This window comes from Bdellovibrio sp. HCB2-146 (assembly GCF_047345725.1).
Lineage (GTDB): Bacteria > Bdellovibrionota > Bdellovibrionia > Bdellovibrionales > Bdellovibrionaceae > Bdellovibrio.
Genome location: NZ_JBLEQP010000002.1, coordinates 400,825 through 457,120, shown reverse-complemented (window position 1 = coordinate 457,120; position 56,296 = coordinate 400,825). Strand labels below are relative to the sequence as shown.

Annotated in this window: 55 protein-coding genes and 1 riboswitch (1 of these 56 cut by a window edge); of the genes, 28 read left to right on the top strand and 27 right to left on the bottom strand. The window is 44.6% G+C overall.

Annotated features, from left to right (window positions below):
* The 4 genes from queC to ACLWOR_RS13120 all read left to right on the top strand — a co-directional run.
* Positions 1–104 carry the final stretch of a 7-cyano-7-deazaguanine synthase QueC gene (gene queC / locus ACLWOR_RS13135; protein ID WP_413941204.1) on the top strand. It extends 589 nt beyond the left edge of the window, so the window shows 104 of its 693 coding nt (coding positions 590–693); its start codon lies beyond the left edge, outside the window; it ends in the stop codon at positions 102–104.
* A gap of 5 nt (positions 105–109) precedes the next feature.
* Positions 110–664, top strand: coding sequence for a DUF366 family protein (locus ACLWOR_RS13130; protein WP_413941203.1), 555 nt, complete (start codon positions 110–112; stop codon positions 662–664).
* A gap of 262 nt (positions 665–926) precedes the next feature.
* On the top strand, positions 927–1,361 hold the full coding sequence (locus ACLWOR_RS13125) for a hypothetical protein (protein ID WP_413941202.1): 435 nt from the start codon (positions 927–929) through the stop codon (positions 1,359–1,361).
* Between the two features lie 154 nt (positions 1,362–1,515).
* Positions 1,516–2,142 carry a DUF938 domain-containing protein gene (locus ACLWOR_RS13120; RefSeq protein WP_413941200.1) on the top strand — a complete coding sequence of 209 codons (627 nt, stop codon included), beginning with the start codon at positions 1,516–1,518 and terminating at the stop codon, positions 2,140–2,142.
* Positions 2,143–2,198: 56 nt separating this feature from the next.
* On the opposite strand, the gene ACLWOR_RS13115 is transcribed toward ACLWOR_RS13120, so the two are convergent.
* From ACLWOR_RS13115 to ACLWOR_RS13100, 4 genes are read right to left on the bottom strand one after another with little or no spacing between them, the layout of a single operon-like run.
* Positions 2,199–2,615, bottom strand: coding sequence for a hypothetical protein (locus ACLWOR_RS13115; RefSeq protein WP_413941199.1), 417 nt, complete (start codon positions 2,613–2,615; stop codon positions 2,199–2,201).
* A gap of 11 nt (positions 2,616–2,626) precedes the next feature.
* Positions 2,627–3,841 (bottom strand): TolC family protein, encoded by a 1,215-nt coding sequence (locus tag ACLWOR_RS13110; RefSeq protein WP_413941198.1) that lies wholly within the window; start codon positions 3,839–3,841, stop codon positions 2,627–2,629.
* A 2-nt stretch (positions 3,842–3,843) separates the two neighbouring features.
* A complete protein-coding gene (locus ACLWOR_RS13105; RefSeq protein WP_413941197.1) occupies positions 3,844–4,236 on the bottom strand; it encodes a hypothetical protein in 393 nt (130 codons plus the stop codon).
* A 13-nt stretch (positions 4,237–4,249) separates the two neighbouring features.
* A complete protein-coding gene (locus ACLWOR_RS13100) occupies positions 4,250–7,375 on the bottom strand; it encodes an efflux RND transporter permease subunit (protein ID WP_413941196.1) in 3,126 nt (1,041 codons plus the stop codon).
* Positions 7,376–7,506: 131 nt separating this feature from the next.
* Between ACLWOR_RS13100 and ACLWOR_RS13095 the strand changes: the two genes are divergently transcribed.
* Both ACLWOR_RS13095 and ACLWOR_RS13090 read left to right on the top strand, forming a co-directional pair.
* Positions 7,507–7,785 (top strand): metal-sensitive transcriptional regulator, encoded by a 279-nt coding sequence (locus ACLWOR_RS13095; RefSeq protein ID WP_413941195.1) that lies wholly within the window; start codon positions 7,507–7,509, stop codon positions 7,783–7,785.
* Between the two features lie 12 nt (positions 7,786–7,797).
* On the top strand, positions 7,798–9,972 hold the full coding sequence (locus ACLWOR_RS13090; protein ID WP_413941194.1) for a heavy metal translocating P-type ATPase: 2,175 nt from the start codon (positions 7,798–7,800) through the stop codon (positions 9,970–9,972).
* Positions 9,973–10,039: 67 nt separating this feature from the next.
* Here the strand turns inward: ACLWOR_RS13090 and ACLWOR_RS13085 are convergent, their stop codons facing one another.
* Genes ACLWOR_RS13085 through ACLWOR_RS13070 form a run of 4 tightly spaced genes read right to left on the bottom strand, consistent with a single transcriptional unit; the run spans position 10,040 to position 14,351 of the window.
* On the bottom strand, positions 10,040–11,626 hold the full coding sequence (locus tag ACLWOR_RS13085; protein WP_413941193.1) for a hypothetical protein: 1,587 nt from the start codon (positions 11,624–11,626) through the stop codon (positions 10,040–10,042).
* 36 nt (positions 11,627–11,662) lie between these two features.
* Entirely contained in the window at positions 11,663–12,004 is a 342-nt protein-coding gene (locus ACLWOR_RS13080; protein ID WP_413941192.1) for a DMT family protein, read from the bottom strand.
* Positions 12,001–13,608, bottom strand: a complete 1,608-nt coding sequence (locus ACLWOR_RS13075) for a Na/Pi cotransporter family protein (protein WP_413941190.1) — start codon at positions 13,606–13,608, stop codon at positions 12,001–12,003. Before ACLWOR_RS13075 ends, ACLWOR_RS13080 begins: the two co-directional genes overlap by 4 nt.
* Positions 13,605–14,351 carry a YoaK family protein gene (locus ACLWOR_RS13070; RefSeq protein ID WP_413941189.1) on the bottom strand — a complete coding sequence of 249 codons (747 nt, stop codon included), beginning with the start codon at positions 14,349–14,351 and terminating at the stop codon, positions 13,605–13,607. Before ACLWOR_RS13070 ends, ACLWOR_RS13075 begins: the two co-directional genes overlap by 4 nt.
* Before the next feature lie 58 nt (positions 14,352–14,409).
* Between ACLWOR_RS13070 and ACLWOR_RS13065 the strand changes: the two genes are divergently transcribed.
* On the top strand, positions 14,410–14,817 hold the full coding sequence (locus tag ACLWOR_RS13065; RefSeq protein WP_413941188.1) for a (deoxy)nucleoside triphosphate pyrophosphohydrolase: 408 nt from the start codon (positions 14,410–14,412) through the stop codon (positions 14,815–14,817).
* Here ACLWOR_RS13065 and ACLWOR_RS13060 read toward each other — a convergent pair.
* The gene (locus ACLWOR_RS13060) at positions 14,802–15,218 is read right to left on the bottom strand and encodes a thiol-disulfide oxidoreductase DCC family protein (RefSeq protein ID WP_413941187.1); all 417 of its coding nucleotides are present in this window, start codon (positions 15,216–15,218) and stop codon (positions 14,802–14,804) included. The two genes, ACLWOR_RS13065 and ACLWOR_RS13060, sit on opposite strands and share 16 nt — an antisense overlap.
* A 51-nt stretch (positions 15,219–15,269) precedes the next feature.
* Between ACLWOR_RS13060 and ACLWOR_RS13055 the strand changes: the two genes are divergently transcribed.
* Positions 15,270–15,887: an LON peptidase substrate-binding domain-containing protein gene (locus ACLWOR_RS13055; protein ID WP_413941186.1), complete on the top strand. Its 618-nt coding sequence runs from the start codon at positions 15,270–15,272 to the stop codon at positions 15,885–15,887.
* Here the strand turns inward: ACLWOR_RS13055 and ACLWOR_RS13050 are convergent.
* Positions 15,867–16,796, bottom strand: coding sequence for a COX15/CtaA family protein (locus ACLWOR_RS13050; protein WP_413941185.1), 930 nt, complete (start codon positions 16,794–16,796; stop codon positions 15,867–15,869). The two genes, ACLWOR_RS13055 and ACLWOR_RS13050, sit on opposite strands and share 21 nt — an antisense overlap.
* Positions 16,797–16,854: 58 nt before the next feature.
* Here ACLWOR_RS13050 and ACLWOR_RS13045 point away from each other — a divergent pair, with 58 nt between their 5' ends.
* From ACLWOR_RS13045 to ACLWOR_RS13020, 6 genes are all read left to right on the top strand, one after another.
* On the top strand, positions 16,855–17,796 hold the full coding sequence (locus ACLWOR_RS13045; RefSeq protein WP_413941184.1) for a cation diffusion facilitator family transporter: 942 nt from the start codon (positions 16,855–16,857) through the stop codon (positions 17,794–17,796).
* A 159-nt stretch (positions 17,797–17,955) separates the two neighbouring features.
* Positions 17,956–18,282: a hypothetical protein gene (locus ACLWOR_RS13040; RefSeq protein ID WP_413941183.1), complete on the top strand. Its 327-nt coding sequence runs from the start codon at positions 17,956–17,958 to the stop codon at positions 18,280–18,282.
* A gap of 127 nt (positions 18,283–18,409) precedes the next feature.
* On the top strand, positions 18,410–21,244 hold the full coding sequence (locus ACLWOR_RS13035) for a hypothetical protein (RefSeq protein WP_413941182.1): 2,835 nt from the start codon (positions 18,410–18,412) through the stop codon (positions 21,242–21,244).
* A complete protein-coding gene (locus ACLWOR_RS13030) occupies positions 21,241–21,678 on the top strand; it encodes a hypothetical protein (RefSeq protein ID WP_413941181.1) in 438 nt (145 codons plus the stop codon). The genes ACLWOR_RS13035 and ACLWOR_RS13030 overlap by 4 nt, the downstream gene beginning before the upstream one ends.
* Positions 21,675–22,664, top strand: coding sequence for a hypothetical protein (locus ACLWOR_RS13025; RefSeq protein WP_413941180.1), 990 nt, complete (start codon positions 21,675–21,677; stop codon positions 22,662–22,664). Before ACLWOR_RS13030 ends, ACLWOR_RS13025 begins: the two co-directional genes overlap by 4 nt.
* Positions 22,665–22,684: 20 nt before the next feature.
* On the top strand, positions 22,685–23,926 hold the full coding sequence (locus ACLWOR_RS13020; RefSeq protein ID WP_413941179.1) for an EF-hand domain-containing protein: 1,242 nt from the start codon (positions 22,685–22,687) through the stop codon (positions 23,924–23,926).
* Positions 23,927–24,122: 196 nt separating this feature from the next.
* On the opposite strand, the gene ACLWOR_RS13015 is transcribed toward ACLWOR_RS13020, so the two are convergent.
* The 3 genes from ACLWOR_RS13015 to ACLWOR_RS13005 form a co-directional block, all read right to left on the bottom strand.
* Positions 24,123–24,998, bottom strand: coding sequence for a transposase (locus ACLWOR_RS13015; protein WP_413941178.1), 876 nt, complete (start codon positions 24,996–24,998; stop codon positions 24,123–24,125).
* A gap of 344 nt (positions 24,999–25,342) precedes the next feature.
* Entirely contained in the window at positions 25,343–26,218 is an 876-nt protein-coding gene (locus tag ACLWOR_RS13010) for a transposase (protein ID WP_413941177.1), read from the bottom strand.
* Between the two features lie 122 nt (positions 26,219–26,340).
* A complete protein-coding gene (locus ACLWOR_RS13005; protein ID WP_413941176.1) occupies positions 26,341–27,756 on the bottom strand; it encodes an ABC1 kinase family protein in 1,416 nt (471 codons plus the stop codon).
* 74 nt (positions 27,757–27,830) lie between these two features.
* Here ACLWOR_RS13005 and ACLWOR_RS13000 point away from each other — a divergent pair, with 74 nt between their 5' ends.
* Both ACLWOR_RS13000 and ACLWOR_RS12995 read left to right on the top strand, forming a co-directional pair.
* Positions 27,831–29,138 carry a cryptochrome/photolyase family protein gene (locus ACLWOR_RS13000; RefSeq protein WP_413941175.1) on the top strand — a complete coding sequence of 436 codons (1,308 nt, stop codon included), beginning with the start codon at positions 27,831–27,833 and terminating at the stop codon, positions 29,136–29,138.
* A gap of 11 nt (positions 29,139–29,149) precedes the next feature.
* Entirely contained in the window at positions 29,150–30,523 is a 1,374-nt protein-coding gene (locus ACLWOR_RS12995) for a TIGR01777 family oxidoreductase (protein WP_413941174.1), read from the top strand.
* On the opposite strand, the gene gloB is transcribed toward ACLWOR_RS12995, so the two are convergent.
* On the bottom strand, positions 30,486–31,262 hold the full coding sequence (gene gloB, locus ACLWOR_RS12990; RefSeq protein ID WP_413941173.1) for a hydroxyacylglutathione hydrolase: 777 nt from the start codon (positions 31,260–31,262) through the stop codon (positions 30,486–30,488). The two genes, ACLWOR_RS12995 and gloB, sit on opposite strands and share 38 nt — an antisense overlap.
* A gap of 124 nt (positions 31,263–31,386) precedes the next feature.
* Between gloB and ACLWOR_RS12985 the strand changes: the two genes are divergently transcribed.
* Positions 31,387–31,824, top strand: a complete 438-nt coding sequence (locus tag ACLWOR_RS12985; RefSeq protein ID WP_413941172.1) for a bacterioferritin-associated ferredoxin — start codon at positions 31,387–31,389, stop codon at positions 31,822–31,824.
* Positions 31,825–31,979: 155 nt separating this feature from the next.
* Positions 31,980–32,768, top strand: coding sequence for an alpha/beta fold hydrolase (locus ACLWOR_RS12980; protein WP_413941171.1), 789 nt, complete (start codon positions 31,980–31,982; stop codon positions 32,766–32,768).
* On the opposite strand, the gene ACLWOR_RS12975 is transcribed toward ACLWOR_RS12980, so the two are convergent.
* Positions 32,769–33,047, bottom strand: coding sequence for a (2Fe-2S)-binding protein (locus ACLWOR_RS12975; protein WP_413941169.1), 279 nt, complete (start codon positions 33,045–33,047; stop codon positions 32,769–32,771). It lies immediately after the preceding gene.
* A gap of 149 nt (positions 33,048–33,196) precedes the next feature.
* Between ACLWOR_RS12975 and greA the strand changes: the two genes are divergently transcribed.
* From greA to ACLWOR_RS12960, 3 genes are read left to right on the top strand one after another with little or no spacing between them, the layout of a single operon-like run.
* Entirely contained in the window at positions 33,197–33,679 is a 483-nt protein-coding gene (gene greA / locus ACLWOR_RS12970) for a transcription elongation factor GreA (RefSeq protein WP_413941168.1), read from the top strand.
* 51 nt (positions 33,680–33,730) lie between these two features.
* Complete coding sequence (locus tag ACLWOR_RS12965; RefSeq protein ID WP_413941167.1) at positions 33,731–35,707, top strand: hypothetical protein; 1,977 nt, start codon at positions 33,731–33,733, stop codon at positions 35,705–35,707.
* The gene (locus ACLWOR_RS12960; RefSeq protein ID WP_413941166.1) at positions 35,704–36,483 is read left to right on the top strand and encodes a glycerophosphodiester phosphodiesterase; all 780 of its coding nucleotides are present in this window, start codon (positions 35,704–35,706) and stop codon (positions 36,481–36,483) included. Before ACLWOR_RS12965 ends, ACLWOR_RS12960 begins: the two co-directional genes overlap by 4 nt.
* On the opposite strand, the gene ACLWOR_RS12955 is transcribed toward ACLWOR_RS12960, so the two are convergent.
* Together ACLWOR_RS12955 and ACLWOR_RS12950 are read right to left on the bottom strand one after the other, a co-directional pair.
* Positions 36,478–36,720 (bottom strand): twin-arginine translocase TatA/TatE family subunit, encoded by a 243-nt coding sequence (locus ACLWOR_RS12955; RefSeq protein ID WP_413941165.1) that lies wholly within the window; start codon positions 36,718–36,720, stop codon positions 36,478–36,480. The genes ACLWOR_RS12960 and ACLWOR_RS12955 overlap by 6 nt on opposite strands.
* Before the next feature lie 78 nt (positions 36,721–36,798).
* The gene (locus ACLWOR_RS12950; protein ID WP_413941164.1) at positions 36,799–37,326 is read right to left on the bottom strand and encodes a hypothetical protein; all 528 of its coding nucleotides are present in this window, start codon (positions 37,324–37,326) and stop codon (positions 36,799–36,801) included.
* Between the two features lie 175 nt (positions 37,327–37,501).
* Here ACLWOR_RS12950 and ACLWOR_RS12945 point away from each other — a divergent pair, with 175 nt between their 5' ends.
* A complete protein-coding gene (locus tag ACLWOR_RS12945; protein WP_413941163.1) occupies positions 37,502–38,383 on the top strand; it encodes a hypothetical protein in 882 nt (293 codons plus the stop codon).
* A gap of 2 nt (positions 38,384–38,385) precedes the next feature.
* Here the strand turns inward: ACLWOR_RS12945 and ACLWOR_RS12940 are convergent, their stop codons facing one another.
* Genes ACLWOR_RS12940 through sohB form a run of 6 tightly spaced genes read right to left on the bottom strand, consistent with a single transcriptional unit; the run spans position 38,386 to position 45,318 of the window.
* A complete protein-coding gene (locus ACLWOR_RS12940; RefSeq protein WP_413941162.1) occupies positions 38,386–39,600 on the bottom strand; it encodes an ABC transporter permease in 1,215 nt (404 codons plus the stop codon).
* 14 nt (positions 39,601–39,614) lie between these two features.
* Positions 39,615–40,586 carry an ABC transporter permease gene (locus ACLWOR_RS12935; protein ID WP_413941161.1) on the bottom strand — a complete coding sequence of 324 codons (972 nt, stop codon included), beginning with the start codon at positions 40,584–40,586 and terminating at the stop codon, positions 39,615–39,617.
* Between the two features lie 34 nt (positions 40,587–40,620).
* Positions 40,621–42,312, bottom strand: a complete 1,692-nt coding sequence (locus tag ACLWOR_RS12930) for a peptide ABC transporter substrate-binding protein (RefSeq protein ID WP_413941160.1) — start codon at positions 42,310–42,312, stop codon at positions 40,621–40,623.
* Positions 42,313–42,338: 26 nt separating this feature from the next.
* A complete protein-coding gene (locus tag ACLWOR_RS12925) occupies positions 42,339–43,307 on the bottom strand; it encodes an ABC transporter ATP-binding protein (RefSeq protein ID WP_413941159.1) in 969 nt (322 codons plus the stop codon).
* Positions 43,308–43,319: 12 nt separating this feature from the next.
* Positions 43,320–44,285, bottom strand: a complete 966-nt coding sequence (locus ACLWOR_RS12920; RefSeq protein ID WP_413941158.1) for an ABC transporter ATP-binding protein — start codon at positions 44,283–44,285, stop codon at positions 43,320–43,322.
* 13 nt (positions 44,286–44,298) lie between these two features.
* Positions 44,299–45,318 (bottom strand): protease SohB, encoded by a 1,020-nt coding sequence (gene sohB, locus ACLWOR_RS12915; protein WP_413941157.1) that lies wholly within the window; start codon positions 45,316–45,318, stop codon positions 44,299–44,301.
* 109 nt (positions 45,319–45,427) lie between these two features.
* Between sohB and ACLWOR_RS12910 the strand changes: the two genes are divergently transcribed.
* Positions 45,428–46,171: a hypothetical protein gene (locus tag ACLWOR_RS12910; protein ID WP_413941156.1), complete on the top strand. Its 744-nt coding sequence runs from the start codon at positions 45,428–45,430 to the stop codon at positions 46,169–46,171.
* A 63-nt stretch (positions 46,172–46,234) separates the two neighbouring features.
* Here the strand turns inward: ACLWOR_RS12910 and ACLWOR_RS12905 are convergent, their stop codons facing one another.
* Positions 46,235–46,945: a VC0807 family protein gene (locus ACLWOR_RS12905; RefSeq protein WP_413941155.1), complete on the bottom strand. Its 711-nt coding sequence runs from the start codon at positions 46,943–46,945 to the stop codon at positions 46,235–46,237.
* A gap of 61 nt (positions 46,946–47,006) precedes the next feature.
* On the opposite strand from ACLWOR_RS12905, the gene mutM reads away from it, so the two are divergent.
* From mutM to ACLWOR_RS12885, 4 genes are all read left to right on the top strand, one after another.
* A complete protein-coding gene (mutM, locus tag ACLWOR_RS12900) occupies positions 47,007–47,819 on the top strand; it encodes a bifunctional DNA-formamidopyrimidine glycosylase/DNA-(apurinic or apyrimidinic site) lyase (protein ID WP_413941154.1) in 813 nt (270 codons plus the stop codon).
* A 144-nt stretch (positions 47,820–47,963) separates the two neighbouring features.
* Complete coding sequence (locus tag ACLWOR_RS12895) at positions 47,964–48,179, top strand: acylneuraminate cytidylyltransferase (RefSeq protein WP_413941153.1); 216 nt, start codon at positions 47,964–47,966, stop codon at positions 48,177–48,179.
* A 291-nt stretch (positions 48,180–48,470) separates the two neighbouring features.
* On the top strand, positions 48,471–50,912 hold the full coding sequence (locus ACLWOR_RS12890) for an acyl-CoA dehydrogenase (protein ID WP_413941152.1): 2,442 nt from the start codon (positions 48,471–48,473) through the stop codon (positions 50,910–50,912).
* Positions 50,913–51,152: 240 nt separating this feature from the next.
* Positions 51,153–52,679 carry a methyl-accepting chemotaxis protein gene (locus ACLWOR_RS12885; RefSeq protein WP_413942171.1) on the top strand — a complete coding sequence of 509 codons (1,527 nt, stop codon included), beginning with the start codon at positions 51,153–51,155 and terminating at the stop codon, positions 52,677–52,679.
* Positions 52,680–52,682: 3 nt separating this feature from the next.
* On the opposite strand, the gene ACLWOR_RS12880 is transcribed toward ACLWOR_RS12885, so the two are convergent.
* On the bottom strand, positions 52,683–53,288 hold the full coding sequence (locus tag ACLWOR_RS12880; protein ID WP_413941151.1) for a histidine phosphatase family protein: 606 nt from the start codon (positions 53,286–53,288) through the stop codon (positions 52,683–52,685).
* A 106-nt stretch (positions 53,289–53,394) separates the two neighbouring features.
* Positions 53,395–53,492: riboswitch (purine riboswitch) on the top strand.
* On the opposite strand from ACLWOR_RS12880, the gene ACLWOR_RS12875 reads away from it, so the two are divergent.
* Positions 53,483–54,058 carry a hypothetical protein gene (locus ACLWOR_RS12875; protein ID WP_413941150.1) on the top strand — a complete coding sequence of 192 codons (576 nt, stop codon included), beginning with the start codon at positions 53,483–53,485 and terminating at the stop codon, positions 54,056–54,058. (Overlaps the previous riboswitch by 10 nt.)
* Before the next feature lie 64 nt (positions 54,059–54,122).
* Here the strand turns inward: ACLWOR_RS12875 and ACLWOR_RS12870 are convergent, their stop codons facing one another.
* The gene (locus ACLWOR_RS12870) at positions 54,123–54,548 is read right to left on the bottom strand and encodes a response regulator (protein ID WP_413941149.1); all 426 of its coding nucleotides are present in this window, start codon (positions 54,546–54,548) and stop codon (positions 54,123–54,125) included.
* A 125-nt stretch (positions 54,549–54,673) separates the two neighbouring features.
* A complete protein-coding gene (locus ACLWOR_RS12865; RefSeq protein WP_413941148.1) occupies positions 54,674–56,257 on the bottom strand; it encodes an Rnase Y domain-containing protein in 1,584 nt (527 codons plus the stop codon).
* Positions 56,258–56,296 lie beyond the last annotated feature (39 nt).

Sequence of the window (56,296 nt, the reverse complement as noted above, 5' to 3'; positions counted from 1 at the left end):
ACTTTGCAGGTGATAAATGGTGCGGGGAGTGTGAATCCTGCCTTCGTTCGAAACGTGCGTTTGCTTCTGCAAACATCGACGTCAGCAATCTTTATAAGGAGTAAGATCCGTGAAGAGCCTCTTCATTGAAAAACCACAAACTTATGATGGCACTCAGTTGCGCTCTTTGTATGCGTATTTGGATCACAAGGTTTTAGGTCCTTCAGTGGTTTCATGGACGGGGCCTTGTTCTATTTCTTTTGATCACATGGTTGATGGAGAAGACTTATTAGAGCAGGCGGAAATACGTGGCGCTAATATGCTCCACTTTATCATCGAAATTTTCGATCGCGATTTGTTCTCAGGTGTGGCTTTGCAAAGAATGTTTGCGGCGATTGCGCGTGACTATCTCAGTGCGAAGTCAGGTCAGGCCTTGGTTCGTGAAGGGGATGATCTCTTTTTGGGACAAGGGAAATTGTCTATTAGTATCGCCACGAAATCACCGGTCTCGGTGATGGTTCACTTTGCCATGAATATCACCAATGAAGGTACGCCAGTGAAAACAGCGAGCTTGGAAGATCTTCGTCTCAATCCGAGACAAGTGGCGACAGACTTGATGTCTTTATTAATAGAAGAGTACGAATCGATCGTGAAAGCCACACAGAAAGTGCGCCCGGTTAACTAAGCTCATTCTCTATATATTGAGGCTCGCAGCTTTGTAGCGAGCCCCTTCTCTTAATATCTTTAAAAAACTATGGATATCTCAACTATCCAACTAGTCGACTGTTTAGCAAAATACGGCATTTTTGATTTTTAGGGTTTTTCGTTTCATCGTGAGACGTGCGCGTGCCCCTAAATTCTTTATTAGCCCCACTGCCTTGGCACAAAGCTTGAGTATATACCTCTATAACAGGTTAAAACGAAATTAAAGGTAGAAGGAGAAACATATGAAAACAACGATTCTTAAACTAGTATTCGCAGTAGGTGCTTTGTTTGCTTTGGCGAACTGCTCAAAGAGTGATGACAACTCTAGCGTATATGGCATGTGCCAAGCTGGACAAGTGAACACTTCTCAAGGCTGTATCTCGCAACAATATTGTAACGGGCAAACATGTTATTATAATGGCCAACAACTTCCGATCCTCAACAACGGATACGGCTATAACAACGGTACGAACTGTATGGCAGGTGAGATCTACACGACTCTTGGTCGTTGCTTACCAACGGCAGGTTGTGCTCCAACTTATCCAAACTACGGTTTCTACAACGGTATGTGCTACCCAGCAGCTAACAACTATAACAACGGTATGTACAACAACGGCATGAATAACTGCCAAATGAACCAGTACGGTCAGTGCATGAACAGCACTCCAATCTGGTAATCATTTCGTAGCAACATTATGCTTCAGATGATGGGAATGAATCAGATCATTCTCCTTCACTGAGAAGTTCCCATCAGAGCAATGAAGAGCCTCGAAAGAGGCTCTTTTTTTTTGTTCATTGAAACCCCTGTCATAAGCATGGTAAGAACGCTTCATGGAAATTCCTCATTCTGAAGCTGCTGAACGTAACAAAGAACCGATTTTAAGAGTCTTAAAAGAAGTCATTCGACCGAATCATCAACGTTTGTTGGAAATCGGAGCGGGCACTGGTCAACATGCCGTGTATCTGGCGCCTTTTTTCCCGCATCTAGATTGGACGCCGACAGAGCAGGCGGAGAATCTACCGATGCTTAAGCGTCGTATTGAGCAAGCTCGCATTCCAAATATCACCACTCCGTTTAAGTTACGAATTGGTGAAAACGATTTCCCCATTCGGACATTTGATATTGTTCTGACGATCAATACTTTCCACATTATGCATTGGAAGGAAGTAAAGACCTTCATTAAGCTGGTGAGCGGTCGCTTGCAAGAGGGTGGGTTGGTTGTGATTTACGGACCTTTTAACTATGGCGGTAAATTCACGACACCAAGTAATGAGGCGTTTGATAAGACGCTAAAAGAAAAAGATCCCTTAAGTGGGCTTCGTGGTTTTGAAGATGTGCTAAAAGCGTTTGCGAAGAACGAATTTGAATTATTAAAGGACTACGAAATGCCTTCAAACAATCGCATGCTAGTATTTAGCCGCTTGAAGTTCGCGAAAAATAAAATTCCAAGAAGATAAGATTTGCGAAGAAGAGTCGAACTGCGCCGAGGCTGTAAGCTCAGCGCAGCTTGAGGTTAGTGGTGATGGCCACCGCTGTTGGATTTACCTGTGAGTTTCAAAGGTAATTTGTAGATCGCTTCGTTGCCGACAGCTTTCTCTCTTGTCGCTTGCACAACAAGTTCACCTTTTTTAGTCGCTATTTTTTGTGATGGTATACAGTGGTAATGGTCTCCGCCCATCGGCAGGCAGTTAAATGGAACGGTTGCCTTTTTGTTTCTATAAGTCACGGCAACTGAAGAATCTTTCAGTGTCGGGTTTTTAAATTCCATATCCAGCAAATACACATGTACGCTTTGGTCTTTATCCAGAACTACTTCAGTGTGAAATGCGCCAGGCATTTGCACATAGCCTTGGTTTGGACCCAGTTTGTCATCCCCATGGGCCCAAGCGGTAAGCGGCATAAAGAGGGAAGTGAGAATTAGTTTTTTCATGGGAATCTCCTTTAAATCAGTTCCTTGATTTTTTCCACTACCAGCGTGAGGTCTCTTTCGAGTTCGATCAAGCGGCGTTGGTTTTCATAATAAGATGTCGTAGCTCCGTCGAGATCCGCCGAGTTTTTCACTCCACGTTTGTACTCGGCTAGAGTCATTTCGTAATATTTCTTTGTAAGCCCCAAACGTTGCTGAAAAAGACCTTTTAAATTTGAAAGTTCTTTTTGTTTGGTGAGCAGATTTTCTAATTGGGACTTGATATTTAAAGCCACTGCTGTTTTCTCTTGAGTCGAGGATTCAGCGCGAGCTTTCGACGCTTTCAAATCGTGATAATTTGAAAGGCCTGTAAAAATATTCCAGCGTAAAAGCAAAGCGACCTTTGATTCATTGCCACTCCAAGGATCTTGGTAAGCAGGAGTGATGCGACCGTAACTGGCTTCTAAATCCAGACGTGGAACGAAATCCGATCTTTGTATAGAGCGTTCATTCGCAGCTACAGATTCGCGCAGGGTTTGCTTTTTCAGAGCGGGATTGCCTTCGATAGCTTTTTCCGGCGCGATATGCAAAGTTCCTTGCGGAAAGTTTTCCGCCACTGAAATATGTTCGCTTGAAACTTCTGAATTCAAAACGGACTTGAGATCAGCGATGCTTTGAATGATTTCATTTTCTAAAAGCTCACGCTGTGATTTCAAAGTATTTTCTTCGATATCAATTTCGATGGCATCAACGCCTGAAGTGAGTCCGGCATTGACCTTTTTCTGTGCCATTTGGCGTTGGCTTTGTAAAAGACCCAGCTTGGATTCATAGATCTTCAAAATTTTTTTATTTGCCAGAATTTGATAATAGAGACTGCGAACTTTGTAAGTAAGACTGCGGCGCTCAATTTCTAGATTGAGATTGGCAATTTCGGCCTCTTCTGTCGCAATACTTTTGCGATAAGCATCTTTGCCACCTTGGAAGAGATTCCATGCACCCGTGATATAGCCGACATATCCTTGTTCAGGCTCGTCGATAACTTTGAAATCCTCATAGCCACCGGTTAGGAACACATCCGGCAGAAAGCGGCCCGTTGCTGCAGAAGCTTCGGATTCTTTCGCTGATTGCTCAAGCTTAAAGCTTTGTAGGCTTGGATTGTTGTCGATTAATTTTTTCTCTAGCGCTTCGAGGTCTGAAGCGTAGGAAAAGGAGCTAGAAACTAAAATCAACAACGACAAGGTTCGTAACATAACTACTCCTCAACTAGGAATTTAAACTTGTCTTTTTTTCCATTGTAATCGACGGAGACTTCAATATCGGCGCGATATGAACCTTCAAGCTTGTAGGTGCCAGAGAAAGAGTTTGTTTCTTTCTTCAGTGGCATGTCGGCTGGTTTGCCTTTAGGAGATTTGATCGTCGCTGTGAGATTTAATTTATTGAAATCCAATTTTTCATTTTCGTGCGGGAACGGAAAAAATTGAATCTTTCCATCAAGAGCTAACATTTCCATGTGCATTTGTTTTCCCGTTTTTACGATCCCACCGTGACGAGATTTCACTTGTCCTGGAACGTCGTGACCCTCATGGGCAAGAGCAGGTGTCAAGGGGAGGAGAGCGAGAGCTGCAATTAGAACAAGACGTAACATTTTAGAACTCCTTTTAAGATAATTCGTTTTCTTTAATTTTTGTATTTAAGTATTTAAACGCCGAACTCTGACCAAAGTGATAGAATACTGTCGGAGTCACGAACAAGTCCAATAATGTGCTGCTGATCAATCCCCCGACAATGACCACAGCAACGGGATGAAGAATTTCTTTGCCGGGTTCCCCTTGTGAAAGAACTAGTGGTAATAGTCCCAGGATTGCGGTGAGAGCCGTCATCAATACCGGCACCAGACGTTCGAGTGATCCACGTATGACCATTTCTTTGCTAAAACTCTCGCCTTCGTATTTCATCAGGTGCAGATAATGGGAGATCATCATGATTCCATTGCGTGAGGCGATACCGCACAAAGTAACGAATGCCACCAAACTTGCGATATTAATCGTGCCTTTTGTAATCAGGATCGCAAATACACCACCGATAAAAGCCATCGGCACATTGAGCATGACTTGGAAGGAAATAAATCCGCTCTTGAAGTGCGCGTACAAGATCACAAAGATTGCGATGATCGAGAGCGTTCCTAGGAGTGCCATCAAACGAGATGCTTGCTGTTGGCTTTCAAACTGGCCACCGTACTGAATATAGTAACCAGCTGGCATTTGAACATTTTTATCAATTTTCTCTCGTAACTGCTGAACAAGACCATCCAAATCGCGAGCCGCGGAATTGGCTTGGACGACGATGCGACGTTGGGCGTTCTCGCGATTAATAATATTTGGCCCCGAAGTCTCGTATACGTCTGCAATCATAGAAACATAAACCTTCGTTCCATCAGGCATCGTTTTCACGGGACTTTTTTTGATGAGTTCAAGATCAGATCTCGATTTCTCATCAAAGCGCATGAATACATCAATTGTTCTCTGCTTTTGCAGAATTTGACCGACGATTTCACCTTGCAGGGCTTTTTCTAAAAGTTTTGCCAGGTCGCCGACGGATACTGCATATCGTGCGGCTTGATCTCTTAATAGTTGAATTTTCACCTGCGGAATCAATGTTTGTTGTTCGACTTGTAAGTCAACGAGGCCTGGCGTGTCTGCAATCGCATTTCGAATTTCACTGGCTTTCGCGCGCAGAACAGGCAGCTCTGGTCCAAAAACTTTGATTGCAATTTGAGCTCTTACGCCTGAAAGCATATGGTCGAGACGGTGAGAGATCGGCTGACCAATATTAATACCCACATTTTCGATAACAGCTAAATTCTCACGAATTTCTTTTAAGATGACTTCGCGCGGTCGACCGGATTCTTTAAAGTCGACATCGATTTCAGATGTGTGAATACCTTCTGCATGTTCGTCTTGTTCGGCACGTCCGGTGCGGCGAGAAACGAATTCGACCTCAGGAGTTTTTAGAATGATCTCTTCGGCTTTTTGCCCAAGATTATTGGATTCCTCCAAGGAAATGCCCGGGACAGCTGAGACCGTGATCATTGCCGTGCCCTCGTTAAAGTGAGGCAAAAAGTCACGACCAATAAATGGTAAGCAACTTAAGGCGATGACAAAAAGACCACTGGCAATCGCGATAACGGATTTAGGGTGTTTCAACGATTTTTCTAAGAGCTTCGTATCCCACTTTTTGAGGAAGCGAACCAGGGCGCCGTCTTTATGTTGATGCAAAGGCGTATTTGGCAAAAGCATTGAGCAAAGAACTGGCGTGACAGTTAAAGACACTAACATCGAAGCTAAAAGTGAGATGATATAAGAGATGCCAAGAGGAGCGAACAGACGTCCCTCGATACCGCCCATACTAAAGAGCGGAACAAACACTAAACACACGATAATCGTCGCAAGAACGATCGAATTACGAACTTCAGAAGATGCTTCGTAAATCACGCGAAGCGAAGATAGAGGTTCTCCTTTGAGTTTATTTTCACGCAAACGGCGATAGACGTTTTCGACATCGACAATAGCATCATCGACAAGTTCGCCAATTGCGACAGCTAAGCCACCAAGAGTCATAGTATTTACTGATAGGCCAAAGATCTTAAAGACTATGGCTGTAATAACAAAGGACAGTGGGATGGCGGTCATCGTAATAGCCGTCGTGCGGAAATTAAGAAGGAACATAAAGAGTACGATGAAAACTAGAATCACACCGTCGCGCAAAGCTTCGATCACGTTATGGATCGAGTTTTCAATAAAACGAGACTGTTTAAAAAGATTCTCTTTAAGTTCTACACCAGGCGGAAGCGAGCTTTCCATCTCTTTGAGTGCGCTTTCGATTTGTTTGGTCAGATCAATCGTGCTCGCACCCGGTTGTTTTTGGATCGCCATGATAACAGAGGCTTTGCCATTGATGCTTGCATCACCACGTTTGACCTGATGTCCTTCGCGGACTTCCGCAATATCTTTTACAAGAATAGGACGTCCCAAATGAAGGCCGACATAAGAATTTAAAATATCGTCTTTGGATTTTACCGCGCCGATATTGCGGATTAAATACTCTTGAGCCCCAATATCAATAAAACCACCTGTTGAATTGATGCTGAGATCTGAAAGGCTGTGCTCCACATCATCCAGAGCAATCTGCATTTTTTGCAGCTTTTCCGCGGAAATTAAAATTTGATACTGACGAACGCCGCCACCCAAAGAGATCACCTGTGAAATCCCAGGAATTGCCATCAGTCGCGGGCGCAAGGTCCAATCGGCATAAGTGCGAAGGTCCATCGGCGAGACACTGTCATCTTTAGCGGTTAAGCCAATAAGCTGAATTTCTCCCATAATGGAGTTCACCGGTCCCATCACAGGACTGACATTGTCAGGAAGTTTTTCTTTGGCGAGGGCGATTTTTTCTTGCACCATCTGGCGATCTAAAAAGATATCCGTGCCCCATTTGAACTCGACATAGATAATGCTCAATCCGACGGCCGAGCTTGAACGAACCCGCTCCACACCAGGCAGACCATTTAAACTTGTCTCAAGAGGGAACGTGATCAGGGTTTCGACCTCTTCGGGGGCCAGTCCCGCAGCTTCGGTCATAACTGTCACTGTCGGACGGTTCAAATCGGGGAACACATCAATAGGGAGGGAAATCAGGGCCCAGGTCCCATAGACCAAGGCAAAGGCTGAAAGAGCAATAATGAGCAGGCGGTGTGTCAGAGAAAACTTAATAATTCTATCGAGCATATATCCTCATTCAGACCCTATTAGGAGCGCCCCCTGGAGTTTGTGACAAAAAATAAAAAATATATTTTTGAGACGACCCCTTGGAATATACCCCCAGGGGGTATATAAAGGAAGAGAAATGAGGTGAATTTATGAAAGACGATGCAAAGCACCCTGATCACGGATTCCACAAAAAGCGTCTGCAACGAGTTCGCGGACAAATCGATGGTATTTCTCGCATGATTGATGAGCGCCGTTATTGTCCTGATATCGTGATTCAAATTCGAGCGGCAGCAAAAGCACTGCAAGCCATAGAAGCTGAAATTATTAATACACATATTGAAGGCTGCGTAAAAACAGCGATTAAAGCAAAGAACGAAAAAGAAATTCATAAGAAAATAGACGAGATCATGGATCTCATACAGAAGTAAGGAGAAGAAATCATGAAGCCAGATAACAATGTCGATTTAGACCTGCAGTTAATCGGGATGTCCTGTGTGAACTGCGCCGGCAAAATCGAGAAAACCCTGAACTCGATGGAGAATGTGAAAGCCACAGTCAATTTTGCGACTGAAAAGGCCCACGTGCAATTCCCTGAGGGCGCAATTCAAGCGGACGAAATCATTAAGGCTATCCAAAATATTGGGTATCAAGCTTTCGAATTAAATGACCAAGTGTCATCTGAGGATTTGAAACAAAAGGCTCAGGAAGAGTATACAAAAGATTTGCGTCACTTTGTGTTCGCACTTGTTTTAACACTTCCCTTTTTGTTTGAGATGCTCGCGATGCTTCAGACTGGTCACACGGAAGTTATGCCTCGTTGGTTGCAATGGATCTTAGCAACTCCTGTGCAGTTCTGGTTAGGATGGCGTTTTTATCGAGGAGCGTATTACGCGCTTAAAAATAAATCGGCCAATATGGATGTTCTGGTCGCTCTTGGAACCAGCATGGCTTACTTGTTAAGCGTTGTTGTTATTGTTATGAACTGGGCACACAGTCATGTGTATTTTGAAGCCAGCACGGCGATTATCACTTTGATCCTCTTAGGTAAGTTGTTAGAGTCAAGAGCCAAAGGAAAAACCTCTGAAGCGGTCGAGAGCTTGATGCGTTTGCAACCACAGACGGCATTTTTAGAAACAGCAGAGGGCCTTAAAGAAGTGCCAATTTCAGAGCTAAAAATCGACGATGTCGTTCTTGTGAAAAACGGCGAAGCATTCCCTGTGGATGGCGTGGTTGTCGAGGGGACATCGACAGTCGATGAGGCGATGTTAACGGGAGAAAGTATTCCGGTAACAAAAAAAGAAGGCGATCACATTTTCGCTGCAACTTTAAATCAAGAAGGGGCCTTGCGTGTGCGCGCTAAAAGCGTGGGCGGGAAAACGCAATTAGCCCAAATTATTAAAATCGTGACTGCTGCTCAAGGATCCAAAGCGCCGATTCAAAAAATGGCTGATAAAATCTCATCGATATTTGTTCCTGTGGTTGTGGGAATTAGTATTTTAACTTTTATTGGAACATGGCTCTGGACTCGTGATTTTAGCATGGCGTTTGTCGCCTCTGTATCGGTCCTCGTGATTGCATGTCCGTGTGCTTTAGGTTTGGCAACTCCAACAGCTGTTGTTGTCGGAATTGGGAAAGCTGCGCAATTAGGAATTCTTTTCCGCGATGCCAAGGCGCTGGAGCTGGCTGAAAAAATCGACGTTCTTATTTTGGACAAAACAGGCACGATCACAGAAGGAAAACCTCAAGTGATGGACGTGCACGCGATTCGTGGAACCAGAGGCGAGGTCCTAAAAATTGCCGGAGCGCTTGAGAAAGGTTCTTCGCATCCACTGGCCCATGCTGTGACAGAAAGTGCGAAAGGATTAGGAGATCTTGCTGTTCAAGATTTTAAATCCGTGGTCGGAGAAGGGGTGCAAGGGCGCATCCAAAATATGAATTATTATATTGGGCGCAGCAAATGGATTGCTCAGCGAATTGCGGTGGAAGAGTCATTTATCCGCGATATGGAAGATAAAGGGCAAACTGTTGTGGTTCTAGCGACTGATGAGCATGTGTTAGCTTATATCGGTATCGCTGACAAAATCAGAGAAACGTCTCGCCAAGCTATTGCAGATTTAAAATCCCGTGGTGTGCAGGTTCTGATGTTAACTGGTGACAATGAGGGAGCTGCAAAGGAAATTGCCAATCAAGTAGGTATCACGGATTTCAAATTTCACGTGGGACCTTCCGATAAAGCCAATATCGTTCTTACTCAGAAACGCAAAAAGAAACGTGTTGCGATGGTGGGAGATGGTATTAATGATGCTCCAGCCTTAGCAATGTCGGATGTGAGTTTCTCGATGTCATCAGGAACTGATATTGCCATGGAATCAGCAGACGTGACGTTGATGCACAACGATCTGCGCTCAGTTGTTCAAGCGATGGACTTATCTGCTTTGACTCTGAAAAAGATAAAACAAAACTTGTTCTTTGCTTTTATCTATAACGTCTTTGGAATTCCGTTAGCAGCACTTGGAATGCTAAATCCGGTGATTGCAGGTGCGGCGATGGCGCTAAGTTCCGTATCGGTTGTGACGAACTCACTGCTGTTAAAGCGCAAGCAATTAAAGTCATAGTATGAAAACCAAGCGGAGCATCAGCGCTCCGCTTGCGCTCTTGTTTGGAAAAGGTACGGCATACCTCTTATTTTTCTTTTTGTTTGATATAGGCTTCGCGCAACCAGATGCGGATGTGTTTGAGGTAGTGGTCTTTCATCCCAAAGAACACGAAATGATTTAAGAAGGCTTCGCCGGCTTGTTCTTTTTCGGCATAGTTGCAGGTGCCGATAATTTCTGGAGTGTCGACTTCGTCAGGACGCCATAGGATAAATTCGCGGAAAGAACCTACGCCGATCGCGCGGTAATATTTTAAAATAATACCGGCTTCTGAAATTTGTGTGATTTGTACAGGATTGGCGACTTTCAAAGTTCCGCCCTCGCACAGTTCCGCATAAGTCGTATCGTTCTGCGGTGTCAGAGCAGGCCACTGCAACAATAACTTTTTAACGAAATACAAACGATCCCATGGTGTATAGAAAATTTCTTTCGCCCATTTTAAAAGATCGCGAATTTGCTCAGCACTTTGTCGTTTTTTAGTATAAAGAGCAAGATCTGGAATTTTTTCTGCAGTCCCACGCTTTTTACAGCGATCGGCAAAAACCTTCGTAAATTGTTCCCATTTTTTTGGACCGTCATCCAAAAAAAGATCCATACTCGCAATAAAGAGATCAACATGGTTTGGTAATTCGCGGCGGTGAGTAGTGTCTTTGTCATCAAGGTCTGACAAGAGCTGCGCACTGTGCGAATATCCGTCAACATGGATGTGACTGAATTTTTCTTCCAGCAATGATTTTATGTCGCTGACGACTCCGGCATCTTCATCAAAAATGATGATATTGAACTGGGCTTTTTGAGAATTATTAAATGGAATTGTCTTGTGAGCTTTGTTTTGCAGAACATGTTTTCGAATTTGCTGAATCTGTGCCGGATCAGCTCCTAAAAACGCAAATTCACAGTGAAATTCTTTTTCGGAGACTTCTTTGCATGAAATACAGGTCGCAAATATTCCACGTTTATGTTCAGTTTGGAAAAGCTTATCATAATATTTCGAAGTCGAGCCGATGCGAATTTCATGATTGTTGATAGTTTTAAAACCCACTTCGCTCACGGACTCAAAGGGAACTTCCTTTAACATCTCGATCGTCGAGCTGATCTTCATTGTCGCTATGTCAGAGCTGCTTTGCAGTGGATGATGGCCCGTCAGAGCATATTCGATATCTTGCTTTAAGATAAGCTTATCAAATGGTTTAAAGATCACGTTGTTGATAATACGTTCTTCGGCCAATTTGATATCAAAGTCAGGGCTGTCGAAGGCTGTGATAATTAAAGCCGTTGGCTCTTCAATGGAACACATTTGTTTGCGTACGAAAAAGTCCCGCGCGCGACGAATCAGTCCCATATTCTGAGTTCCCAGGAACTCGTCCTTTGCAATAACCAGGCGTAATTCATCAGCGACTGTTGGTTCGACTGGATCACCTTGATCCAAACTGTGGCGATGACCGTGGACGGCTAATGCCTTCGGTCCTTCTGTCAGAGCTGTTTTGAGAAATTCGTGGAATTCGGCTAAGTTTTGGAAAAAGCGGATCTGCAACTTTGAGTCAATACTTTGTAAAGACTCGAAAATTTCTTTCTGCGCCCGAATGTCATCTTCTAAGACGTAGATGAACTTCATAGTATCATTCTAAATCACAATCTAACAAAAGTACAGCTAAGGGTTCCTAAATATAAAATAAACCGCACCAACGAGACACAATCCTGCCCAGAGATAATCAAGCTTCAACGACTGTTTCATATAGAGAACTGAGAATCCTGCAAATACGATCATCGTAATCACTTCTTGCATGATCTTGAGTTGGGGAAGCGTGTAGATGTTGGAGCCGAGTCGGTTTGCTGGAACTTGGAAAATGTATTCAAAGAATGCGACACCCCAGCTAACTAAAATTGCAACCCACAGAGCTGAATTTTTATGGTCCTTTAAGTGTCCATACCATGCATACGTCATAAAAATATTGGAAAGAAATAAAAGTCCGATAGGCGCTGCTGAACTCATGGATTTGTCCTCTGGTTGTAAGCGTGGTTACAAAGCAAACTTGCAATACGACGATACTCACTTAAAAGATCCAAGTGAATGGAGCTGGTGTTGATCGAAGTATTGATACCGCGATTTAAGCGGCTGATATGATTTTCACGCAAAGTAATTTCGATTTTTGCCAACTCACGTTTAAGTTGAATCGCATTTTCACAAAGCTCTTTGTTTTGGAACGCATTAATAGCCATGGAAGCTACTTTTACAACCTGAGCATGCATGTCGCGAATTTCCTGCCAGCCATCGTCCGAAAACTCAAGCTTGAGCGCATTTTTCTTAATCGCCAGCGCGAGAATGTTGATGTCGATCGCGTCAGCGGCACGCTCTAAGTCCGATAGGAACATAATCATATTCATCACGTTTTGATGCACGACTGTGTTGGATTTATTGGCATGGTCGAGAAGGAACATCTTCGTTTCGCGATACAAGAAATCGACCTTGTTGTCGCGATCTTTGATGGAATCAAAATCTTTAGGATCATTTGTTTCAAACAAACGAATCGAATCTTTGATCATTCCCAAAACGATATCAGCCGTGCGCATGATTTCTCGTTGTGCATAGGAAACAGCCAAGGCAGAACTTTGGTAGTTATTCATATTCACAAACTCAGTTCCAAATTCTTCCGAAGCTGATTTTGGGAACATTTTCTCAATAAGGTCGGCGCCCTTATTGAGAAACGGATAGAAAATAATCGCAGACACGACGTTAAACACCAAGTGAGCGTTGGCAATTGAACGAGAGATCGTCGTATCAAATGTTAATAAGAAGTCGATAAAGACCTGTGTGAACGGGTAGAAAATAACCGCACTAATGGTTTTATAAAAGAAATGCGCCCACGCCACCTGACGGCCGACGTAGTTTCCACCGGCAGCTGCAATCAAGGCCACCGAAGTCGTTCCGATATTAGCACCGTAAACCCAAAGCATCGCATCGTAAAATGTAATCGCTTTTACTGCAGCCAAACTCATCGCCAGACCAATCGTCACAGCGCTAGATTGAACCAGGGCGCAGAATACGATGGAAATAATCAACGAGTATGCTGGGTTGTCACGGACGTTTTGGAAAAGATCCGTGAGCAGAGGATTTTCTGCAAAGTGGTGCGACGAAATTGAAATTAGTTTCAGTCCCAAAAACAAAAGACCAAAACCCATAAATACCAAAGAGAGGTTTTTAAAAACCGTCTTTTTGGATTTGAAATAAAACATGAATGCCACGGCAAAAACTGGAAGTGCGTATTGCGATAGATCCAAAGAGATGAATTGAACTGTGATCGTAGTTCCGATCGCAGTTCCGATGATCACACCCATGACTTGACGAAGACTCACGACGCGAGCAGAGCCTAAGCCTACAAGCATCGAAGTCACAGCGCCTGAGCTTTGCATCAATGTTGTGAGAACAACACCAGTGAGGATGGCAAGGAATTTACTTTGTGAGAGACGATTTAAAAGGCCCGTGATTTTTCCGGCCATTAATTTTTCAAGAGAAGAGCTGGAAAGACCCATTCCATAAAGGAACATGGCCACGCCACTGATAAGGATCACAAAATAGGAATTCTGAGTGTCAATCATGAAGTAGTATACCTGTCTTTAAAGCGGAGCAGACTCCAAAAGAATAGGATTGTAGCAATAGAACACGGAATGAGGAAGCCCCAATACTGTGCGTGAACGTAAACATAAGCAGAAGTCAAAGATCCAGCGACAAATGAGCTGATTAAACCAGCACGCATCCAGTTGGCGCGAATCTCGTTAGGACGAGGTTGAATTTTGTGAGAGCGGGAAAGAACTCGCATCACGCCGATGCCGAGATCCGTCGTGATCCCTGTTAGGTGAGTCGTTCGCACAACGGCGCCGAAAGCAGAAGTAACAGTCGCATTTTGCAAACCGCAAGCAAGGCAAAGTGCTGCCAACAACATGTAGTCACGCTGCAAAGACGCTGGCGCACCGAAGCCACCAAAAAATCCCATGGTTCCCGCGATTGTTACCAGCAAAGTCAGTAAAAAGATGAGACCCATCACCAATGGGTAGAGAGGACGGCGATCTGTTTGAATGCGTCGATCGACAAAGAACGCTGAAATCATCGCGCCACCGATAAAGAATCCAGGAACACTCAAAAACCCCAGAGCCTCATTCCAATTTCCTTGAGCACCCTCAGTGCCGATCATCGTCGCAAAACCCGTCACATGCGAAACGAAGCGATGGCAAGATAAGAACCCGCCAGTGTTAATCGTGCCTGCTTGAAAGGCCATGGCAAGCCAAGCAATTAAATTTCCAGCGGAGTATTCTGAGAGTGTCGAGCGGTGTTGCGAGAACATGAATTCAGAGTAAAACAATTCTTCCAAAAAGACAAAAGACAGTCATATACTAAGGTCTATGAATTTAACACCTATTCCCGTTGTTGCTGCCGTGATCTTTCGCTCGCACGAGCCCGGTAAAATTCTAATTGTGCGCCGAGGCCCTGATCAGAGTGGAGCCGGTCATTGGGAATTTCCTGGTGGCAAGATCGAAGTAGGTGAAGCCCCCGAGCAGGCCCTTCTCCGAGAGATCGAAGAAGAATTGGGGATCCGCATCCGCGTGCGAAATTTTATCGGAGAGGAAGTTCACCACTATCCAACAAAGAGCATACGGCTTAAAGTTTATTGGGCTGAAACTTCAGATGAAGAGCTGCAACTGACAGAGCATGATGCCTTTAAGTGGTTAGAGCCCGACCAAATCCCGGTTCAAGATCTTTCCGCAGCAGATAGACCTTTCGTTGAAAAAATTCGTCAGGGAAGAAGATAAGATTTTTCTTCAGGTGTGGGAAGTCGACAAAACTCTCTTTCGCCGAACCAAGCATAGCGATTTTTTGCGACATAGTTGTACGCAAGATCACGGAGTGGTCCTGGAATAATCCAAGCCAATGCGAGCAACTTATAGACACCGCCTAAACCTGAGACTACCTTCAGAACGGCAGCAGATCGATGATAGATCTTACCTGCCTCAAAGTAGATCACTGTATCAAGCTTTACGCGGTCTTCAGGAGGCAAGAGTTCTTCGGCCGTAGTTCCTTGTAGGGGCGCGAAAAGATAATGATGTCGAGGATCTCGTGAGATAACAGCATCGACAAATGCGTTGCAAAGGTGGCATACACCATCAAAAAAGATCACATTTCTTTGCACGAGTTCCGCCTTTTCCATAGCCATCTCAGGCTACAATCTTTATAATGGAGATACAACCAGGGGAGTCTTGTTCGCATGGAAGTCTTTCTATTTCCTCTTGTCAACGTGACATTGTTCCCGCGCACAACAAAGCCATTGAATGTCTTTGAACCCCGATATTTAGCGATGGTCCGCGAAGCTATTGCTACCAAAACTCCGATTGCCATAGGATTTATTGAGGACCCCACGAAAGTCGGGCCAGTGAAGCCAGGGGACAAAGTTCCGTTCGTTCGCGAAATTGCGGGTTTTGGTTATCCGCAGATTGTCGAAGAACGAGTGAACGGCACTTTATTGATCTTCCTACAGGGTGAAGGCAAGTTACGCCTGGGAAATGTCATCGACAAAGGCACGCCCTACATTGTGTGTGAAGGTGAAATTCTCGAGGAGAAAACCGCAGTGCAAACAGCGGAGCAGGCTTCGCTGAACGCTCTTTATCGAACTTTGAGTCGTTGGATTCAAACCCATATTCCCGATACCAATCAGCGCGAAATTTTTATGAGAAACGTGACACGCCCTGAAGAAGTCGTAGGATCTTTCGCTTCCTATTTAGTGCGTGACTATGATCTGCAACAAATCGTTCTTGAGTACGATGATATCAACGAGAAAATTCGTTTCCTACAGCGTCTTATGGAATCAAACGAGCTGACTCTTTAGCTCGTTTGAAGTGCTCACGCGGTAACAATAAACCCATTGTAGTAACGTCACCCAAATCACATGTGCCAGGCACAGATGCGTGATTTTCATCCATACAGGGGCATGTAAGAAAAGTGTGGCAATGCCAAAAAGAATTCCGCAAATGATCAATGCGCTCATAAAGACAGAGCGTTTTTTTATCACATCCAATTCGGATGTCTGGGCAAAAAGCCAAAAGAAGAGAGCCAGTGAGCCACCACCCAACAGCGCAAGCGCCGGGTGAAGCCCGCGCAAGCGAACAAGGAAGTGCGATTCAGATGAGAAATCATCCATCAACCCTTGCCACAGATTTTCAGTGGGGAAAAGCGAATTGGAAAGAGAAGCCCAAGCTCCTGTGATCCCAATAATCACAATAATCCAAGGAAGCAACTGATAGCGTCGTGCTGTTTTGCTTGCCGGAGTGAGAATGTTTTTTTCAAGAGCGCCAGCATAAGCCAAGGCAACCGCACCCGTGAGCATAAAAGAATTGATCTGATGAAGGGCCATGACAAAGGCGCGATAAGGTGTGTCGTTGGTCGTCACAAGTTTAAAGAGCACAAGCTTTGCTCCTAAGAGAGCTTCGGTGATCATAAAGATCAAAGTTGCAAGGGCTGCTTTGCGTGCGAAATGTTTTGCTGGATAAAGTCGACGAGCCACCCACCAGAAATAAATCACGACGAACCCATAGATACCTGACATCAGACGATGGCCGTACTCGACCCAGGTTTTGCCGCGTTGGGCTTCCGGAATAAGTTGTCCATGACAGAGAGGCCACGTGTCTCCGCATCCATCCCCGGAATGAGAAATACGAACCCAAGCGCCCCATAGGATCACAAGGATTGTATAAGCGAGAAGCAGGCCTGCGAATTTCTGAAAACGAGCTCTTGTCATAGTAGTTAGGTCAGTAACACGGATTGACTTCAGTGTCGAGGCATTGTCTAGTTGAGTTATGTCGGAATCGAAAAAAGGCCACCACCATCATCACAGTCACAGCCATGGGCACCATCACTCTCACTCTCATGGAGGATCGGCTGTTGTCGGTCGGATGAAGTGGGCTTTGGTTCTGAATCTGACTTTCGCGATCATTGAATTGGTCGGTGGTATTTTGACGAACTCCGTCGCAATTCTAAGTGATGCTCTTCACGATTTCGGTGACGCAATTGCGATGCTCACTGCAATCATTTTAGAAAAAATCTCGCACAAGCAAAGTGACGCGAGATTTTCTTACGGCTATCGACGATTTTCAACTTTAGGGGCGGTGATCACGGGGCTGATCTTGATCGTCGGTTCTGTGATTATCATCGTGGAAGCCGTTCCGCGTTTAATTGAACCGCAAACGCCGCATGCAGATGGAATGATTGGTTTGGCGGTCCTGGGAGTGATCGTCAATGGTTACGCCGCCTATCGTGTTTCAAAAGGTGGCTCGCTCAATGAGCGTATGCTGATGTGGCATATGATCGAAGACGTTATGGGCTGGGTTTTGGTTTTGGTGGGTGCGATTGCCATCAAAGTTTTCGATATCCCGCAACTTGATGCGGGACTAGCAATTGTTTTGGCGTTGTGGATCCTGTTTAACGTTTTCCGAAATCTGCAAGAAGCTTTTAAAGTTTTCTTGATGGCATCGCCTTCACATATTTCGGTCGAAGAAGTTGAACAAGAAATTAAAACTCTTCCAGAAGTCGAAGAAGTTCATCACGCTCACTTGTGGTCTTTGGATGGAGAAAATCACATTTTCACTGCACACGTGGTTTTGAATCAACAAATCACAGCGCTCGAGGCTCAGGCGGTCAAAGAAAAAGTCAAAAAGCTCGTAGCTGAATATGGCATTGTCGAAGCGACAATTGAGACAGAGCTTTCGGGAATGACTTGTATCGATCCTGTTCATAAGTAACTCTGTTAGGAACAACGTTACAGAATAGAAACGCCAAAATGGTCAAGGTGAAGAGCTCTTAATCAGGCCTGCGTTCTCAATTATCTCTAAACACGATTTAGATAAGCTTTAATATGGCGAGAGCTTTGCATTTTAAGGTCTGTAATGATTGGAGATCTTATGAAAGCATTGGTGCTTAGTTTAACATTCCTGGTGATGGGATCCATTTCGCAGGCTCGCGAATTAACCTATAGATGCGTGAGCTACCATGATAAATCAGAGGGTTTGAACTTTGTTGTCGACACAAGTTCGCTCTTTGTTGAAGGTCAATACAATGATGTGGATTTCCAAGGATTCTCGACTGGAAAAGACAAACCTCATTTAACTTTTTCTTTTGGTGATGAACGAGAACAAAAACTAGATTTTCATTTCAATGTGAAATCGAGAATTGCCTCCATCGTCACAAATAAAAAACTCGAAGTGGTTTTTCAGGGCTACTGCTACTGATCTAATAGTGTTTACAGAGCGTCATTAAATCAGTTTGTTTCATTTTGAAACAAACTGAAATTCCCTCATGGAAAGGCAAAAGTTTTCCCGACTTTGATCCGATAAGGGACACAGGGGAAATGACTTTATGACGACCACTGTGCGGGGCCAAAAAGGCAACGTTCTTCTTCAAGTATTAGTCACGGCTGCTGTTCTCGGCCTTACCTTCTATTTTTTAACTAACTACGTAATCGGTCAAAGGAAACAAGTCGGGATGACGGTGAATGCCGTGAACTTGCGTTTTGCTTTGAACAGCACAATGGATTACGTCCTTTTCGGCATTCGTCAAAAATATTGTTTCACCGACGACAACCTCTTGATGAATGCACCTCTGAGCAGTTGCAATCTTTCGCACACGGGGAGCATTGAGCGCTTGATCATGTCCAATGATCAAGAAAACTTTATTCGCCAACTCGCAGCTTCAGGAAAAAATATTGGACAAGATCCTAACAAGCTTCGTTTGAAATCATTTACTCGCTATCTCGCAGTGGATTCGGTGACAACTGAGCATCCACTTTTTCCAGTTCTTCGAATGTTGAAGATGGTCAAGGATCTTCAAGGAAGGATCGTGAAGGTCGGTTGGATTCAAGTTTATATCGAAAGAGATGACAGTCCTTATTTGCCAAGAGCGGGACGCGAAGTTTATTTAAAAGCCGTCATTTCCCTGAAGGCTGAAAAAAACGACGCCAATCCTTTGCAAGTAGGATCGATACCTCTTGAGATCAGTTCCAAAATCGCCATTTTCCCTCGAGAGGTCGGCTCTTTTGCACTTTTAGTTCCAGGAAATTTGTATTTGGATAGGCCTGCAGGTGCTTCGGTGAACCAAGGTGATGTGGTCTTGCACTCGTTCGGTTCAAGATCGGAAGCGGGTACCAGCACAGGATTGGTCTTTCTAAGCCCAGTGTTCGTAAACGGTGATATTCACATTCCTGCTGATTCAAGTTCGGGCGATTTGAATAGAGTACCTTATTCGGCCGTGACCTTTGCGGATCGTGTTTACATGGGGAATGGCGCGGTTAAAGCAGGTGGCGGAGACTTCCGTCCGAAAACAGCCGGCGTGACAACGGACCGCTATTGGCCCGATGTCAGAACTTTTGGTGGTTTCTTAAAAGGCCTCGAAAACGACGGGGCTCGCGATGCTGGACTTGAAGTTGTCGGTAAGATTCGCTCTGGCAGTCGTGTGGATGTCGACTTGATGTCACGATGTGTGGATTGGAACTTAGCTCAATCATCAAAAGACAGCTTGTACCGCTCAAAGGTCGGCGTGGCTTTGCGCACAGCGGATCCCAATGTATTCCAATATCGACTGTATCTGTCGGATCGAAATCAATTCAGCAAACAGAAAAACAAATTGCAAAATATCGAGTACCAAAATTGGGGAACGGGTACAGCGAGCCGTAATGCCTCTGACGACAATAATGCGATTCTAAAAATCAAATTCCAAATGGGCGATCGTGCAGTGGCGGGACAGTTGCCAAATGATAGCAGTCTGACGGTGAAGCCTCAGGTGGATTTCCCAGCATTGAAGGCACGTTATGAAAACGACGTTGCCAGTGCAACAGCCAATCTTGCTGGCGCAGAAACAGCTTTGGCAGGTTTAAAAAGTGAACTCAATGACAAACGAAATTCTCTATCAAGTCTTGAGTCTGAATTATCAGAAGAAAAAAACAAGCCAGCGCCTCCAAATCCATTGCCAAGTCCTTTTGATCCAAGTGGATACCGAGATGCAGGAAAAATCTCAAATCTTGAAAACAGAATTTCCAGCGTGAAGTCTGAGATTTCAAGCTTGGTAAATAATAAAATTCCAAACCAAGAACGCGTAGTTTCAACCGCAAAAACGCAGCTAGATAACGCGGAAAGAGTTTTGGCAAACTATCGATATATCCAAAACAATCCACCAGAAATGACGATCAAAGTGGTTCCTGTGGATCTGGCTTGGGGTGGTAAATCAAAAGACAAAGTGGTCATCCAAGTATATGTGAAAAATGCATCTAGCTTTATTGACTCTTCGGGAAATCTTGTTGCGCCGTCGGTGGGATTCCAAGCTTATGATTCCACTTACCAAAATAGTAATTCCATTTTTACAATTCCGAATCAAAACCTCACGGGTTTTATGAACTTTTCGTTTAACTATAACAAGACAGCATTTGATGTTCCTCAGTATCTGTCTAAAGGAAACGATTCGAACTCTGGAAAATTGGATTCTGATTACGGCGCTGTTGATTATGATAAATTGGAATATGACTGTGAGCGTGCCCGTAATGCGCTTATTTCTCAAGCTTTCGGTGGGGCTGATTGGACAGTGAGCTTTGCTGCCACCGCAAGAAGTTCGTGGAACTTCGCCGGTGATTCGTCTTCGACGGTGGGAACAGATCCGATGTTATCGTCCATTGAGTTTAATGGGTCGAATTCCAATTTTGCCGCAAAAAATATCACGTTCCGCGTGCACTCTATTGTGGGTCGATGCGTGATTAAGGCGACGGCAAATTTTGTGACGGGTTTTTATACCTGCGACAACTTAATTATTGAACCGCGTACGACTCCTCTGCGTATCATTGGTACTTTTATCGCCAGCAAAGCCTACATTGATCCATCTGCGATTCGCGCAGGCATTCAATGGAGTTCGATCTATTATCCGCAAGCCACTCGTGAACTGCGTGAAGCGAAGGTTTTGGAATCCATGTCAGGGCGTGATTGCGACACGCCAAAATCTCCAATCTGGCATCCAATTCCTTCGATCCAAGACGTGGCCGATCGTATGAAGTGTAATGCAATCAGCTTGCGTTCCAAGGCAGATCCTTTCCAGTGGACGTCAGTCGATCCGGATTGTGGCATCGTTTCAGGCTCATCTTCCAATACTACTTGTAAGCGTCGACTGATTCGCTTCTTCGTCGTCGAGCAATCTCGCGAGGGGGCAATATGATTGGAAATAATCGCGGGCAAAGTATTCTTGAAAGTCTTGTCGGGCTTGGATTGATTGTCGTGGTTGGCTTCGCCTTTATCGGCGGCTTGGTTGCACTTCGTAAAACAACAAAGGGGACAGTGACGCTATCAGCAACAGAAAGACAGATTTCTGATATCGCTGAAAATATTAAGGCCGGAGTTGAGAACTATCAAATCAACTACAACTTTAAAACCGATGTTGATCAAATTTTAAATTATAAAGCACTCCCTATGAGTTGGGACATCGGCGTGGCTGTGCCGCGCGCTCAATGTACAGAGTGCCAAGGTACTTTTGGTTATGTGATTGTTCCCTTTGAAAAGTTTCGTGGTTTGTACAAGGTGACGTTGCGTATGACTCACAAATCGTGGACGGAACCTTATCGTGATTATGTATTTGTGGTGAGTGCGAAATGAGTTTAAACAACAGAGGACTTTCCATTATTGATATTCTTATCGGGTTGGCGCTGATGGCGCTACTCGGAGGAATTATTGCCTCTACGAATGTCTTTATGACAAAACAAGCCGTGTCTCTTAAAAATGACATGGATGATTCCATTGATACAAATCTCGCAGAGCGAGTTTTCTTTAAGGACTTAGCGGGCCTGGATCCTTCGTTCAACAATGTGATTACCAAAGACGACAAAGGATATGGCTTCTTCGATTATTATCCTGATATGCCAGCAAATGCCTTAAGAACGCCGCTGGAGAGGATTGCGGAAATGAGTGCACTGAAAGGCCGAGTCGACTTTCAGGTTCTGGTACAAGATACGAGTGCGGGCGCTTTGTTGAACTATGAGCCGCCAACTGCCTACGATATTGGTCCGACACCAGATGATTTCAACAGAGCGGCGACATTGACATACAGAACGCTCAATAAAAACAATTGGGTGTCAGTGCAAAGACCGGGATTTTGGACGCCGGGTCGTTTGTTGATGCTCGATACGCCTGCACGTGTTCGTCCGGTTCTTCCAAGTGGAATGATTGATATGAGTGTCTTCCCACGCAGTCCTATCTTCGTAGGATCTGTAAATGGGGGAGATATGATGTTTGATAATAACGTGCGTGCTTATATCAACCTCAATCATCCAGAAACGGGTAAAGTCATCAATAGCGCTGACAAATTCTTTCAAGATTTACCGTCAGTGGGTGGTGGACAGCCGCTGGTTCGTTTGCGAGCTGTGAAACTGATTCGCTATTACTTAGAACCTTATGAAGACAACCGCATGGTCACAAAACCTTCGCGCCTTTATAAAACAGTTTATGCCAACGGCCGCTTTTCTGAACCCTTTTTGATGGCGGATAAAGTGGACCGAGTCGTCTTTAGACGTGATTCCGTTTTAAAAAGAATGATGTATTTTAAGCTTATTAAAACTCAAAGCAAGTCCAAGGTGGGGCTCTAATTTTGAGAGGGGATTGCAGTATGAAAATTCTATTTTCAATTCTGTTAATAGCTTCCGTCAGCCAGGCGCAAGATCGAGATTTTCCAATGGCGGTCAACTCAGGGGTGGCCGGAGACACGGCGGCATCTGCACCAGCTTCAGGCATTGTCACCCGTTCAGGTAAAGACAATATCATCGTCAATCTCCACAACTCTTGCTTTGGAACCAATTTGCGTGGGGCGGGAAATCCGCTTTCACCCAATTCAATTATCACAGCTAACATCACTCTTAATGTGAACGGGAAAGATTATCCATTGATGGTTAAATATCCCGGTGACACTGTTGCAAAAGGTGGAATGAAGAGTGCGGTGGTTGCACCTATTTCAAGTGGCAATTTTAATTTGCCAGGAACTGGTTCCGCTGGAATTTACGGAAATACTGTGATGATGAAAACACAGATCACGACTCAAGTTTCAGTGGACTCATCGGGAACTATTACGACTTCAGGTATTGAAAGCGTTTACGTTAAAACTTATTCGTTTTATCAAGATGTCACTTGTACTGGTGGAGCGGTTTATGGTTCTTATGGGCACTCTTCGCATACACCTTCTTACCCCTGTGGTGCTTTCATGGGAAAAACCGGAATCGTGGCAGCCAGCTTTGGCGGGGTGAGTGTTTCCTCTGATAAAAGTATCGTCGACATGTATGTTTCCTTCCCGGGGCAAACGGGATTTTGTGGGGGTTATTGGTCACCGCTCATGGTGTTCTTTAGCGATGAACGACCGCGTTTTGATGGCGTGAGCAGTTTCCCTCTAAACCCAATGGGCAAAACCATGTGGCCAGAAGCTAAATCCGTTGGCTACTTTGTTGCTTACGACCGTGATGGATCAGGTGCTATTGACAAAAAAGACGAACTCTTTGGCGATAACGCTTCAGAGAAAAACGGATTTGAAGTTCTTCGTCAGTTTGATTCGAACAAAGATGGAGTGGTTGATAAGAAAGACAAAGATTTTGCCAAATTGCTGTTATGGCAAGATGCGAATGGCGATGGGCTTTCGCAAAAAGAAGAACTTGTGAAGCTTTCAAGTAAAGTGGATAAGATTTCTTTAAAGTACGAAAAGGGCAACTTAGTTCCCATTGGCAAATACGCAGAACAACGCGAGCGCTCCAAGTTCTGGTATAAAGAAAAAGGCAAAACCAAAGAGGGCCAGATAGTCGATATTTGGCTTGCTCCTGCAGAACCCGAAAAAGTCAGCGCTAATCAAAACAGAACTGATCCATGAGTGTGTGCTTCGGGCGAGGTTTGGTGTCTGGGTTTTGGAAATTTCCAAGGCTTCGCGACACGGCATCCGGCCTCTGCTGTTGCCCACCTTCGGTGGGTTCGTGCCATCCAGGCACCAACAGAGGTCGCTACGTCTTGAAAATTTCCAAAACCCAGCCCCCAAATTTGCTGAACCTCATAGCTCGGATACAATTTTTCTATTTTAAAAATGCAAAGTTGTTACTCTTCGCAATATATAGATAAAGACCTAACTCTAAGTGCTCGGGCTTTTTAGTCGTGCACCAACTTCTTCTTGTAAGTCGTTTGATGTGATCTCGAAGTTTGGCGCAGGTGTGATTGATTTTAAATAATGGATCGAATTTACGTTTGTTGTGGTTGAGATATCTTTGTTCTCTCGTCTTTTCTTTTTTATCGTCAGCTAAGAATATTAAGTGTTGAGCTTTGGGAAAAGCTTTTTTCACGGCTTTTATATAGCTCATTTTTTTGTCTGACTTAATGATCTGGATATGGGGATTACGAGAGGAGATTTCTTGTAATAACTCAGGAAGTTTAGATTTGGTTTCATCAGGACGAGGTCCGTATTTTTGGAGAGAAATTGAAGATAAATGTCCAAAGGCTTTAATCTTTGCCACTTTAACTCCGGCAATCTCATAATGTTCATTAACCGCAACTATGACAGATAATGGTTTTAACTTAGTATGTTCAATAGATAAAAGTTCATCAAACTCAAGTTCTTGACCTCGAAGTTTTCTACTTAAGACATCGTCCTTAGCAAGAGTGCCGAGCCAAACCCATCGGGTGTAGGCTGTTTTATAGTTGCAGCCCACAATTCTAGCGGCCTCTCTGATACTGACTCCACCAGCAAAAAGCTTGCACAGGGTTCTATTCAGAAAGCTTTTCTTTTGTTTAAAAGCTGGCGACAAAGTTCTGGTGGAAAAGTTCTTGTTGCAGTGATTGCAATGAAAACGCGGGATATAGGTTTTAGTACTCTTTTTATAAAAGTAGCCGCGTTTAGAAAAGTCGTTGTTGCCACAATAAGGGCATTTTTTATGGTGAATTGAAAACTGCGCCATCAAATGAATGGGACAGCAATAGATGCACTCTTCTTAAAACGTCTTTAATTTATCCCAACGTCCGATTTTGAATAGTGCCGGATATCTTAGGATTGTGCTGCGCACACAATTCGGGATCAGTTTCAATCAAAACAGAACTGATCCATGAGATTGTGCTTCGAGCGAGGTTTGGTGTCTGGGTTTTGGAGATTTCCAAGGCTTCGCGACACGGCATCCAGCCTCTGCTGTTGCCCACCTTCGGTGGGTTCGTGCCATCCAGGCACCAACAGAGGTCGCTACGTCTTGAAAATCTCCAAAACCCAGCCCCCAAATTTGCTGAACCTCAAAGCTCGGATACAATTTTTCTATTTTAAAAACGCAAAGTTGTTACTCTTCGCAATATATAGATAAAGACCTAGCTCTAAGTGCTCAGGTTTTTTTGTTGTGCACCAACTTCTTCTTGTAAGTCTTTTAATGTGATCTCGAAGTTTGGCGCAGGTATGATTGATTTTAAATAATGGATCGAATTTACGTTTGTTGTGGTTGAGATATCTTTGTTCTCTCGTCTTTTCTTTTTTATCGTCAGCTAAGAATATTAAGTGTTGAGCTTTGGGAAAAGCTTTTTTCACGGCTTTTATGTAGCTGAGTTTTTTGTCTGACTTAATGATCTGGATATTGGGATTACGAGAGGAGATTTCTTGTAATAACTCAGGAAGTTTCGCTTTGATCTCATCAGGACGAGGTCCGTATTTTTGGAGAGAAATTGAAGATAAATGTCCAAAGGCTTTAATCTTTGCCACTTTAACTCCGGCAATCTCATAATGTTCATTAACCGCAACGATGACGGATAATGGTTTTAACTTAGTATGTTCAATAGATAAAAGTTCATCGAACTCAAGTTCTTGACCTTGAAGTTTTCTACTTAAGACATCGTCCTTAGCAAGTGTACCGAGCCAAACCCATCGGGTGTAGGCTGTTTTATAGTTGCATCCCACAATTCTAGCGGCCTCTCTGATACTGACTCCACCAGCAAAAAGCTTGCACAGGGTTCTATTCAGAAAGCTTTTCTTTTGTTTAAAAGCTGGCGACAAAGTTCTGGTGGAAAAGTTCTTATTGCAGTGATTGCAATGAAAACGCGGGATATAGGTTTTAGTACTCTTTTTATAAAAGTAGCCGCGTTTAGAAAAGTCGTTGTTGCCACAATAAGGGCATTTTTTATGGTGAATCGAAAACTGCGCCATCAAACGAATGTGGCAGCAATAGATGTGCTCTTCTTAAAACGTCTTTAATTTATCCCAGCATCCGATTTTGAATAGTGCCGGATATCTTAGGATTGTGCTGCGCACACAATTCGGGATCAGTTTCAATCAAAACTAGGAAGTTTTTCTAAATATTTTAAAATCAGATCGCGTCCGCGAATGCGGGCGTTTAGGACTGATAAGAATATAAAGACGCCGCCGGTTTTTCGGTCGAGGAAAATAATTTCTTTTGGCGGTGATCGCCAATGGAAATTGCGGATGATTTGCAGGACCTTTTTCGAAAGGCGTTTTGGCAGATCTGTATTTTTCCAATCATAGGTTCCGTCTGGAGCTATTTGTTGGTGTGTGTTTCTGGGGTCTTTGTATTCGAGGAACGGCTCCACCGATTCAAAGCAGAATTCTTCAAAAAGATTTTTAAGTTCCTTGTGGTCTTCGCTTTCGATGAATTTTAATTTGTAGGCGGCTTTGTTTAAGAGCTCGCGATCATTGAAGAGAGATCCTTTCACCATATGGCGGTAGGGAATCATAAATTCAGTCGTGTATTCGCGCGTGGCACCGAAGTCGAATAAGACCAGTTGATCATGTCCTTGTGGGTCGATGCGGATGCGGTAGTTTCCGGCATGAGGGTCGGTTTGGACAACGCCCCACTCGAAGAGTTCTTTAAAATACAAATCCAAGAAATTCATCGCGACGCGATTGCGGCGCTCGGCCGGTAAGCTTTGGATTAAAGGATCGTCGGCGCGAATGCCGCGCTCGTAAGAGGTCGCCAGAATGCGTGGGCCGGAAAATTCAGGATAGACACGGGGAACTATAAAACGTGAATCTCCTTCCAGGCGTTTTCTGAAATCTTCAGTGAGTCGGGCTTCCAACTCATAATCAATTTCTTGATGAAGCATTTCGCGAACTTCTTCAAACATGGGGTCCAAATTAAAATCGCGCGGCAATAGTTTCAATGTGCCTAATAAAGTGCGAATAGCTTTCAAATCATTGTCGATGGCTTTGTCGACATTGGGATATTGAATCTTTAAGACAATAGATTCACCCGTTGCTTTGATCCTTGCGCGGTGAACCTGTCCCATAGAGGCAGATGCTAAAGCTGTTTTTTCGATGTCCAGTTTATCGAGCAGCTCACGGCTCATATGTTTTTGCAAGGTCGGTTCGATGGCCTGCCAACTCAGTGGGATCGAATCCGATTGCAGGGATTTTAAAAGTGCGTTGGCTTCTGGTGGCAGGAAATGCTCGCCATACATGGAAAGCATTTGGCCGGCCTTCATCAGGCTGCCTTTGAGTTCTCCGAGTTCGGAGCTAATGACTGAGGCTTGGCCTTGTAGCACCTTCTTCCAATTCTCTTCTTTTTCTTCTTTGTTTTTCAGAGCGCTGGTGATGCTATGCTGCGCAATAGAGGCGCCAGCTTGAATCGTTAGTTTTGCAAGTGAAAGCCCCCGTGAAAAAGTGGAAGACTTAATACGGGAAAGCTCAGGAGCCGGTTTTTGTTTTTTGACAGGCTTTTTTTCATCCATGTACTCTTAATTTACCTGAGTAAGGGCCAATGTTAAACTCAAATCCTATTTGATGCGGAAAGTGAATGTGTTAAATGACAAAAGTGACTCTGCTCTGGTTGCGTCGCGACCTTCGTCTCTTCGATAACGCGGCCCTGTTCTATGCTTTAAAAGAGCGCTCAGCGGTTTTGCCAATCTTCATATTTGATACGGATATTCTTTCAAAGCTGGATGATACTACAGATGCCCGTGTGACGTTTATCCATGACCATGTGGACTCGGTCAAAAGTACTTTGCAAAAGAAAAAATCGGATTTGATCGTGCGAAAAGGAAAGCCTTTAGAAGTTCTGAAGGCTTTGAGCAAAGAATTTTCCGTCGAGGCGATCTATACCAATCACGACTACGAACCGTATGCGCGAAAACGCGATGAAGCGGTCGCAAAATGGGCGGAAGCATCGGGAATTGAGTTTAAAACATTTAAGGACCAGACTCTTTTTGAAAAAGACGAAATTCTTACGGATTCACGCAAGCCGTATACGGTGTACACACCTTATAAGCGCAAGGTGCTTGCTAATTTATCGCCTTTTTATGTGAAAAGTTATCCAGTGGATCTCTATGAGAGTTCCTATGCCAAAATCAAATCGCCAGAGAAAATGATTTCGCTCTCCGATATCGGTTTTCAAAAAAGTTCGATTGTTCTTCCGGACGATGAGATTTCAACAAAGGTATTAAAAAAGTACGCTGAAGATCGAGACTATCCTTATCTGGATAAAGGCACGACTCGGATCGGTGTGCATTTGCGATTTGGAACTGTGAGCATTCGTGAACTCGCGCGAGAAGGGCAGAAACATTCTGAAACCTGGCTCAGTGAGTTGATTTGGCGCGATTTCTTTATGCAAATTCTTTGGCATTATCCGCAAGTAGAAACTCAAAGCTTTCGACCTGAGTACGATAAAATCAAATGGCGCGATTCTAAAAAAGATTTCGAGCGTTGGTCTCAGGGCATGACGGGATATCCGCTAGTGGATGCGGGCATGAGAGAACTTAACGCCACAGGTTTTATGCACAATCGTGTGCGGATGGTGACGGCAAGCTTTCTATGCAAGCATTTGTTAATTCACTGGTATGAGGGCGAACGATACTTCGCTAAAAAACTTTTGGATTTTGATTTAGCTGCCAATAATGGAAATTGGCAGTGGGCCGCGGGGTCGGGGTGTGATGCGGCTCCGTATTTCCGTATTTTTAATCCGACGGCCCAAGCAGATAAGTTTGATCCAGATTCAAAATACATTAAGAAATGGGTTCCTGAAATTGGCACTGCACAATATCCTAAACCTATTATTCAACACGAAGAAGCACGCGGACGTTGTTTGCAAGCGTTCACTTTGGCTCTTAAAAAATAGCTGAGGAGTTTATGAAAATACTAATCACAGGCGCAACCGGTCTTATTGGTAAAGAAGTGGGAAAAGTCCTGGCAGAAAAAGGTCACGAGATTTTTGTTGTGGCTCGAGATAAGAAGCGAGCGATTTCGCAACTTCCTTTTCCTTGTGAAATTATCGAAGGGGATCTTGGCAAAGGAACTCTGACTGATACGCGACTGAATAAGATCGAAGCTGTGATAAACCTAATGGGTGAATCCGTAGTCGGTGAACGTTGGACTGATAAAAAGAAAAACGCCATTCGCACTTCACGCGTTGATGGCACTCGTCACCTAGTGCAAAGCTTAAGCCAGGCGCCGCTGAAAGCTTTTATTTCTGGGTCTGCTATTGGTTATTACGGAGACTGTGGGCCTGATATTGTCAGTGAAGAGCATCGTGCAGGGACAGACTTCTTGGCGCAAATCTGTGTCGACTGGGAAAATGAAGCCGCCAAAGCGCCTTGTCGCAGTGTTTTTATTCGAACCGGTGTGGTGCTTTCTCGTCGCGGTGGAGCTCTTGATAAAATGCTTTTGCCGTTCCGTTTGGGTTTAGGTGGAGCAATTGGCAAAGGTCATCAGTGGATGAGTTGGATTCATATTAAAGACATCGTCGGTCTTTTTGTGATGGCGTTGGAAAATCCAAAAGCTCAAGGTGCGATCAATGGAACAGCACCTCGGCCTGCTACGAATAAAGATTTCTCTCAAGCATTAGCGTCAGCTTTGCGTCGTCGCTTGGGGCCGCCGATTCCGGCCTTGGCCATTAAAACTGTTTTTGGTGAAGCAGGAACAGCGATTTTAAGTTCGATTCGTGCGAGTGCTGTGAAGGCTGAGGGCCTAGGATATCAGTTTTATTTTAATGATCTCGAGGAAGCGTTTGAAAATATTTGTGCGCCCCTTCGTAATGGCGAAGAAATATTTTATTCGGAGCAATTTATCCCGGAAAATCCAGAAGAAGTATTTCTGTACTTCCGAAATGCCCATAACTTAGAGGAGCTCACTCCACCTACGTTGAATTTTAATATCGAGAGCATTTCCACTCCGGAGATTCAGCAAGGAACCATTATCAACTATCGTTTAAAAATTCACGGCGTTCCGGTGAAATGGAAAACCGAAATCGACGAATGGCAGCCGCCTTATAAGTTCGTCGACAATCAAGTAAAAGGTCCCTATAGCCTTTGGCATCACACGCATGAGTTTCGGCCGTATTGTGGCGGAACTTTGATGATTGATAAGGTTCGCTATCGTTTGCCGATGGGTGCTTTGGGTTGGTTGTGCGGACTTCCGTGGGTGCGTAAAGAAGTCGACGATATTTTCAATTACCGTCGTCAAAAAATCATGACTGCATATTTCGCAACTCACGCAGGTAAGTAAATTGCTGTAGGCTTTCCGCAAGTAAAAAAGGATTCACTCTGTTTTCGATCGCTAATTTGAGAGGGACAGAGGGGATTCCTAAGGAACGTTTGTTTAAAAGTTCATTTTCATAAAGCTCTAAGCTTTCATCATCTCCTCTTAGGGGAGTGTCATCTAAGCTTGAGAGCATTTTGCAAAAACGTAGATTGGTTTCCGTGTACTCATGAGTGCAATAAACCAAAGTTTCCGGAGGAAGTCTTTTGAGTTTTTTTAGGCTGTAATATGCTTGCTCGTAAGTTCCCTCAAAAAGTCGTCCACAACCCAAGCCAAATAAGACATCTCCCGAGAAAAGCCAGCGTGGTTCTTGCAGCCAGTAGGCAACATGTCCCAGAGTGTGCCCTGGAAGTTCCATCACTGAAAATTGGAAAGATGCCGCGTCATACTGATGCCCTTCTTCCACATAGTAAGTGGCATCAGGTATTTGATGTTTGTTTTTAAGAGGCGCCCACACCGGGACTGGGAAAGTTTTTAAAAGGTCCTTAAGGCCGCCAATGTGATCGCGATGGTGATGAGTGAGGAGGATGCCTTTTAAAGTCAGCTCCTTCTCTTGCAAATAGTTGATTACTTTTTCATGTGTACCTGGATCAACGACCAGGGCTTCTTTGTTAAAAGGATTTACGAGAACAAAGACATAATTGTCCTCAAAGATCGGGAGAAGCTCCACGAAAGGTCGACTGGGGGAGAATGTAACATCAGCCATAGGATCATTTTTGTCTATTGCATGAGCACCGACAAGTCTTGTGTGAAAGGTCATAACGCCCTATGTGAAACAGCAAAATCTGGCCTTGGCTGCGAATATATTCTCCTGAAAAATAGAATCTTCTATGAAATTGAAAGTCGAACTCGAAGGACGAGATCAAATTGAAGTTGAATACGAAGGGGAAGCCGCAAAAGGCTCGCTCTCCGTTAAATCTGTTTCAATGATCGGCTGTTCAAGTTTTATGGAAATGATGCACAAGATGAGACGCAGTTTTGGCAATGACGTTTCAAAGTGGCCTTTACCCGAGGGCAATGATCATGGAAGTTTGTTGTTGTGTGAAATGATCATGAAGCTTCGTGGTGAATGGAATTTTCCCTATGAACACGAAGAACTCTGTCACTGTCGAAGTGTCGCGACTCATATTGTGGATCAAGCGATCATCGCGGGCGCTCACACGCCCGAAGTGGTCACTCGTCAAACATCGGCAAGCACGGCATGCGGAACATGCCGTCCTTACGTTCAAAAAATCATCGAATACCGCACTCAACGCAAATCTGCTTAAGACAAATCTTTAAAGTTTCCTCCGAGATTACTGCGATAACACAAACTATCACGAGCACTTTCTGTATTTTCCCCGAGGATCTTGGCTTGCTCACCTGTGAATGATTCACTTCCTATCTCTAGTAAAAATCAATCACGAAAAGGGAGTTGAGTGTTATGAAACTTTTTAAAAGTTTATTGTCATCTGTTTTAATTTTTACGGCTTTTGCGGCGACAGCAGCTAGTCCCACAATTCCTGTACGCATCAAGCCTCTGCAAGATAAAACTGTGGTTCTGGTGCACGGTGCTTTTGCCGACGGCACAAACAGTTGGGATAAAGTCATTCCTCTTTTACAGAACTCAGGTCTCAAAGTTATCGCGGTTCAAAATCCTCTGACATCACTTGCAGATGATGTCGCTGCAACCAATCGTGCGATTGAAAATGCAACCGGTGATGTGATTCTCGTCGGTCACTCGTGGGGTGGTGTTGTGATCACAGAAGCGGGTGGGCATGATAAAGTAAAATCGTTGGTATATGTTGCGGCCTTTGCGCCGTCTGAAGGACAATCCGCTTTAGATCTTGCTAAAGATTATCCCGTACCTCCAGGTTTTGGAAAATTGGTTCCAGATAAATTTGGGTTTGCGACTCTTTCGGAAGAAGGCATGATGGATGACTTTGCTCAAGATCTTCCTCAAGAAGTAACAAAGGTGATGTTTGCCACTCAGGGACCTACAGCGATTAAGTGCTTTGAAGAAAAAGTCACTGTCGCAGCTTGGAAAACAAAACCGAACTGGTATGTGGTGGCGGAGCAAGATCGTATGATTCAACCAGATCTACAAACGGCGTTGGCAACAAAGCTCAATGCTAAAACCACTCGTGTAGCCAGCAGTCACGTGCCCATGCAATCCAAGGCTAATGAAGTGGCGAATGTAATTTTGCAAGCAGCAGGCGTTGTTCCGCAGTAATTATTTAGGGTCTTGGTCAGGATCTTCGTTTTTACTTGGATTTTCTTTACCCGTCATATCGACGGGTATTTTTTCTGGAAACTGACCGGTTTTAAGGTAATGGTCCAGCAGGGGACCTAATTTTCGACGGCAGGAGCCTCCACAGGGGCCCACGCCTGCGGTCGTTGTATCAAAAATTTCATTTAAAGTCTGAGCTCCATCGCGGATGGCTTTTTCAATCGTTTCGCGTGAAACGTTGTTGCATCTACAGATGATCTCAGACTTTTTCTTGGCTCCCATACCCCTCAAGGTTACGCCCATCCCATATGAGATGCAATGCGGCTTCCCTAACGCATCCCGACGTCAGTAGGGACGTCCCGTGATGATGCAAGTTGATAAATTCTGCTTTATCCGTTAAAACATCTTTCCTCTTAACAATGGAGCGAGAGATGGCTGCACCTGATAAACTTCCAATGACTATCCGCGGAAAAGCGATGCTTGAGGCGGAATTGAAGAAGCTTATTACTGAAGAAAGACCAACAATTATCCGTGCTATCGAAGAAGCTCGCGCTCAGGGCGATATTTCGGAAAATGCGGAGTATGAGTCTGCTAAAGAACGCCAAGGCATGATCGAAGGTCGTATTGCTGATATTCAAGGCAAATTAGCCGGTGCGGAAGTTATTGATCCTTCTCAAATCAAATCTGACCGTATCGTATTCGGCGCTCAAGTTGTGATCGTGGATACAGAGTCAGAAGAAGAATTCAGCTACCAAATCGTCGGCGTGGATGAAGCAGATGTGAAGCAAGGTATGATTTCAATCTTGTCTCCAATTGCTCGCGCCTTGATCGGTAAAAAGGCTGGCGATACAGCTACGGTACAAAGCCCTAAAGGCGACAAAGAGTTCGAAGTTATTTCGTTCAAATTCGGTTAATTTTTAAATAAAGACGTTGTCGGGTCCTTGTTTCCACCTCAAAATAGAAACATGGACTCGCGCAAAAAAAACTCTGATAGACATCTGATTGCTGAACAGCCAGGACTCCGAATCTTAGTAACGGGATTAGTTCTGGCTTTTTTTATTGGTTACACGCTGAAGTCCTATCTTTCTCCAGCTCGGGTAAAAGCTCAAATTGAAAAAGCCGCGAGCCACATTCACAAAGACGTAAAAGTTTCTTTTGATTCTGCGGAATTCATATTAAGCGAAGGCATTCTGCCGCGTTTTTCAATCGTGATCACCAATATCAAAATGGAGTCGTCACAAGTTTGTTGGATGGCTCCTACATTGAATATCGATGAATTGCGCTTGCCACTTTCGGTTTGGGGACTCATCACAGGACGTGCTCCTGTTGAAAGCGTTGAAGCTCAAGTCGTCACTTTGAATTTGCGCGAAGAATTTAAAAACTGCAGTGATAAAGATCATGTTGAGCAAGTGACTCAAAGTCAGGGCTCCAAGCCTCTCGTGACGTTATCTCCCTCTGAGGCGGAAGAAAAATACCGCAATGATGTGCGCTCGCTTTACGTGCGTGAATTCAATATCGCTGCTGACAAGTACCCTCAATATCGCTCGCAGCTTTTGGATTTCTCTGTGCGAGTGAAATCCTTTGAGCCGCGTGTGATTGAAGTGCGCGCAAAAACACATCTTTTAAAAGACAACCAAGTGGGTGACTATCTTTCTCACGCCAATCTCTATATGGAGTATAAAGAAAGTCCTGACAAAATATTGCAGTCGCACTTTTTCGGGAACTGGCGTGAAGGGCATTACAGTTTTATTGCGAACTACAATCTCTCGGATCATCGACTGACTGTGGAGACAGATCTCAAACACATTCCTCTCAGTCAAATTTTGTCGATATTGCAAAAGTATGATTTGGCTTCCAAGGAACTCAACGGCAAGCAGGTCTGGATGTCCGCGAAAGCCCGTTGGGTAGGCCCGATTGAAGACTTAAAGAATGCACCACTGAATGTTCGCGATCTGAATGTAGAGGGCGACCTCGGTGAAATGCGCGTGGATCAGATGGAGTTCACAAGGCTTTCACCTATCGAATACAAGCCGATTCGCATCGATGTGCGCAGATTGGATGTGGAAAAATTGCTGGTGCTTTTAAATCGCCCAGCGGATGCACGAATCTTAGGAGCATTAGGGCAATTTTCTGGAGTGGCGGAAATTCGTTCGGATCAAATGATGCGCCTTCAGGGTGAACACAAAGGGTTGGAATTTATTTTCTCAAACAAAAGCGAACGTCAATTGCAGGTTATCGATCGGATGATGGGAGAAATCGCTTTGAGAGGCGATCAATGGTTGATCTCTGTCAATCGTGTTGAGCCGCGAGGTGGAAGCTTTCTGGGTGAAGTAAAGCTTACTGCCGACCGTGATTTTAAGAACATCGAAGTCAAATCCCACGTAGATGAATTGGCTTTTACAAGTGCCGTACAAAATCTTATGACTCAAGGTGGGGAAGTGGGATCTATGAGCTTGGATGGCGAATTGAAAATTCAAAATGGACAATTGGATAAAGCCAAAGGCTTGTTACGCGTGCAAAACATGCGGGTTGAAGGTGTGGAGTTCGTCAAAACGCGGGCGCAGTTTGAAGGACATCAAGGCGAGCTGACAATCGGAACGCAAATTCAAAAAATGTCTGTTTCGGAAAAATCCCCAACTTCAAATTTGATGCGCACAATTGCCGCCAACAAATATTGGAACAATGGAACTTTGAACATCTCGGACGTGAATGGAAAATTTGTTCTTCAAAAACAAAAAACTCTTTCATGGAAGGGTTTTCAGGGGCATCTCGATAAAAGCACTTTGGTAAAAGTCGATGGTTCGTGGGATCAAGATGGTGTTTTAAAAGGTGGCGTGCACGTGAACGAAGGTCGACAGTCTAAAAAGTGGATCGTCGAAGGTACGCGCGATGAGCCCCGTTTGATTTTGGATAATGCTCCGAAAAGGACACAAAGAAGATGATTTTCTTAGTGATCGTTGCGGTTGTATTTTTATTTCTATTTATTCGTCAGAAGACGTGGAAACCACTTCCGTGGCCACCAGGGGCTCTTCGTCCACCAGCCTATCAAGGGCATCGTGGATACTGGAAGGGTGGGGCTCAGGAAAACACGATGGCCGCCTTTCGAGCGGCGGCTGAACGCGGGCTTCAGATGTTTGAATTGGACGTGAGGCTTTGCAAAGGCAATGTTCCGGTGGTTTTTCATGACACAGATTTAAAACGCATCGGTCATCGCAATCAGAACGTTTTGGATCTTACGGCCGATGAATTGCAAAATTATGTGAATGCGCCAACGCTTGAGTCAGTTTTACAAGCAACAGATATTCCGATGCTGATCAATATCGAGCTTAAAACCAATCGTGCTTGGGACGGAACTTTAGAGAAGGAAGTAGCGGCTTTGGTGCGCAAGTACCGCGCAGAAAAACGGGTGCTGTTTTCGAGCTTCAACCCACTGGCGATTTGGCGTCTTAAAAGAATTATTCCCGAAGTTCCGCGGGCACTTTTAGCTTCGCAAGAAGATGAACCAGAAAATAAAATTTATCTGAAGAAGTTGTGGCTCGCCCCGTATATCGGAGTGAATGCGCTTCATTTAGATCAGAATTATTGGCGCGAAAAAGAAGTGCAGGCATTTTTGAAAAGAAAAATCCCAGTTGCACTCTGGACAGTGAATGATCAAAAGCTTGCAGAAAAACTTCTGCAAGCCGGAGCGATCAGTATAATCTCAGATACTCTCTTATGAGTTTTGAGTTTCTTTTTGTTTGTTTGCAGTCGATTGAGCAGACTGTTGTTGATGAGAAACTTGAGTCTTAGAATCAGAGATGTCTTTTGCATCTACGTCGATTTCGTTAAGACCTTGTTTGAAACCGCGAATCGCTTTACCAAGTGATTGACCCAATTGTGGTAGACGGCTTGGGCCGAAGAAAATCAAGAAGATCACAGCAACCAATAAAATGTGGGTCAGGCTAAATTCACCCATTATATTCCTCCCGGAAGTCTTAAAACAGTGTACCTCTTTTAGACCTGTCCGGAAGGAAAATCAATGCCAGACTAGCTCTTACTCTGTCGGCATCTCGATATATTCGATTTTATCGCCATCCAAAGCAGCCGCCTCTTTCTCAAGAGCCGTATCAGAAGAGAATTCTGGGCTTTCCTGAGGAGTTTCTGGGCCTACAGCAACAACCTTTTGGCCTTCTGAGACGCTCTGCGCTGGAGCTGGTTCAGGAGTCGCTGAACGCGTTGGAAGTTGTTTTGCTACGCCTTTTGTTGGGCGCGGTGCCTGTGTTTCTTTAACTGTGACTGGACCCGCTGCTGCAGATTCTTTTTTCGGTGCAGCAGTTGCTGTATTTTTCCCGCTGAGCTTTTTCAACTCTTTGTCGTATTTCGATTTAAGAGCCGCGAGATCTTTTTGATAGCCTGCGCGGATTTCCTCTACCTTGGCCTGACGAGACTCCGTCACGCAGGATGAGTAAGTTTGAATTGCTATTTCTTTTGCTTTTGCACGGCACATAACTTCGTATGAGTTCTGCGCGAATGCATTGGCAGCAGCCAATGTTGTTATTAGAAACGAAAGTATTGTTTTCATAAAACCCCACTTATGATCGCTATCACTATTAACAAGATTTATGCCGCTCCGACCTCGAACCAGAACGGTTTGAGAACCCGAGTCCTTTCCTTTTTTCAGGGAGTGTTTAGACAATTGTCGGCCTCGTCTTGCTGAACCCAAGAGGGGGCGTAATATAAAGATCAGGGAGACGAACATGAATGTCCTTACGGTTCTTGTCTTACTGAGTTGGGGTTTAGGGGCTGCGGCCGAGATATCAGGCCCGCAACAGGATAAACTTATCTGGGTCATGCCGGAATGGCCTAAGCCTTCTGTTTCTCAGGACAGCACCTTTGCAGCAAAGGAAGACGTCTTCAAAAAAATTATTCTCGAACTGCAACAGACACTGCCTAATTATGAACACCACGTGATTCGTGGTCATTTTGACAAAGCCGCACGTCTCTGGAAAGAAGGCAAAAAAGTTTGCGTCGTTCCCATTCTTAAAACTAAAGAAAGATGGGCCACCTCGCAAATGACAGCCTTCCTTATTGTTCCACCTTATCGTGTGATCGTGCGCAACTCTCAAGTGCCGAGTATTTTAGCGAATAAGAATTCAGTAAGTTTGAATGAACTGTTTTCAAATAAACAGTTGAAGGGCGGATTGATCCCGCAGCGATCTTACAGCGAGGGCATTGATAAAATTTTGCGCGAGCATAGCGGTTTTCGAAACTGGAGTCCGGTCGATGCTGTGGATTGGAAGACTGTTCTGACTATGGTCAAGAATGAGCGAATTGACTACACCATCGAGATGGCAGAATTCGTTCGTTATTTTAACAAAGAAAACCCGAAAGGTGGGACATTAGTATCTTTGCCCATCAAAGAGCTACCTGGCGCGATGGAAGCCTATATTGCCTGCAACCAAGGCGATTGGGGAAAAGCAGTAATTAAAATTCTCGACAAGAAATTGCAAAGTCTTGCCTCAACACCTGGATATCAAAAAGATGTGGAGACGTTATTCATGGATGATGGAATTAAAAATTATCAAGAGAGCCTTCAAGAGTTCTTTAAAAAAAGATCTGAAGGCCCCTGGATGAATTAACATTAGCGACGAAGAGCTTTTGGATCGACAGCATCTTGAAGGCCGTCACCTAAGTAGTTAAAGCTGATCGTTGTCAAAAGAATCAAAACACCGGGCAAGATCGCCAAGAAAGGAGCCTGGTAAATCAACTCTTGAGCGTTATTCAGCATATTTCCCCAACTTGGAGTTGGTGGCATGATTCCTAGACCCAAGAAGCTCAGAGCAGCCTCAAATAAAATCGATTCACCAACACCCAACGTAATCGAAACCAACATGGGTGCAATCACATTCGGGAACATATGGCGAACGATGATGGTGCTGTCCTTAGCACCCAGAGTGCGAGCTGCTAAAACAAATTCGCGTTCACGAATAGACAAAATACTTCCACGCACCAAACGAGCCACTGTCATCCATGAGAACATGCACAAAATGATAATCATCTTAAAGACGCTTTCATTCGACGTGCTCACGATGGCTTTCAACCATGGGATTTTAGAAAGATCAATGGCTGCCATCACGATCAACACTGGAATCGTCGGCAGGGAAAGAAGGGCATCGGTGATACGCATAAGCAATGTGTCCACCAGACCGCCATAGAATCCCGCGATACTGCCAATCAAAAGGCCAATAAGAGCTGATGCGAGCGCAACCAAAACGCCGACCCCCATCGAAACACGAGTTCCGTAAACCAAGCGAATAAAGACATCGCGACCTAATTCATCGGTTCCAAAGAAATGGAAAGTTTCAAACTCATTGACCTTCGCGAGGAGCGGTTGAGTTTGCGGGATATTTAATGATCTTAAAGACGACACGACCTCTTTGATGTCACGACTGACAAGTTCATAAATCGCGTCAGCTTCAGCCACAGCGACGATTCCTTTTTCCACCAAGGCTTTTTGAATAGCATCGGCAGCTTCTGGATTGTCGTTAATGAATCGTTCAACTTCCGTCTCGCGAACGTCTTGACCTACTTGAGCCGTAGTCATTGGCGCCATATAACGGTGAGCTACATTCTGTGCATCAGGATCAAGTCCGGTGATACTCTGAATTTGATTGGCAAAGATCGCCACCAACATAAAGATCGTGATAACTACAGAACCAGCCACGGCAAGTTTATGTTCCATGAACTGACTCAAGATCAGTTTCCACATGGGTTGGGCTTTTTCTAAAGCCTGGCGCTCTTTATCGGATAAAGACTGAGTTTCGATTTCAATTTCATTCATAGTTGTTTCGCTCATGCGTCTTTCCCTGTCTATTGATAAGAAATGCGGGGATCCGCAAAGCCGTAAAGGATATCAGCTAGCAAGTTCGCTAAAAGCACCATGCTCACTGAGATCACAAATGAAATCATCGCGACATTGTAGTCATTGCCGATAATCGAGTCGTAAACCAATTTACCAACGCCTTGATAAGCAAAAACTGTTTCAGTCAAAATCGCTCCTGAGAAAAGACCTGAGAAGCTCAAAGCTAAAATCGTGATCAGCGGAATCAAGGCATTTCTAAAACCGTGTTGCCAGATCACGCGACGGCGCGAAAGACCTTTGGCGCGCGCTGTGCGAATAAAATCATTTCTCATCGCCTCTAACATCGCAGAACGAGTGAAACGCGAGAAACGTCCAATTTGTTGAATCGAAAGACTCAAAACGGGAAGGACCAGATATTTTGAACGGTCCATCAAGTCCGTCCAAAAGCCGAGCTCACCAGCGCCGATGGTTTGTGTACCACCTGCTGGGAAAAGAGGGAATTTAACGGCAAAAAGAATAATCAATACGATGGCCAGCCAGAAAGAAGGAATCGAGATACCGGCAAACGAGAATAAGTTCATGAAGTAGTCCAACCGACTGCCAGGTTTTAGCGCGGAAAGAACTCCGAGAGGAACAGCAATCAAGATGGAAAGACCTAAAGAAATAAAAGACAGAATAAATGTATTCCACATACGCGGACCCATCAATTCCTGAACAGGAACACGATAAGTCCGGCTGTAACCCAAATCACCTTCCATAATAGACGAAATCCAGCTGCCATAACGTTTGTAAACGGGTTGATCCAACCCATACAAAGATTTCAAGCGAGCCACATCTTCTGCGGTGATTTTAGGATTTGATGCGACCATCATGTCCACCGGATCTCCCGGCATCAAACTCATAAGATAGAAACACACGTAAGATAGGAGAACTATCACAGCGAGTGTTTGCAAAACTCTTCGGGTGATGAATGTTGTCATGATGGTCCTTTATTTTCCAAATATTCCAAGAAGACTAGTTCAGGGACCAGTCTTCTACGTTGTTAGTTTCAGCAAATTGATGCCCAGACATTTTGTAACCCTTCAAGTTTTTCGGAGTCACAGAAATATCAGAGCGGTAGAAAAGAGGAATAACTGGAACTTCCGCCGTGTAATTTTTCAAGATGTTATGAACGATGTCTTGGCGTTTTTTCGGATTGAACTCGATATCCAAAGCATCCAAGTCTTTATCAACTTGGCTGTTTTTCCAACCGTGGTAGTTCTGACCGGACCAGCCGTTGCTGTTGTTTGGAATAGATGTTGAAGCCAAAGTTGAACGTGGGCTGTTTTCAGGAGAAGAAACCCATGCGAACAGTGCCAAGCCTTCAAACTTACGTTTTGACATTGTTTCACCAAAGAACACACGTGCTGGCTCATTTTTCACCAAAACTTCAATACCGGCTTGTTTCCATTGGTTTTGCAAATAAACTTGCACAAGCTCGCGGGTTTTATTTCCTGCTGTTGTTTGGAAATTCAAGCTCAAGCGTTTGCCATCTTTAGTACGATAGCCATCAGCTCCCATTTTCCAACCGGCCTCATCCAACAATTTACCAGCTTCACGTTTTGAGTAGCGATAAGTTGTGACGATTTTTGGATCAGCAGTGAACCATGGATCTTTTGGAGACACGTTATGAACAGCGACCTGTTGTTTGCCTTCGAAAAGGGCTTTCACCAAGTCATCGCGGTTGATTGCGAACAACAAAGCTTTACGAACGCGGACGTCCTGTAAAATCGCGTTGTCGGTGCGAAGGTCGATATGTTCGTAAGTCACTGAAGGAGTGAAGTGTGTATCGAATGGCAAGCCTTCCGCTTTTGCTTTTTTCTCAAAGGCCAAAGCTTGGTCGAAATCAAGACCCAGGCTTGAAATCATGTCGATTGTACCCGAACGCAAGTTTGCTTCCATAGTTCCTGTGTTCGGAATCAACTTCACGATGATTTTTTTGATCGCGGGTTGTTTGCCATAGAAGTTTGGATTTGGAGCAAACGCCACGTGCGAACCCAATTTCACTTCGCTGATCACATAAGGACCATTGTAAAGACCTGGATTTGTTGGTGTGCGAACAAAGGCCGAGTTTTTCTCGTAGCCTTCTTTTTGCTTACCATATTTATCGAAAATCGCTTTTTCGATATGAGTTGGCACTGGATAGAATTGCGCCAATTGATAGAAATCCCATTTTGCTTTCTCATAAGTGAAAGTACATTTTTTAGGATTTTTTGCATCAACGTCGATTTTTTCAACTTGAGTCCAAGTTTCTTTTTCACCCACGCTCACTGTTGGGGCTTTGGCAATCGTGTGAGCTGTGATGAAGTCTTGGCAAGTGAGAGGTTTTCCGTCACCCCATTTTGCATTTTCAAGAATTTCCCAAGTTGCGACGATTTTCTTTTTGCCGCCGACTTCGACGATCTTAGCTGTGCCTTTATCAAGTGACGGAATTTCTTTCGCCAATTGAGTCACCCACTTACCATCTGGAGTCAATACGACCAAAGAACGTCCCACCAAGCGAGACATGTAAGTTGAAGCGGACATGGACATGATCAAGGGATTGAGAGTCTCAAACTCTTGAGAGATCCCAATTTTCAACTCGTTGTTGCTAGGAGCGGCGGATACCTGAACACCTAGACCGAGGAGGGTTGCAGTCAGCAATCCTGTCGTCATTGATTTTAACATTGTCGTCTCCTTTAAGATCGTCATCGTTAAGTTGTTTTGAGGAAGCAAGCCTTCTGATGCGTGCCTGCGCCTTCCAAAACCGGCATTTGCTGAGAGCAAATATCCATTTTGTGAGGACAGCGTGGATGGAATGCACATCCAGAAGGTGGGTTGATCGGGCTTGGCACTTCGCCGCCCAGGGATTTTTTCATTTTCTTTTTACCTTGGCCGACACGAGGGATCGCGCCAATCAAAGCCTGCGTGTACGGATGTTGGGGATTGCTAAAGAGTTCATCGCGGTCGGCGATCTCAACAATTTTACCCAAGTACATAACCGCAATGCGATTGCAGATGTGTTCGATCACCGAAAGGTCGTGAGAAATAAAGATGTAAGTGAGGCCTAATTTCTCTTGAAGTTCTTTTAATAGATTCAAGATCTGCGCTTGGATCGAAACGTCCAAGGCACTCACGGGCTCATCACAGATAATCAATTCCGGATTCAGAGCAATTGCACGCGCGATACAAATACGCTGACGTTGGCCGCCTGAGAACTCATGCGGGTAACGATTGACGTGACCTTTGCGAAGTCCCACAAGTTCGATCAATTCTAAAACACGTTTGTTGCGTTCTTCGTTTGTGCCGACATTGTGAATGTCCATGGGTTGACGAATGATTTGTCCCACCGTCATACGAGGATCCAAAGATGCATAAGGATCTTGGAAAATCATTTGAATGTTTTTACGTTGCTTACGAAGAGTATCGCCGCTGGATTTTAAGAAGTCCTGACCGTGGAATTTAAGCTCTCCAGCCGTGGGCTCATAAAGACGAATTAAAGTACGGCCCAAAGTGGATTTACCACAGCCAGATTCTCCAACCAGTCCCAATGTTTCTCCTTTTTTAACAATCAAAGAAACATCATCAACAGCCTTCACGCTGCCCACTTGGCGAAGGAGAAGACCCTTTTTGATGGGAAAATGCTTTTTAATATTCTTGGCTTCAAGAATGACGTCGCTCATGGTTCCCATCCTCTAGAGTGGATTGAAGCAGGCAACTGTGTGCCCTGGTTTGATTTGCACTAATGGTGGTTTATTACCTGCGCACTCCGATTTCGCCCGAGAACAGCGATTCACAAACGGACAACCTTTTGGCAATTCATAAGGAGCTGGAACGCTACCTTCAATTGTTGCCAAACGTTGCACGCGTTCGCCGAATTTAGGACGAGATGTAATCAACGCCGCCGTATACGGATGGCGAGGATTTAAGAACAATTCTTGGGTGTCAGCTTGTTCACAAGTTTGACCGCCATACATCACCATCACTTTATCAGAGATCTCAGAGATCACACCCAAGTCATGCGTGATGAATTGAACAGTCATATTGAATTTTTCTTGCAGATTCTGGATCAACTCCAAAATCTGAGCTTGGATTGTCACATCCAAAGCCGTCGTCGGTTCATCGGCAATTAAGAAGACCGGATCGCATGACAGAGCCATGGCGATCATGGCACGTTGGCGCATGCCGCCGGAAAGTTGGTGAGGGTAGGCCAGGTAGCGTTCTTCTGGAGAAGGAATGCCCACCAAACGAAGCATTTCAATGGCGCGCTCGCGGGATTCTTTAGGAGAACATTTTTTGTGTTTCATAATCTGTTCGTCCATCTGATAACCGATGGTCAAAACAGGATTCAAAGCTGTCATCGGCTCTTGGAAAATCATAGCCATTTCGCCGCCACGAACTTCCGCCATTTCAGCTTCAGATAGTTTTAGAAGGTCACGATTGTTCAAAAGAACTTGGCCGCCTGTGATTTGGCCTGGTTTTTCAATCAGGCGCATCAGTGAATAAGAGGTCACAGATTTGCCGCAACCAGATTCGCCGACGATTCCAAGAGTTTGTCCTTTATCAATTTTATAGCTGACTTTGTTCACAGCGCGAACAGGGCCTGCCTTAGTAGCAAAGGTCGTTTCTAAGTCTTTAACTTCAACAATCGTGTTCGACACTTAAAGTTCCTTCTTAAAGAAATCTACGAGTTTCAAGTTCAGCAAGAATTCCAAGACCCGCAGATTTCAGGGATTTCCCCATGATTCCAGTGAGTTTGTCAGTGATACTCTCATGAACTTCAAATTTTACTTTAACTATTTGATGATTTTCCGCAAGACCCATTAAGTACTCATCGCTTGTCTTGATTTCATCAACCAGGCCTTTGCTCAGAGCCTGCTCGCCGTACCAATACTCGCCTGTGGCAACGTCGGCTAGATTCAAGTTGGGGCGGAATTTTTGCACAAAACCTTTAAAGAGCACATGCGTGTCTTCCAGTTGTTGTTTAAACTTTTCTTCACCTTTTTCTGTGATCTCACCCAAAAGACTCACGGTGCGTTTGAATTCGCCCGCTGTGTATTCTTTGTAGTCGACATCGTGTTTTTTCAAAAGACGGTGAACGTTCGGCACCTGGGCGACCACGCCGATGGATCCCACGATGGCAAATGGTGCACTGAAGATCTTGTTGGCTGTGCACGACATTAAGTAACCACCGCTGGCCGCGACCTTATCGATACAGACAGTGAGTGGGATGTTTTTTTCACGAACGCGCAATAATTGTGAAGCTGCAAGACCATAGCCGTGCACCACGCCGCCCGGGCTTTCTACGCGAACCACAACTTCATCAAAAGTCGTCGCAACAGTCAGAACCGCCGTGATCTCTTCACGTAGGTTTTCAACGGCGCTGGCTTTGACGTCGCCTTCAAAGTCGATCAAGAAAACTTTCTTTTCGTGATCACGAGACTTTTCTTCAGAAGCTTTCTGTTCTTCTTTAAGTTTCTTTTTCAAATCTTTGCGCTCGTTTTTAGTTAAAGTTTCAGCGCGAAGTTGATTGCGGAAGCGTTTGTATTTTTTGTGGATGAGTTCAACTTGAACTTCCGATTTGTGGCTTGCACGAGCTGCAATCAGAGCGATGACGATGATCACCGCCAAAATCGCGAAGAGAATTAAGAAGGTTTGAGCGGCGAAAATTCCAATACTTTGCAGTGCGTCCATAATGCTCCTTTAGCAGCTCGTTACGTTATTCAGGAATTGGCCAAAGGTCGAGCTTCTTTTTTGTTTGCTCAAAAAAAAGATCGGGACTTGGTAGCATAGAGGTAGCAGAATGAAACCAGTGAAAAAACGCATTCTATTCGTCCTAGCAACACTCGCGCCAACTCTTCTCTTTGCTGCCAACAAAGAAGAAGTGCGACTCCGTGGTTTTGCTGAGCATCAAAACAATCAGACGCAATTTGAAGATGCTCGCAGTCGTGGCGAGAAAGCTTATCTGGAGCAACAAGAACAGTGGGAACTCGCGCGCGAACGCACAGCCGAGGAATACACCAAGCAAAAGAAAAGCCGAAGCATGGAAGACGATGGACCCGAGGCGAAAGCTGACGAAGCTCAAAAGAAAGAATGGGCTGATCAGTTAGAAAAAGAACGTCGCGATTACGTCGAATTAAAAGCGCAAAATAAATCTGAAGTCGTTAGAGGGAAAAACGGAATTCCTACTGAAGCTGAAGAGCTCAACTTAGCTGATAACAGACCTCGTTACGACTATAAAAAGCGTGCTTACTTTGGTGCGCCAGGAAAATACAAAGCGGGCAGCTCGCGTGGCTCCGGCGGATCTTCTGGCGGGGGCAGTTGGGGAGGAGGAAGCGCTCCAAGTTTCCCGAATCCACCACCGTTTGAAGATTTTGGACCAAGCGATGGCGGCTATGTGCCGGCTCCTAATATGCCTGATGATTTCGGTGATGTTCCACCGCCACCACCGCCTCCGCCGCCACCACCATTTGGTGATGAACCGTTCGGATCTGATATGACATCGCCAATTCCACCGCCAACTTTCGACGACGGCGGCGACTTCTAACGGCTGTTGAAAAAGGCTCATCCGTCATTATAAATGGTGTCTTTTTGGAAATCGTGGTGACGTTTAGTCCCTAAGCAGTTCTTCCATTTTAAGGCCTGTGGTATTTTTTATTCCGCGCATCAAATACCAAAAGATACCCATTAAGAAGATCATCGATGGAACCAAGATAACGGCCATCGACCAAGTGGTCATTTGGGCGATCTGATCGTTGAGGGCCACGGACTGCGCGTCGGGCGTGAGCGTTTGGTCAATATCAGTAAAGATACGTCGTGCGAGCAAGAAATTTAAGAGAGCACTAAATCCAAACGAAAGAGCTAGCCACATCGTCGCGCGACGCATGTGTAAATGGAACTCGGATTCTTTTTGATTCGAACGCAGGCGTTCTTCCAAAAGTTCCGTGCGCATCACTGTGGGATTCAAAAATAACGTCTCGATAAATGGTTTTTTGGAAAACGCAGAACCAAAAACAAAAAGTCCTACCAGAGTCGGGAAGGCCGCTTCTTTTACGGCAAACCACATCCCTTGAATTCCCATCAAAGCCAGGCCGCCTGTTAGAAGAACGTTGAGTAAACCGAGCACGGACAAGGCGTTGGTCTTTTTTCTTTTAATAAGGTCGTAAGCGCCATAACCCAGCGGAAAGGCCAAAGCTAAGATCAAAGCCCAAAGCGGTCCGACGAATTTGCTTAATTTGTTCAGGATAAGAACCGGAAGCAAGATATTAAAGACGAGATTGAGCCAGGGATTTTCTTGTTTGGGCATTTGATTCTGTGACATGGTTCGTATCCTGGCACAAAAGATTTCTCGGCGCTAGAAGATATCGTGGTATTATCCCTTTATGCCAGAACTACCGGAAGTCGAAGTTGTCCGTCGAGGACTAGAAAAAATCCTAGAACATCACCCCGTACTTGAAAAAGTCGAACTCACTCGTGCAGATTTGCGCGATCCCATTCCGGCGAAGAAAATTCGCTCTCTTGTCGGAGAGAAGATTTTAAGAATTGAGCGACGGGCGAAATATCTTCTTTTTTGGACATCCAAAGGGGCGATGTTGTCACACCTGGGAATGACGGGAACTTGGCGGCAAGCGGCGCCCGGCGATGAGCGTGACCATGATCATATCTATCTACATTTTTCAGATCATTTAAGATTGGCGTACCGAGACCCTCGGCGGTTTGGCATTTTTGATTTTGTCGCCAATCCTGCGGCGCATCCAAGATTGAAGGATCTGGGGCCGGAACCCTTTGATGAAAACTTAACCGGAGAAATTCTCTGGGAAAGCATGCGTGGCAAAAAAGCATCAATCAAAGTTGCAATCATGGATCAAAAAATTTTGGTCGGAGTTGGTAATATCTATGCCAGTGAAGCCTTGTTTGCGGCGGGAATTAAGCCCACTTTGCCAGCTGAAAAAGTATCACGTGTGAGAGTCGAAATTCTGCTTCAGGAGATTCGCCGAATCTTGCAAACTTCGATTGAAAAAGGTGGTTCGTCGATCAGTGATTTTGCGCAAGCTTCGGGGGAGAGCGGCTACTTTCAGAATACTTTTCAAGTTTATGACAGAGCTGGATTGCCGTGTTTGAAATGTGGGCACAAGATCAAGTCGCAAGTGTTGGGTGGGCGAAACACCTTCTGGTGTTCACGTTGCCAAAAATAATTTTGAAAATTTCGTTGCTAAGAGGGTCATGATTTGTGTAACTTAAGACCTACGTCGAGTTTTAAAACATAAATTACGGACCCAACTGTCGCACTCGTGATGGGGAAGGCTGTAGCAATTAACACTATGAAGGGAATATACAACATGAAAGCAATCGTAATCGCAGCATTACTAGCTCTTTCTTTCACAACTGGTTTCACTTGCTCTAAAAACCAACCTGAGCAAACTGAAGCTACTCCAGCAGCTACTGAAGCAGCTCCTGCAGAAGGTCAACCTGCTACTGAAGCAGCTCCTGCTGATGCAACTGCTACTCCAGCTCCAACTGAAGCAGCTCCTGCAGCTCCAGCTGAAACTAAGTAATTAGTTTTTGGAAATAGCAATGGCTGAGTGAAAGCTCAGCCAAAGTTGAATAAGAACCCTCTTCGGAGGGTTTTTGTTTTTGTGCCCCTCATGTTCGGTTTTCCATCTCCAGGCCGAGACCTTCTTCGATCTACGTAGTAGAATTTTTATTCTAGTTATCTGAAACAAAATCAAATCTCAGATTTATAAAGTCCCGATATTGCTGGCCTTCTCATTCTGCCTACTTGCACATCCTCATATTAAAGAGTCTAATTTAAGGGTGTTAGAATAAAGGTAATAAGGAGATCACCAGTGGATTCTATCAACTCATTTTATGGGATGTTTTTAGAGAGCAACACCGGCCTATGGATTTTGGGCTCTGTTGTTCTACTCTTGTTCGTGGGCTTTTTCACAAGTCCTCTTATCGTTTGGGCAATTGCCCTCGCTGCGATTCTTGTTGGTTTCGGAGCACCCGTGTGGCTGTTGGCGGTTTACGCTGTTCTTGCCCTCATCTTCCTTATCACGCCAATTCGTGCGGCGTTGATCACGTCAGGTCTCTTGGCGTTCATGAAGAAGATGCAGTTCCTGCCAAAAATTTCTGATACAGAAAAAGCGGCGTTGGATGCAGGTGTGGTGTGGGTTGAGAAAGATCTTTTCTCTGGTAAACCAAACTTCACAAACTTGATGAATGAACCGTACCCATCGTTGACTTCAGAAGAACAAGCGTTCGTTGATGGGCCCGTGAACAGACTTTGCGCTGTTTTGGATTCTTGGAAAATTCATAAAGAAAAGGAAATCCCTCAAGAAGCTTGGGACATCATCAAAAAAGAAAAATTCTTGGGTATGATCATTCCAAAAGAGTACGGCGGTCTTGGTTTCTCAGCTTTGGCGCACTCTGAAGTGATCATGAAAATCTCTTCTCGTTCCTTGTCAGCGGCGATCACTGTGATGGTTCCGAATTCTTTGGGACCTGCAGAACTTTTGAATCACTACGGTACAGAAGAGCAAAAGAAACGCTTGTTACCACGTCTTGCCTCTGGCGACGAAATTCCTTGCTTTGGTTTAACAGAGCCAACTGCGGGTTCTGATGCGGGTTCTATCATTTCTTCTGGTGTTTTGTTCAAAGACACTGACGGAAAATTGAAAATCAAATTGAACTGGAACAAACGTTGGATCACTCTTGCAGCGATTTCGACAACGATTGGTTTGGCATTCCGCTTGCGTGACCCAGAAAATCTTTTGGGTAAAGGTGAAGACGTTGGTATTACAACAGCTTTGATCCCTTCTAAAACTCCGGGCGTTGTTTTGGGTCGTCGTCATGATCCATTGGGTGTTCCGTTCTACAACTGTCCAACACAAGGTAAAGACGTTATCGTTGACGCTGATGAAGCGATCATCGGTGGTATCGCCAACGCTGGTAAAGGTTGGTTGATGTTGATGGAGTGTTTGGCGGCCGGTCGTGGTATCAGCTTGCCAGCTCAAGCAACAGGTGGGGCGAAACTCGCTTCTCGCGTTGTTTCAGCTCACGCATTGATTCGTCGTCAATTCGGTATGTCTATCGGTCGCTTTGAAGGTGTGGAAGAGCCTCTAGCACGTATTGGTGCAGCTGCTTACCAACTTGAAGCGATGAGAATTTATTGCTTGGGTGCGATCGATAAAGGTCTTAAACCGGGCGTTATCACAGCAATGCAAAAATACTACTCAACTGAAATGGGCCGTCACGTGATCAACGACGCGATGGACATCATGGGTGGTGCGGGTATCTCGATGGGTCCTCGTAACGTATTGGCTGAAACTTACATTGCTACTCCAATTGGTATCACGGTTGAAGGTGCAAACATCATGACTCGTACTCTTATGGTGTTCGGTCAAGGTGCTCTTCGTGCTCATCCATTTGCTTATGCGGAAGTTAAAACTGCTGAAGCAGGTGACTTGAAAGGTTTCGATGCGGCTTTCTGGGGGCACATCGGTCACGTTGTTCGTAATACATGCCGTGCGGTTCTTCTTTCTTGTACTCGTGGTTTCTTGGCTTCAACTCCAAATTGCCACCCGCAAATGAAAGTTTACTTCCGTCGCTTGTCTTGGTCTTCAGCAACTTTCGCTCTTCTTTCAGACGTAGCGATGGGTGTTTTGGGTGGTCAATTGAAAGCGAAACAAAAAATCACAGGTCGTTTTGCTGATATCTTGGCAAACATGTACATGGCAACTTGCTTGCTTCGTCGTTTCGAAGCGGAAGGTCGTCGTGAAGAAGATTTGGCATTTGCTCACTACAACTTGAAACGTTGTATGGCGGAAATCCAAAAAGGTTTCGACGGTATTTTTGATAACTTGAAAATCCCAGGACTTCGTTGGTTCTTCAAAGGTTGGTTGGGTGCTTGGTCACGTATCAACTCGTTGGGTTCACAAGCGTCTGATGGCTGGTCACATGCAATTGCTGATTCTATGCTGAAAGAAGGCGGAATCCGTGATCGTTTGTCAGTGGGTATCTATATGCCAACTGATAAAAACCAAGCAATTGGCCGTCTTGAAAATGCATTCTCTGTGACTATCAAATCTGAAGCAGCAGAGAAGAAAATCAGAAAAGCGATCCGTGAAGGCGCTCTTCCGAAAAAGAAAGTTCATTTGTTGCTAGACGAAGCTCGTAGCAAAAACATCATCTCTGAAGAAGAGTTGAAACTGATCCAAGCATCAGATGCAATCCGCTACGACGCGATCTTGGTAGATGATTTCTCCCAAGAAGAATACATGTCCTAGGCCGACTGATGAAAAGCGACCACCTGACTTCTTGTTGGGGGTCGCTGATCACTCCGACGTACCTCCAATAACCTCCATGCTCATCACCCCCTCCGCCTCGCACTTGGTCGCTTTTGATCAGCCTTAAGTAATAACGTCTCTTTTTGAAGCATAAATAAAAATATATTTTATGATTCTCATCATATGTTGGTTTCCGAAGGATCTCTAATATTAAGACATCGGAGGTTTCCTGTGAAACTCATGCATAAAATTGTTGCGATCGTGGTGTTAGCGACTTTGTTGTCTTCTGTAACTGCTGTGTTTATTGCATGGAGAAAGGTCACAAACCAGGGTGTTGCTGCTTTAGTTGGTAAAAGTGAGTCGGTCCTGGATCAACTCGAAGGAACCCGCGACTACGTTGCTGCACAAGGTGGTCTGCAGGATTATATCAATTCCGTCGTTGCTAAATATCCTGAGGGGAATATTCCTAAAGAAGTGAAGATGAATATTCTTAAGAGAGTTCCTATTTTTGCGTCGATGAAAGTCGGCCAAGATCAGTCTGAGAGAAGTGGTTATAAATTCCGGGTTTTTTCTCCCGAGCCCCGTAATAAAGATCATATGATGACGGCCCAGGAAAAAGAAATATTCGAACAGTTCTCCAAGGACCCCCAGCTAAAACAACTGCAAGCGGTACAAGACGATGCTGTAGTTGTTTATCGTCCCGTTCGCCTGTCTGAAGCTCAAGGATGCTTGTTATGTCATGGTCATCCATCACAAAGTCCGTTTAAAGATGGTAAAGATATTTTAGGTCATCAAATGGAAAACTGGGCAGACGGTCGTCTGCATGGCGTTTTTGCGCTGACATCGTCGCTTGCAGAAACCAAAGCCATGAGTCGTGCTTCCGTTCAAGATATTCTTATTTTTAGTTTGATTGGCCTTTTGGTGAGCGTTTGTGTTGCGTGGATCATTGCTAAAAAGCCAATTGAGAATTTGCGAAAATCAGTTCAGTCGATGAAAGAATCAAGTTTGAAATTAAACGAAGCCAGCGAAGATATCTCAGGGGCTTCTCAAAGTCTCAGTGCCTCTTCGACTCAAGCGGCCGCAGCACTTGAGGAAACATCCGCATCGATCGAAGAGCTTACAAGTATGGTGAAGCTCAACAGTGAAAATGCGGTTTCGGCCAAAGATATTTCGGCCCAAGCGAGTATCGCCGCAAAACAAGGAGAGAATCAAATCAACGTTCTGATCGATTCGATGGAAAAAGTATCTAAATCAGCAAAACAAATCGAAGAAATCACCAATGTCATTGATGATATTGCCTTTCAGACAAATCTTTTGGCATTGAACGCGGCGGTTGAGGCGGCGAGGGCTGGGGAGCAGGGGAAGGGTTTTGCGGTCGTCGCAGAAGCTGTTCGAAACCTCGCTTTGAAATCATCAGCTTCGGCGAAAGAGATTTCCGGTTTGATCACCGAGAGTGTGGGGCAGATTGATCAAAGTTATCAGTATGCAATTCAGAGCGGGAAATCATTAAAGGTGATTGTGGCCGAGTCCGAAAAAGTGTCGTCGTTGAATTCGGATATCGCCAGTGCCAGCGAAGAGCAGTCAGCGGGAATCAGTCAAATTTCAAAAGCCCTGCATGATCTGGACAAGATGACCCAAAACAATGCTGCTTCCTCAGAAGAAACAGCCGCCGCTTCTATCGGACTGTCACAACAGTCTACGAATTTAGATCGATTGGTCGACGCGGTAGAAACTGTTGTAACGGGTGTAAAAGGGAAATCTGCGTAGGAACTATAACGGAGATTCGAAATTCCATTTTTTTGAATGCAAATCGAAAGTCAGTTTGTAGAGCGCGCAGTTCGGAAGAGAAATACCTTCTTGAGGCGCGCCTTCACAGTGATGAGCTAAACGGCGTAAGCTCGCGCCGTGAGTTGAAACTGCAATTTTTTTAAGACCTGGGTTCTGGCTCAAAAATCCCTCGATGTAAGCTGTCATGCGCATCAGGTGCTCGCGCTTGCTTTCACCATTTTTAAAAACGAAATCTTGATCGGCTTCTTTCACCGAAATCCAACGATCCCAAGCATCTTGGCCGTAAAGAGCCAAGACCTCATCACGAAGCATTCCCTCAGGTTCTCCCATTCTGCATTCACGTAAATGATCACTGAGATGCATTGGCACTTGAAGGAGGCTATTGACAATTGTTGCTGTTTCTAAAGCACGAGACAGGTCGGAACTTAAAATGAGTTCTGGCTTGAGTTCGAAAACTTTTTTAGCAAGCTCTCGGGCTTGATTGCGGCCTGTTTCGTTCAGCGGAATATCCGTGTGGCCTTGCAAACGGCGTTCACGATTCCAGTCTGTTTCGCCGTGCCTGAAAATATAGATTTCGACTCTGTTCATGGCGGGTAACATAAGTGTCTTTGGGGAGAGTGTAAACTAAGACGCGCGGTGCGTTATATCAATTGGGGACAGTTTTCATTTGCAATTAACCCTATAAACAGTCAAAAAAATGCTTCGAAAATTACTTCGTATAAGTGGCCGATAGGGGGCCGCGTTTCTACCAGGCGCCGTAAATGCCTGTCTATGGGGGACCTATGTTAAAGTCAGTTCTTGTTCTATTTCTTTCGCTTAGCTCAGTTGCATTTGCGGGTCTTCAAGAAGACTTCGAAGCTTTGAAATCCGTTCCACGTGATTACACTGATTCAGGTTCTATCTGTGAAGAAGTGGCTCGTCTTCGTATCGCGGAAGAATACCCAGCTCCTCAATACACTGTTGAAGTGGGCATCGCATACGGTAATGCAGAACGCACTATTGGTGAACTTGATATCATCATCTTCGATAACAACCTTCACAAAGCTATTAAATTGGGTGAAGTAAAGTGCTGGAAAGACGCTCGTGGCGGTCTTAAGAAAGCCCAAGATCAACGCGCGCGTTTCTTGAAAAACATTCGTAGCGGCAGCGGTCGTAATCTTGAATTTGTAAACACCGCAACTCATCAACGTTATGATGCTGAGCAGTTCCTTCACGTGAACGAGTTCATCTCTATTGCTCAAAAAGGCACGACTGCAGTTGGTTATGATATGGAAATGGAATACAGCTTGGGTGAGTTCAATGCCCTTCGTATGAAAATGATCAAGTGCCAACAAGCCGGCGAATGCGCAAAACCATAACACGAACGCAGGCTTTTTGATTTTTTACTAAACGAGAGTTTTCGACTCTCGTTTTTTTTTATGTCTAAATAGATCTGAGAATGAAGTTAAATGAACGCATCATCGAGCTAAAAGCTTGGCGTTTATTGATGAAGCCCATGTAGGTGAAGTTTCTAACCAGTGGCAAATCGAGTTCTTCTTCGCTGTGGCCCGTGTAAATAACAACAGGAATCGGGCGACGGAGCTTGTGAACTTTTCTCTCTGTGAGAAGGCGATCCATTAACAATAAAGTATCGCGTCCACCCATTTGCGGCATCTGCCAGTCTAATACAACTAAATCAAAATGCTTGTTCACAAGAAGTGGAATGGCATCTTGACCGTCAAATGCCATAGTTACGTCGCATTTATAATGATCCAAAATATGTGACATCAGTTTTACAGAATCTAAACTGTCATCAATAACAAGAACGCGTGGCGTATGTTGCTTTTCCAGTGTGGTTTCTAGCACCATGAGAAGTCTCCTCGTACAGTTAGTGACTTCTCAATTTGAACCGAAATAAATCCAAGAATCTTCTAAAAGAAAAACAATGATGGGATTTTAATCTTTGAATTGCTAAAGAACATAGAGAACCCGCTTTATGCGAGTTCTTTACGTGTTTGCTCTACAACAACAGTTTCACGGACAACCACGACTTTGATTTGTCCTGGATAGTTACATTCTTCTTCAATTTTGGCTGCGATCTTTTTAGAAAGATCCAAAGCCTGCGAATCGTCAACTTTCTTACCATTGACCATCACACGACATTCGCGACCACCGCTGAGGACGAAACAATCTGTGACGCCTGGGAAGCTGCGAGCGATATCTTGAAGCTCGGACACTTTTTGATTGTAGGACTCAATTGTCGAACGACGAGCCCCTGGACGAGCCCCTGAAACCGCATCGGCTGCGATCACGATAAACGCATGATCCGTCGAAGGCTGTTCATCAAAGTGATGGGCACGAACCGCGTGAACCACATCTGGAGCTTCATTGCGAGCGGCAATAAAGTCAGCGCCAATCATCGCATGGCCACCTTCTTGAACGTGGTCCATGGATTTTCCAATATCGTGAAGCATTCCCACACGGCGGGCTTTCTTAATATCCAGTTTAAGTTCACTTGCCATAAGACCGGCGATCCAGCCAACTTCACCACAGTGGAAGTATTGATTCTGAGTGAAAGAATAACGATAGCGCAAAGATCCCATCATCTGACGGATTTCAGCGTTCAAGCCTTCCAGTTTCAATTCTTTTGCTAAAGCATCACCATCGTGTTTGATGTTTTTGAAAAGTTCTTTCTTCTGATTCTCAGCAATTTTTTTGATGAAATCAGGGTTGATGTTTTTCTTTTCTTTAAAGATGCGCTCAAGCGTACGGCGAGTCAGTTCACGGCGAACTGGATCGAAACCCGCAACACCCACCATGTCCATGCCTTCTTCAACGATAATGTCACAACCACAAGAGTCCTGAACGGCCTTGATGTTGTTACCAGCGGGATCGCAGAAAAGTTTACGAACATTGTTATCTGGGAAATTCACAGCGCCAATACCGCGTTCTGCGCAGTAAGGGCGGGCAAAGCGATCGATAATCAAAGATAAAATCTTTTTGGCTTTTTGCTCCGCATGTTCCTTTGTGTCGTCTTCATGCTCTTGGACATAGCGCGCGGCCCGTTTTCGAGCGTCATCTTCCATGTGCGCTTTTAACTCATCTTTAAAAGCTTGCGCGGAAGTATTGAGACGGCTCGTCAGTTTTTGTACGAAATCTTGATTTAATGCTTTTTGTGCTTCTTTTACTTTGTTGAGGCTGGCTTCCTGCGCACGCAACGCTTGCTCTTGCGTTTTCACTTCGCCTTCGCGCTCTTGAAGTTTCTTTTTTACTTCTTGGTAAGCAGCATCAGCTTTTGATTTTTTCTCAGTGGCCACTTCGCTCAGTTCTTCGATGCGCTCTTCGGTTTTCAGCATGTCGCGTTCAACACGTGTCCAAAGTTCCATTTCAATTTCTTGAATGCGTTCTTTTTCTTCTAAAGCGCGAAGTTCGATAGCCTCCTTGGCTTCGCCAACGATGTCTTCTGCTTCTTCGCGTGCTAAACGAATTTTGCGAGCTGCTTGAAATTTATAAAAGGCCCAGCCGAGTCCGCCACCGACAACAAGAGAAAGTAGGGCTGTAGCAATGGTTAAAAACATAAGATACTCCTAACCTTTTGATTCTACTCCTAGCTCTCT

Excerpts from the sequence above, each read along its gene's own strand:
- ACLWOR_RS13125 (WP_413941202.1), top strand. The coding sequence starts at position 927 with ATGAAAACAACGATTCTTAAACTAGTATTCGCAGTAGGTGCTTTGTTT.
- ACLWOR_RS13120 (WP_413941200.1), top strand. The coding sequence starts at position 1,516 with ATGGAAATTCCTCATTCTGAAGCTGCTGAACGTAACAAAGAACCGATT.
- ACLWOR_RS13115 (WP_413941199.1), bottom strand. The coding sequence starts at position 2,615 with ATGAAAAAACTAATTCTCACTTCCCTCTTTATGCCGCTTACCGCTTGG.
- ACLWOR_RS13110 (WP_413941198.1), bottom strand. The coding sequence starts at position 3,841 with ATGTTACGAACCTTGTCGTTGTTGATTTTAGTTTCTAGCTCCTTTTCC.
- ACLWOR_RS13105 (WP_413941197.1), bottom strand. The coding sequence starts at position 4,236 with ATGTTACGTCTTGTTCTAATTGCAGCTCTCGCTCTCCTCCCCTTGACA.
- ACLWOR_RS13100 (WP_413941196.1), bottom strand. The coding sequence starts at position 7,375 with ATGCTCGATAGAATTATTAAGTTTTCTCTGACACACCGCCTGCTCATT.
- ACLWOR_RS13095 (WP_413941195.1), top strand. The coding sequence starts at position 7,507 with ATGAAAGACGATGCAAAGCACCCTGATCACGGATTCCACAAAAAGCGT.
- ACLWOR_RS13090 (WP_413941194.1), top strand. The coding sequence starts at position 7,798 with ATGAAGCCAGATAACAATGTCGATTTAGACCTGCAGTTAATCGGGATG.
- ACLWOR_RS13085 (WP_413941193.1), bottom strand. The coding sequence starts at position 11,626 with ATGAAGTTCATCTACGTCTTAGAAGATGACATTCGGGCGCAGAAAGAA.
- ACLWOR_RS13080 (WP_413941192.1), bottom strand. The coding sequence starts at position 12,004 with ATGAGTTCAGCAGCGCCTATCGGACTTTTATTTCTTTCCAATATTTTT.
- ACLWOR_RS13075 (WP_413941190.1), bottom strand. The coding sequence starts at position 13,608 with ATGATTGACACTCAGAATTCCTATTTTGTGATCCTTATCAGTGGCGTG.
- ACLWOR_RS13070 (WP_413941189.1), bottom strand. The coding sequence starts at position 14,351 with ATGTTCTCGCAACACCGCTCGACACTCTCAGAATACTCCGCTGGAAAT.
- ACLWOR_RS13065 (WP_413941188.1), top strand. The coding sequence starts at position 14,410 with ATGAATTTAACACCTATTCCCGTTGTTGCTGCCGTGATCTTTCGCTCG.
- ACLWOR_RS13060 (WP_413941187.1), bottom strand. The coding sequence starts at position 15,218 with ATGGCTATGGAAAAGGCGGAACTCGTGCAAAGAAATGTGATCTTTTTT.
- ACLWOR_RS13055 (WP_413941186.1), top strand. The coding sequence starts at position 15,270 with ATGGAAGTCTTTCTATTTCCTCTTGTCAACGTGACATTGTTCCCGCGC.
- ACLWOR_RS13050 (WP_413941185.1), bottom strand. The coding sequence starts at position 16,796 with ATGACAAGAGCTCGTTTTCAGAAATTCGCAGGCCTGCTTCTCGCTTAT.
- ACLWOR_RS13045 (WP_413941184.1), top strand. The coding sequence starts at position 16,855 with ATGTCGGAATCGAAAAAAGGCCACCACCATCATCACAGTCACAGCCAT.
- ACLWOR_RS13040 (WP_413941183.1), top strand. The coding sequence starts at position 17,956 with ATGAAAGCATTGGTGCTTAGTTTAACATTCCTGGTGATGGGATCCATT.
- ACLWOR_RS13035 (WP_413941182.1), top strand. The coding sequence starts at position 18,410 with ATGACGACCACTGTGCGGGGCCAAAAAGGCAACGTTCTTCTTCAAGTA.
- ACLWOR_RS13030 (WP_413941181.1), top strand. The coding sequence starts at position 21,241 with ATGATTGGAAATAATCGCGGGCAAAGTATTCTTGAAAGTCTTGTCGGG.
- ACLWOR_RS13025 (WP_413941180.1), top strand. The coding sequence starts at position 21,675 with ATGAGTTTAAACAACAGAGGACTTTCCATTATTGATATTCTTATCGGG.
- ACLWOR_RS13020 (WP_413941179.1), top strand. The coding sequence starts at position 22,685 with ATGAAAATTCTATTTTCAATTCTGTTAATAGCTTCCGTCAGCCAGGCG.
- ACLWOR_RS13015 (WP_413941178.1), bottom strand. The coding sequence starts at position 24,998 with ATGGCGCAGTTTTCAATTCACCATAAAAAATGCCCTTATTGTGGCAAC.
- ACLWOR_RS13010 (WP_413941177.1), bottom strand. The coding sequence starts at position 26,218 with ATGGCGCAGTTTTCGATTCACCATAAAAAATGCCCTTATTGTGGCAAC.
- ACLWOR_RS13005 (WP_413941176.1), bottom strand. The coding sequence starts at position 27,756 with ATGGATGAAAAAAAGCCTGTCAAAAAACAAAAACCGGCTCCTGAGCTT.
- ACLWOR_RS13000 (WP_413941175.1), top strand. The coding sequence starts at position 27,831 with ATGACAAAAGTGACTCTGCTCTGGTTGCGTCGCGACCTTCGTCTCTTC.
- ACLWOR_RS12995 (WP_413941174.1), top strand. The coding sequence starts at position 29,150 with ATGAAAATACTAATCACAGGCGCAACCGGTCTTATTGGTAAAGAAGTG.
- gloB (WP_413941173.1), bottom strand. The coding sequence starts at position 31,262 with ATGGCTGATGTTACATTCTCCCCCAGTCGACCTTTCGTGGAGCTTCTC.
- ACLWOR_RS12985 (WP_413941172.1), top strand. The coding sequence starts at position 31,387 with ATGAAATTGAAAGTCGAACTCGAAGGACGAGATCAAATTGAAGTTGAA.
- ACLWOR_RS12980 (WP_413941171.1), top strand. The coding sequence starts at position 31,980 with ATGAAACTTTTTAAAAGTTTATTGTCATCTGTTTTAATTTTTACGGCT.
- ACLWOR_RS12975 (WP_413941169.1), bottom strand. The coding sequence starts at position 33,047 with ATGGGAGCCAAGAAAAAGTCTGAGATCATCTGTAGATGCAACAACGTT.
- greA (WP_413941168.1), top strand. The coding sequence starts at position 33,197 with ATGGCTGCACCTGATAAACTTCCAATGACTATCCGCGGAAAAGCGATG.
- ACLWOR_RS12965 (WP_413941167.1), top strand. The coding sequence starts at position 33,731 with ATGGACTCGCGCAAAAAAAACTCTGATAGACATCTGATTGCTGAACAG.
- ACLWOR_RS12960 (WP_413941166.1), top strand. The coding sequence starts at position 35,704 with ATGATTTTCTTAGTGATCGTTGCGGTTGTATTTTTATTTCTATTTATT.
- ACLWOR_RS12955 (WP_413941165.1), bottom strand. The coding sequence starts at position 36,720 with ATGGGTGAATTTAGCCTGACCCACATTTTATTGGTTGCTGTGATCTTC.
- ACLWOR_RS12950 (WP_413941164.1), bottom strand. The coding sequence starts at position 37,326 with ATGAAAACAATACTTTCGTTTCTAATAACAACATTGGCTGCTGCCAAT.
- ACLWOR_RS12945 (WP_413941163.1), top strand. The coding sequence starts at position 37,502 with ATGAATGTCCTTACGGTTCTTGTCTTACTGAGTTGGGGTTTAGGGGCT.
- ACLWOR_RS12940 (WP_413941162.1), bottom strand. The coding sequence starts at position 39,600 with ATGAGCGAAACAACTATGAATGAAATTGAAATCGAAACTCAGTCTTTA.
- ACLWOR_RS12935 (WP_413941161.1), bottom strand. The coding sequence starts at position 40,586 with ATGACAACATTCATCACCCGAAGAGTTTTGCAAACACTCGCTGTGATA.
- ACLWOR_RS12930 (WP_413941160.1), bottom strand. The coding sequence starts at position 42,312 with ATGTTAAAATCAATGACGACAGGATTGCTGACTGCAACCCTCCTCGGT.
- ACLWOR_RS12925 (WP_413941159.1), bottom strand. The coding sequence starts at position 43,307 with ATGAGCGACGTCATTCTTGAAGCCAAGAATATTAAAAAGCATTTTCCC.
- sohB (WP_413941157.1), bottom strand. The coding sequence starts at position 45,318 with ATGGACGCACTGCAAAGTATTGGAATTTTCGCCGCTCAAACCTTCTTA.
- ACLWOR_RS12910 (WP_413941156.1), top strand. The coding sequence starts at position 45,428 with ATGAAACCAGTGAAAAAACGCATTCTATTCGTCCTAGCAACACTCGCG.
- ACLWOR_RS12905 (WP_413941155.1), bottom strand. The coding sequence starts at position 46,945 with ATGTCACAGAATCAAATGCCCAAACAAGAAAATCCCTGGCTCAATCTC.
- mutM (WP_413941154.1), top strand. The coding sequence starts at position 47,007 with ATGCCAGAACTACCGGAAGTCGAAGTTGTCCGTCGAGGACTAGAAAAA.
- ACLWOR_RS12895 (WP_413941153.1), top strand. The coding sequence starts at position 47,964 with ATGAAAGCAATCGTAATCGCAGCATTACTAGCTCTTTCTTTCACAACT.
- ACLWOR_RS12885 (WP_413942171.1), top strand. The coding sequence starts at position 51,153 with ATGCATAAAATTGTTGCGATCGTGGTGTTAGCGACTTTGTTGTCTTCT.
- ACLWOR_RS12880 (WP_413941151.1), bottom strand. The coding sequence starts at position 53,288 with ATGAACAGAGTCGAAATCTATATTTTCAGGCACGGCGAAACAGACTGG.
- ACLWOR_RS12875 (WP_413941150.1), top strand. The coding sequence starts at position 53,483 with ATGTTAAAGTCAGTTCTTGTTCTATTTCTTTCGCTTAGCTCAGTTGCA.
- ACLWOR_RS12870 (WP_413941149.1), bottom strand. The coding sequence starts at position 54,548 with ATGGTGCTAGAAACCACACTGGAAAAGCAACATACGCCACGCGTTCTT.
- ACLWOR_RS12865 (WP_413941148.1), bottom strand. The coding sequence starts at position 56,257 with ATGTTTTTAACCATTGCTACAGCCCTACTTTCTCTTGTTGTCGGTGGC.